Genomic DNA, 45,783 nt, shown 5'->3' with positions numbered 1-45,783 from the left:
CAAGTAAATCACCAAGCACCTGTGAATCACTGACATTATTGGTTGTAAGCTGAACTGCTCGTATTTGTAGGGTTTTAGCATCTATACCAATATGAAGTTTACGCCATTGGCGACGATATTCAGGTCCATGTTTCTTGCGCTTCCATTCGCCCTCACCTAGAAACTTCATGCCTGTAGAGTCCATGAGTAGATGCAGCCCATCGCTACTTTTTTGGTAGTTGATTACAATATCAATATGCTTTTGTCTTCTACAAAGCGTGGTGTAATCTGGTGCGGTCCAATTTAATCCGCAAAGTTTAATCAGACTTTGCACAAAGCCAGTGACTATACGTAAAGATAGACGGAATAAGGATTTAATCATTAAACAGCATTGAATAGCCGTATCGGCGTAAGTTTGATTTCGACCTTGCTTGTTTTGTGGTTGTGCATACCACTGAGTGTTTGGATCAAACCAAATGGAAATGTTGCCCCGATTAATGAGAGCGCGATTATAGGAAGACCAGTTGGTTGTGCGGTAGATTTTGTGTGTAGGCTTCTTCATTTGAAAATTATATCGCTGAAAAAGCCTTTACAGATAGGTTTGTGCAACAAAGCCCATCGAGTGCTAAATTGCTTGCATTACTTGCAATGGCATCTGCCAAACGCCCTCTTCAATATAATTATACTCCCATATTACAAGCTTTATATCTATCTAGTTATCTACATTTCTATATTCCTATATTACTACATAACAATATTGAAAGTTACTTATAAAACAATATAATTACCTAACTATATTGCGTAGTAGCTCAGTAGGTAGAGCAGCGGACTGTTAATCCGTTGGTCACTGGTTCGAACCCAGTCTACGCAGCCAATCTCCTTATATGCTCCTCTTGTACTCAGGTACCGAAATGTCATACGCCGACAGAACACCGATGGCAAAATTCTTTGATGCGCTGGCTTATGAAAAGAATGAAGTAAAAGTTACGCACACAAAGGATAAAAAGGGCGTCCATGATTCGATTCATGTGAAGTTAAGTAGTGGTTTTGCAAAATTTGAAAAGAACGATCAAAAATATGAATTTGTCTTTAATCATCAAAAACAAGTGATTAATCATGATTGCTTTGAAGCCTTTGTAGAAAATTTCACAATTAAATCATAAAAAATAAAGGCTTATAATATTTGTAGATTTCTATATATCTACATTACTACATAGATTTACAGTTTCTATTTTAGAAAGGGATAGTTTCATTTTGAAATATTCTCTATTGCAAATTATGCGTAAAAGCATAAAATAATCGATGCAAACTAAGAAATATTATTGATCGTTTATAGAATTCTATAAGAGGTCGATAAAATTTTATTTATCTGATGCGATTATGCATATGTAAATCAAATAGGTTGTAGCCTATTTAGTTTACAAACTGCCGACTATTTAAGCAGCTTATTAAAGCAATAAAGCGAAATGACAGTTATTATATGTACTGTCATCTCTTAACGAGAATCTCCAACTGGAGAAAAAAGTTATGAACAAGATGACCAACCAAAACGTAAACCCTGCAATTGTTGAACTTGTGCAGATGGGTAATAGCTTCGGTGGCACAAAAATCACTGGCAACTCTTCTGAGGAAACGAGACGCAACTTGCGCAGAGCCTTTGAAGCGGCCAAGGAACGCATGAAACGGGATGCCACAACCTGATCAACAACTCGAAAGAAAATACATCACCCACGCAGAATTGCACGACCTATTCTTCGTAATCAGTCAACATATAGGCTTCACTATTGAAGACATTGAGGATTACGAAGAAGACATCTTTAACCTAATCGAGCTTTGGCGAGAGCAAGGTTACATCGATATATACATAGAAGATAGCGATAGACGCTACGGCAGAGCCAAAAGTATGGCTTCTGTACGAAATTCCGTTCCATACTATCTAAATATGTATCATGCCCGCGTTGTTAAAGGCGAGTACGATCCTTTACTTGTTATAACTTTTGAAGATACCGACCAAGTACATCCCGATGGTCACGAAATGAAAGTGGCAAGTATTCGCTTTATGGCTATTCATGATGATTTATTTGGTGAACAAGATCCAAGAGTAAAATTCAATGATGCTGCCATGAAGCAAATTCGAAAGAAAATTGATGCCTATAGAAAACAAGGCGATCAATACAATGAAGAAAAGAAAGGCTCGCAATAAGCGAGCCTTTTTTGTTTGGATGGCTTAATAGCCCTTTCTAAAATTGCTGATCCAAGTAATCGGCGTATTCCACAGATTTTATACTTTTCTCTTTAAGAAGCAAAATAATCTCATTTCTTATGCCCACGGGAATTGGTCGCTCTCTCGTTATCCATTGTCTAACTCGGCGTGGATCCACGCCGATAGCACGAGCCAATTCGCTTTGCCAATGCGTGCCGTAGAGTATTTCACCCGCCTGTCTTAATTCTTCCGGCGTCATGCGAGGAGTATCTTGATCAATCACAATGTAACTATTCCCAGCTTAACTAAGCCCATATTAACCTATCTATTGATAGGTTCAAGTTACAACTGTTCAATCAAATATTTGTATCGATCAAGATTTTCATCGGAATTCTCAAGTTCTTCAGTTAAGACAAACCATACCTCGTTGAATATTTCCAACTTCTTTTGAACACCAGCTTTTATCATATGAGTAGCCATACCAATGACAAGAAAAATTGCTACCCCTATCCAAAATGGCGGGAAAAACAAACAAAGGAACCCGATAATCAAGCAGCCATTTGAAATGTACTTAGTGTTTCTAAAGTTCTTTGTTTCTACCGAAATGTTTTCTTTTACCTCCGATAGGACGTTATTAAATTCTTCTTCGCCGACAAGTTGTTTAATGTGATCTTTAAGCGTCATCTTTTCAGGTTAAATATCAAATGTTTGAGCGCACTCTATAACGAAACATTAAAAACCTGAATCTTATATATCATGATACTGGCTCCTGTTAGGAGCCAAAAACTCACTTAAGATAGCCAGGTATGCCATACCCCCATTGCAATCATGGTTGCTCCGGTAAAACCGACAATACAATACCAAGCCTGCTTAATTTGCGTGATTACCATTTCCTGAATATACATGCTATTGGATAGTTGGGTTACCGACGAGCCTTCTAAATCTCTGCCTAAACTTATACCACGGTAGACCGATAACGCTACAAGTGCCATACCAATCAAGATCAACATAAGTCACCTCATATGTTCAATGTGATTAGTAGCGATAAATCAAAAAAAGACGTAGTTATAATTTTATGCAAGGGAACTAACGAGATTTTGAACATTTTTCACCATCTTCTTAATATCCTCATCAGCCCGATTTACTTTAAATTCTAGTCGCTCAAGCGTAGTGGTAAGGCTTAAATATTTTTCTCCTTCTTCATCGGTTAAGATAGAAATAAAGGCGTCCTCTGGAGACATTGTAGTAAGTCTCATTTGGTGCATAGCCAAGTTTGCTCGTGCCTCAGATGCCTTCGCGGAAAGCTGGCGTAATCTAGCAGCCTTATTTCTTTCATTCTGCAACGCCGTAAATTTTGACATGAGTGACACAAACAGCAAAGCACCTAAAACAATAATTACAGCAAGCATGTAATAGACACTCCCTAATGACACATGCCCATTATAGTAACCCAAAACAGCTTAAAAACAGGCAAAAAATGTTAAAAATCAGGCTAATCCGCGATAATTTGAATAGTGGTATATAAAATAATAAAAACTACAACTTAGTTATTTGATTTTTAAGGCATTTTTATAGATTTTATCCTAGGCATTTTCCTTCAGGCAATTAAAGCTGATTTTGGTGTGAATTAATCGTTTTTATAACTCTACTCTATTTCGCGTTTTTAGAGCGTTTTAAGCATTTTTAAGCAAAAGAGATAAAGAGAGTCATCTTAAGATGAAAAATGCGAAATACGCGAAACGGTGAAGAAATATGATAGCTTTTATGCCGGTTTGAAAGATACATGAGAAGAATCTCTAAAAACCCAAGTGAACCGCGCCTACATTTCCGAGAATAAGAAATATAAGAATGTTCTAAGAAAGTATATTTATATATTCGAAAACTCTCGGAATACCCAAGTACACCCAAGTCTCGGTAAACGTAGAGATAGAGATACGCGGCTAAAGAAAATCCTCAAACGTATAAGAAGTGATAGAAATAAACATCAATATAGGCAAACACTTATGCACCAATACTTATAGAAATGTAGAAACCTAGATAGATAGAAATATCGAGTAGATATACAAGCAATCTATCTATATAGAAATGTAGAAAACTAGCAATACACAAAGCCAATCATATAGAGATAAAGAACAAGTAAAACTGTGTAGTAATGTAGAAATCTATATAGATAGATAACAATAGGACTATACGGATAGGCATAGGTAAGCGTAGATAGAGATAGAACAGGTATAGGGAAAATAGCTCAATATTTATCTATATAGATATGTAGATAGATAAACAGGTATAAGGAGAGAGATAGAGGATATTAAGCACTTAGTAGAGAGATAAGACGATAAAACAAAGGCGAACGGAGTGAGCCAAAGAATTGTGTGTTTCAATCAATCGTCTACCTAGCCATTCCTTTGACCTACAGGAAATATAAAAATCAAAACTTCGGGCGACATTCTTATTTTTATAACCAAGCACACCACGGCGCACATAGGTAAGCCGGTCAGCTCCACTTCCAGATCAGCCCATACCTCTATTATACCTGCACCTCTCTATCTAGGGATGAGGCAATGCACCAATCGCCACACATCGCCATCAACCAATAGGTATGCCTAGGCACTTATGTAGAAATATAGAAATCTATCTACATAGCCATATAAATGGATTTTTAGTTCTCTAGCTTTGTTTCCTGCTCTATCTCTATACACTGTTATGCATCTAAGTACACATAGAGTTTTACAGTCATGCCTATAAAACAAAACGAGCTAATGAGCGAGATGGTTAATGCAATCACTACACGCCTTAACGACCTCTATATTCAGTATTACAACGACTTTTTAAGCGTTGAGGCATTTGCACGTTATCACGGTCTATCTATAGAGGATATGCAAAAGCTGATTGATTTGGGCAGACATGTGAATCACAACAGTCTTTGGAAAGAGGATAAGTAATCATGTTATTTATTCATCCTGAATTACGCGCTAATGATTGAAATTAGCGGTATTGGTGTTCGAAAATTTAAAGTTATTCCATTGCCAGCGTAAAGTTGGCTTTTTGAAGCTGTACCACGGCATACCAAGGCATAAAATGGATAAATCAGGCATGCCTAGGGGGTTTACAATCTAGTGAGCGCTTACTATACTTCTGACAAATGGGTTTCGGGTTGAGATTTTCTCCCCGACGCGATTTGCTTGATGGGGGTCGTGGCTTATACCGTGTCAGTGGTTTGCACTGTAAAGAAAAGTTCCTTTTCTTGTGGTGGAAATTGGCTAGGTTAGGTTACGTCTCCCCAAACTCTCTCCAAGATTTATGAGGCAAAATTCTATGGGGGGGTTTGGGGGGGCGTTCCTTAACGTTAGTGGTTTCCGCTGTAAGAAAAGGGCATACCAAAATATAGAATATGGAATTTGAAAAATTAAAAACATTTCCTTAGAATTCCAAATCTATCGAATTAACATAACTTACAACAACTCTGCGTCTGAAAACCTCCTTTGCCCGACGTCCCTCTAGGTCGGGCTTTTTTTATGCTGGATCTTCAAAAATTCGCGGCGCGCATATTGAAAATTAAATTTCCCCACCTAAATACATGAATTAGTGAAATGCAAACTTACATTAACTAAATTTTGTTACACCTATTTCTTCTTGCTAATATTTTCTTCAACTAAATAAACAAGGAGTAATTATGCTGGTTAAGCGGAAAATGCTTAAAATTCGTCGCCTTGCAAGTAAAGGTAAATTAGCTCAATGGGGCTTTATATCAGCGAACCAAGCGCAAAAGATTGGGCTAGACAACGGTTTTGTCGTGATTCTTTCATTATTGCAGGGCAAACAGGTAGAACCGAAATTTACCCGCTATAAACTCAGTGATGATATCGGCAGCGAATATGGGATTGAAACGGATGCCGACCTTTCATCCATAGATCAAAGCATCATTGATGCCATTGGTGTAGCGGTCGGTGATATTTATGATGCTGCGGTAAATTATGATGAGAAAACCGTCTATGAAGATGAGCGGGAAGATTTCGAGCGTACCAATCTCATGTTTATAGATATTGAGACTGGTCATGCCTATGACTCAAATCTTAATGAAGCGGTAGGATGGGCATAGGCTCATCCTAATATTCCAAAACAGCCCACCAAAAAAATCAAAACTTTGGCCGACATCCTATTTTTATAACCAAGCGCCACGCATTTATATAACCAAAGAGCACCTAGCAGCTCCTTGGAATGCCACATCCTTATCTTTAACAACCAAGGCAGACCTAGGGCGCTTAAACAAGCGGGTGCGTGCCCGAACCTCAAGAAAAACCGCCAGCAAACAACCCAATGCATGCCTAGAGAATGTCTGTATAAAGCATATAGATGAAACGCGCACGCACGCGAATAGCGGAGTTTATTTATTAGTGCAAGTTTTTTATTAATGAAAATTTCGATTAAATTTTATTTGCACTAAATAACTTTCAATCAATAAAAACTTGCACTAAATTTTTATTTGCACTAATATTTAATCAAGCAATAAAGCTTGTTAACAAAAGGTCAAAAATCATGAATGCACAAGTTAAAAACACAGAAACTCTAAACATCTTTGCAGACGTTAATTTTTCAGCTCATGAAGCACGTAATGCAATAGTTATAGATCAAGAGACAATAAAAGCGTATGCAAGACAGCAAAAAGTTACTAGCAAAGCAGTAGCAGTACAGCTTGATATAGCAAACGCGATCATAAACCGTATGAATAACAAGCTTGAGACAGAACAAAAAATATCAAGCACGTTATTCAGTGACTTAAGAGAAGCATGCTCACGCTCTATGCTTAATAAAATAGACACGCTTCAAAAAGCTAAGTTTGATTTATCAGATCTAGCAACAATCATCGCTCACACTGATAAATCACACATTGACTTTGTACAAGTGAAAGTCATTAGAAAAATCTTTCAAGCGATTACAGCTATCGCTGAAAACGACAGACGCAAGCTAGACGGTTACACAATGTCAATCTTGCTAAACTTATTGCAGTACGGTTCACTTACTGTTAATGAATGTCGTTTATGCTGCACAACTGAAATACGCGCACAGTCGCATGAAAAGAAAGTAAGACAGTATTACTTATCAGCGCACAGCACAGCATCATCACAAGCGTCTAGCTCACGTATGACACTGAGAGCGCTTAATATCTGTAACGTTGTGAAGTCTGTAAAAGACAGTGAAATAACGTTTAATGAAAATTCTCAGTTTATTGAAGCTGTATTGTCATTCTTGCAAATGAAAGAGAATACACAACAAGAATTAGAGCGCGTACAGCATGACATTAAGAAAGAGTTAAGCGAAAAACAAGCAAACGCATAATTTAGTAATCAGTGATATTAGTAAGCACTTACTAATATCACTCTAATAGAGAGTAAGAACATGATTAGCAACGAACATAAACTATTAATCGCTGTCTTAATTATGAGACAAGATAACAAGCGTAATAAGTGAACATGCAAAGATAAAGAAATATAGTAAGCGATTACTATATTTCTTTATATATTAATATCGAAGTCCTAGAAAAAACGCGAATGTGTCGGGTGCATAGCCTGTGTCAATCGCGACCATTTTCCAAACACCCTTTCACCACCAGGCCTATATAACAAATACTTTACCCTTGCGCCGCTTAAATCCATACACTTATCCTTGTCCCAGTACGCCATGTCCATTATTCTTTTCAGGACGACTTTCTAATAATATTTAAGGATCAATATGAAAAGATTTTTTTTGGCTACTTTGATTTTAGTTTGTTCAAATGCAATGGCAGAAGGGGAGGGCCTGTTCGCCGAGTACACCGTGAAACCGAGCGAATCATTAAATGATATAGCCAAGCGTAACGGGACCACGTGGGCAAAGCTGGCAGAAGACAATGATCTCCCTGATCCACCAACTGTTTATGTTGGGCAAAAGCTGGCAATCATGAAAAAGATGAATAAGGACGAATATCTGGCTGCGATTGCAAAGACCCGACCAACGTGCTCAAGCAAAGAAGAATGTGACAAGAAAATGGAAGCTGCTCATTTGTGGGTGAGTAAATACGCTGATTACAAGATCAGAAGTTCAAATAACGTATTAATCGAAACATACGCTCCGCGCGAGTTCACTGGCGAGATCATCGTAAAGGTTTCTAAGGAGCCTTATGGGAAGGGAACCTATGCGATCGTGGCCAACATGTCATGCAATAATCCGAATATGACCAAGCCTTATGACCCGATGGCCAGTTGCAAGAGAAACGTTTATAAGGAAATTATTAAGTTCAACGATTTCGTTAGTTCTTATTAGCTTTAAGCTATTTGACCAAGTAAAGAGGGAAAAGATGGCTTCAAAGGATGATTTAAATTATGTTGCTTACCACATTATCGAAATTCTGGAAGAACAGGGTTTAGATAATTCTTATATTAACGAAAAAATAGATCGTCTTTACGAATTCGGCGAAAATAAAGCCGCTACATTGCTTTGGGCTTCAAACCAGCTCGATAGTAGAAATTTTAGATTACTTTTGGGCAAACTTAATTTAACTCCCGATCAAGTAAAGATATTTTGTCGCGTATTGAACAAGCTGAAAAAATATTTGGGCTACAATTTATTGAGCTAAGCTTTTTAATTACCTATGATATTCCGAATAAATTAATGCCCCATATATCACTTGAGGCATTTCTTACTGCACTTGGCCAGATTTAATTAACTCTAGCGCTTTTTTCTTCAATTCCTTCCTACGCTCTTTTTCAGCAATCTTTTCTTCGCGAATGGCTTCAATATGCACACCGAAAAGCTGATCAGACAGATTGCCACTTTCAAGCAAACGTGCAAAAGCGTCAACAATCTCGCCTTGAGTGAGTTTATGCTGTTTTGCCATATTTTCTAAGGTCTGGATTGTCTCTGGACGCAAAGTGATGGATGTTCGAACTAAACCTTTTTCTTTATAAAATTTGGAAGAGTTAGTAGCTGCCATTATTTGCTCCAATTAAAATTTGATGAAAATTAAAACTTGCATATTATAGTTATTATTGCATTGATCACGCTGAAATACCACAAAATAAAACGGGCTTGCCCAAAACATTGAACAAGCCCAGAACACTATGCAGCTTTTTTGAAACCGAGCTTTTCAAACTCGAAATTCGCAACGATATTCTCGCCAAAGCCGGGTGTTTCTCTGATGATCTGTAAACGCTGTCTAGCGTGAGATTTGAGCGTTGAATTGTGCTGGTCTGTGAAATCAACAATAAACGCAACGTTTGGACCGAATTTCTTAGCACGTAACCCGCGCCCAATACGCTGGCGTAAGGCAACTTCCGCTTTCCCACCACCGGCAAGAATAATCAACCCGACAGCAGGGACATCCACACCCACATCAAGAATTGTTGTTCCAATCAGTACATCAATATCCTTATTGGCAAGTTCGGTGAGCGCAGATTTACGTTCTCCCTGATCATCTTCACCGCGAATATATCTCGCTCTGATACCTATATCGTCAAACAGCTTCAATAGGGTGTCGCCATGCGAGGTATGCTGGACGAGAACCATCGCCGTCATGCCATATTCACGGGCTTTGAGAATTTCCATACAGATGGCATTGTTCCGCTCTTCGTTTTGCACGATTCCCAAGCGATAGGCAGCTTGCCAAGGGGTAATAGAGTGTAATTTGGCTGGCTTTTTCTTCAATTCGACGATTTTGAAGTAAGGCTTAGCAAGGATTCCGCGATCAATCAGCATTTTTTCCGTAACCTTGATGGCAATCGGTCCGGAACAAGCCATCAAACGCATATTTGACTCTTGGCTTTCACGCATGAACGGCGTTCCGGTCAATGCCAAGCGGTAATAGGCGTTTTTACAGTGGCGCATGATCTCGTAATACGAATTTCCACCTGCCTCATGTGCTTCTTCGAGAATTACGAACTCAAAAAGCTCCAAAAGCTTGATGGTTTGCTGTCTAACGAGTGATTTTTCCTTGAATTTTGCTTCTGCCTTGGCTTGCATCGCAGGTGCCTTGTCCTGAAGCTCCTTTTCATGTTGCAGTGCAAGGTTATGAAGCACTTTTTTGATTTCGGACTCGACTTTACCGACCTTAATTAGCTGTTTTTTAGTGTCCGAAATCTCTTTTTCGTGTTTTTTGACTACGTTGTCATAAAGGATCTGAAATTCCTTCTCTAAAGTCGTCTCTTCCAGCTTGGCGGCGAGGGTTTGAACCATTCCGACCGTCATTTTCTTGATGGAGAGCTGACCTTTTTCATTCACCTGTCCAAAACTGCCATCACCAATGACCGAACATGCAACGCCATTTGCTTCGAATGCATCTTTCATCTGATACATCAGAATCGAACGGGTTGTTAAAAACAAGGTAGGGCGGTTAATTCGGGCCTGACACAACATGGCAATGCGTGATTTACCGCCACCAGTAGCGACTTGAGCGATAATCTGGCCATGACGTACAAGACGATCCATAACTTCCGGCTGGTAATCGTAACGAGGGTCATATCCGTAACTATCTACCACTGGTCGGGCAGGTCCAAGTGGAGCGGGGAGGGGTTTTCGTGCGAGTTTTACTTCAAAACCTGCCTTCTTGAGTCGATCCGTAACATGGACTACAAATCCTGCTGGAAAAGAGCACTTGGCAAAGTCAAAAAATGACGATCTGCCATCCCAACGGTGCTGTCTAAACGCTAGAGTTTCTTCGGCGCCATCCACCAAATAACTAAGCGCCGACTGTACTTCAAGTTTCGCCTCAACAGGAGGCTTGTGTAGGATGGCATTTACGGCGTCATAAGCGATTGTTACAACTTTTCCCATTTCAATACCTTTTGCATTTGCTTAATATTTGGCTTAAATTATAAGTAAGCACTTACTAATATTTCAAAGTAGTTTCCTATGTCAGTTGAATATTTAGAAATCGACCCAGGAGAGCTTTGGCCTAATCCTTGGAATTCAAACGTCGTATCACCTGAAAACGAGCGAAAAATCGAAGAAGGTATTAAACGTCACGGTATGTTTAAGCCAATTATCGTTCGTACCCTTCTTGATGGCCGCTTACAGATCATTGGCGGTCAGCACCGAGCAATGATTGCTAAACGTCTTGGTCTACTCACTGTGCCGGTAATGAACCTTGGGCGCATTGACGAAGCCAGAGCAAAAGAGATCGGTCTAATCGACAACGGTCGTTATGGCGAAGATGACATCGTTAAGCTCAACGAAATTCTTCATGATCTTGGCGGTATCGATGAATTGATCGATGTAATGCCTTGGTCAAGTGAAGAAATCGACATCTTCTCTAGCACTAATATAGCGCTGGACGCTCTAAGCGATCTCGATTCGCCATCAGAGGAAGTTGAATTACCCAAGACAACCAAAGTTCAAACTCACCAAATCATGCGTTTCAAGGTTCCGATCGAGGACGTAGACGCAATTACCAAACTCATCGAGAAGACCATTAAGGCACAGGGCTTTACCGAATCCGACAGCTTGACGAATGCAGGGGATGCCTTGGTTTATCTCTTGGGAAGCAAGTAATGAAACCATATGAAGGATGGGATGGCTAATGACCGATTTATCTCAAAAAGGGCAGGTTCGAATGTACCGACGGGGTGGCCAATACCCTGTAGACCTTGAAGCAATCCAGTTTAATGGAAACAACGGCTCCGAAATTGAACTCTGGCTTGGGGTTCACTGCTCAACCCAAATGAAAACAGTAGCCAGAGTAGGGGGAAATACCGATGAAGACTTTTCCCTTGTCATTCCCGGCATTGGTACAGCCGAGGCAGGTGATTACATCGCTAAAAACCTAGATGGAACGGTGGTCATCCTCAAGCCAGACTATTTCGAGAGCGAGTTTCAGGAAGTTATCACTTTCAACACGCCTGAACAGGAACATGAAGGGGCGGTTCCCGAAGTAGATGACGGCGCCTTGAAGTTTTTGAAGAAGTTCTGCAATGGATACCGCATCGTTTCAACATGCGACCTAACAGAATTGCAGATTGCAGAAGCCAACGTAGAAGGTCGTCTCTATATCGAACCTGAAGGTGGCTTCGGATGGGTAGCGCTCCCTTGGGAATTAACTACCGTCAGGGATCGGCAACGCGAAAAGTTCTACCAGATCAACAAGCAGTTGATTGAGCAAACCGATACGCGGGTGGCCGAATGAGCGAACTAAAAATCCAAATGTGGATTGTTGACGATGTAAAGCCTTACGAACTCAACGCCAAAATCCACAGTGAAGAACAAGTCGCCAAGATTGCCGAGTCGATTGCCCGCTTCGGTTGGGATCAACCCATTGTGGTAGATAAAAATGGCGTAATCATCAAGGGGCATGGTCGCCGTCTTGCAGCCATCAAGTTAGGTTTAATCGAAGTACCTGTTCTGGTCCGCGATGACTTGAATGAAGAACAGGTGAAAGCTGCACGCTTGGCCGATAACCGAGTTGCCATTGGTGACATTGATGCCGACCTGCTCAAGCTGGAGCTGCAATCCATCAACATCGAGTTCCTTGAGGACATCTTCGACAGCAAGGAGCTGGAGTTCATGCAAGCCGACCTCTCCGAAATGAACGTCGATGTGATTGTTGATGATCTGGACAGCGCGGTAGCCGAGCAACAGCGCCATACGGCAAATGCAGTATCGGAATCGAACGAAAAACCTATCCGAATCGACAAGGTTTTAGGGTTCAGCGAAGTATCGGGCAAAGAATCACGTTCCATTCACTACTTTATGGCCATTGCAGAAGATGCAACTGGACTAGAAGGGAAGGACGCTTTCGTAACGTATATCAGCAAATTGGTGGAGAGCGCTTAATGGCTGTTTATAACATCGATGTCCGATACAAAACGTCAGTTGAGCGTACCGAACGTGTACTGGAAATTGCCGAGTCGTTCGGGTTGGGCTTAGATGCGAAGGAATTTGTGGTTTTCGATAACACGCCAATTGAAATCGAGCAGGGAGACATCGTTTACATCACTGGTCAGTCTGGTGGCGGTAAATCGACCCTGCTACGGAAGCTGGCGGAACAAATGGAACAAAGCGGCTTAAAAGTCGCTGACCTGAATGCCATTGAGCATGATGACCGTCCAATCGTCGACCAGATTGGCGAAACACTAAAAGACGCTCTGGATGTACTCACCATTGCCGGCATCACTGATGCCTATATCTGGCTAAACAAGTTTGATGCCCTCTCGGACGGCCAACGTTATCGCTTCAAACTGGCAAAACTGATTGAGAGCAAGGCGGACGTCTGGATTGCAGATGAATTTCTTGCCGTTCTTGATCGAACTGTTGCCAAAGTTGTTGCGTACAACATTCAGAAAATTGCCCGAAAACTCGGAACAACCGTACTGGTTGCCACAACGCATGACGACATGGTTGAAGACCTCAACCCAAGCCTCTTCATTGATAAGCGATACCGCGAAAAAGTGGTAATCACCAAAGCACCTGAAGGATTTAAACAAGTATGACTAATCGATCAAAAAAAGTTGTAACTAAAGACACTGTAGATGCTCATGAATTCGCGTCAGAAGCATCCGAAACTGTTGCAGAGCAAATCGTTCAAGCAGAAGTTGTGGAGCGTTCTGAGAGCGAACCAGCGCAAACCAAGCGCACATTAACCCTATATTCTTCAACCGTCTGCTCACCTTGCAAGACCATCAAGCCGATTCTGGAAAAACAAATGCTAGGTCGCGCAACCGAATACCATGTGCTGACCATTGATCCAAACAATATCGAACCTGAAATCAAACAGCAGTTTGAAGAAGCGGGCGTAACGCAAGTGCCTACCCTGATCTGCAAGGAAGATGGCAAAGAGGTAGGTCGTTTATCGGGATACAGTGGTGTTCGACCGCTACTCGATGTCTTGAAAGCTTGGGAAGTGATTTAACAAAGGGCGTTTAACGCCCTTACTTGATTGAGAAAGGTATGGAAAAGGTTTTACTCGATACACCAGATATTCTCGTTACTCGTAAATCACCTAAGCAAAACCACAACCTGTCATTGCTCAAGGACATCATTGTGGAGCCGGGTGACAAGAGTGACTGGGACCTTCTGCACGAATTGCACTACAAGGCAGAAACGCTGCCGATCGGTTCAAGGTTCTGGAAAGTAACCCTGCATGGCAAGACCATTGGTGTCGGGATTCTGGCTGTTCCCAAAATGTTGCTTTCGGGTCGTAATGACTTGTTCAAATATCTACGTCCAAACGTCAACGGCAAGGATACCCGCCTGATCAATAAAAGTCGGGCTGAATGGCTAAACGAAAATGTCTGCACCAATAGCCGACTTGTACTGGACACCATCTACCGTGGTTGCGGGATTGCGTATCGTGCCCAAAATTTAATGATGCGCATGGTGGATAGAAAACATACCGAGTTCCAAAGCTCGATGTCGAAATTCAATCCATTCGTGGAAAGGGCAGGCATCAAGTTCACCTCGCCTAAGCAGGCGACCAATTATCAACGCGGTGTGGACTTCTTTGTGAAATGGTTTGAAACCAAGCATCCGACAGATGTTGTGGGGATTCTGGAGGAGCTGAGCTCCAAACCCGAACCTATCAAAAAGAAGATCATCGCTGAAATGCGGAAGTTCTATTACCAATACAGCTCTTTGGAAAAATCCGGCAATAACCGGCTGAATGGTTTTAGCCGTGTAGAGAGCATGCCTGTCGAAAAGCTGCTAAAGAACATTCAACAACTGGTTTTTGCGTCTCCGTTATATGGGGTCTATACCAATCCTGACTTGATCTACAAAGCCAAACATCCTGAGCACGAGATTCCCAAACGGGTATCAATTTTGGCATTTGACTGTCAGAAACCAGACGAACCCCTAAATGTTGAACTCATTAAATCAAGAGGGCTTTTATTCGAATGCAATTAGGTCTAACCCCAAAACAGATCGAATTACTGACAAAGATTCGCGATAAAAATCCAGACGGTTCTTTGCTCTCAATCGAACAGCTTCATGACGCCGTGAGTTACACCTGCACCCGACAAGCCATTACATGCAGCCTAAATTTTCTGATTAAAAGAGGCCTGATTGAGAAGAGCGGGCAAAACGTGGTGAGAAACGGGCGTAGATTTACGGTCGTCAGCATCAAGCCATTGGGCGAGGAAATACTAAACGCCTATGTACCTTCGCTACGGCAGGTACTTGTAGAAAATGAGGATGAGGAAATTGAAAAAATCTTCTAAGGTAAAAAGCGTTAAGAAAACCTCGCCAAGTTGGTTCCGCACTCCGTACAATCGCTTATGGTATGTTTTGGTCCAAGACCCAAAACAATTCTTGGCTATGGAAGATGAAAGCCATCATGCGCTTTACGAGATTGCTAAAGAGCATTTTCAGTCCCATTTTAAAGCCATCACTTTCTATGCCGCCAACAATTCGGGCGAGTTGATTGCCGCGATCTATTATCCGAGGATGTTTGACGCTGACGAAAATGAGGTACTAACCGTGCTTTGCCATGAGTGTGTTCACATATGGCAGGAATTCGCGGAAAGCCTACATGAACACGAGCCTTCGCGTGAATTTGAGGCTTATACCATTGATGAGATTTTTGGAAACGTCCTGACTGAATACCGCAAGTTAGTGGAAATCAATAAAGCCCATACCGAGAGTAAAGCCATTAAACATAAAAAACAGCCCGACCTTGTTTAATTCCGACATTTGGGTAATTTGGGTTTTCCGCAACTCTTCGAATAATATATTATTAATAAGTGCTTACTTTATTGTATTATTAATATATTCGGAAAACTGCGGAACTCCCAAATGTCCCAAGTACAGGAAATCTTTCTTATCGGCGAAGATTTTGAGCCAGGCATCGTCGGAAATTCTGAAATTGATATTTTATTGGGCCATGACACGGCGATCTGTGGAGAGTTCGCAATCAGGAAGGAAGATGGCTATACACACTGTCCGGACTATTGCGAGGATAAGAATATAACTTTCAGGGAGTTATACAAATTAAACTTACATCCACTCATCCTTCCAGCCAGCCATGAATCCTCCAAAAGACGCTCTAAAAAAGCTTTAGAGAAAGCCGAACAGCTTCAAGACAAGTTTGTTGCAGTCTTTATTCTTGGCTCTGAATTTTACGTAACCAGACCATTTGAAAGTGAAAATACAGCACTAGCTTGCGTGCTTTGGTATGCGCTTGCTTATTACTCTTAAATAAAATTATTAATAAGCGCTTATTATTTACTTTTGGTTTTATTTTGCTTATCCTAGAGGCCATCGGACATGTTTGAAATGGTGCGTGTCTGACTTTTTAGAGGGCGCATATCATTTAGTAGCTGGTACGCGCCTTTTTTTTAGGTGATTGCATGACTGAAGAAACAGCCAACAAACGCAGATACCCTTCAGCAAGTGCTTGGGCAGAAGCAGAGGCGTTATGGGCTTCTGGTGATGTGACACTAGAGGACTTAGCCAAGAAAGTCGGGGTAAGCGCAACTTCTGTTTCCCTTCACATGAAGAAGCGGAAAATCACGAAAGGGGAGAAGGCCAAGGAACATTCCGAGCGTATCTCCAAACAGGTCGCCGAAGATATTTTGTCAGAAGGGACCGTACATAGCCAAAGAATTAAGGAAACCAAAGAAGAACATTACAAGATGGCGACGGGCCTAGCTCGCCTGACTTGGAATGAAATTGTCACTGCCAAGGCAAAGGGCGGTGCCTATGCGGCGATTCAACAAAATTTAAAAGCACTAGAAATCGCTTCGAATGTTTTGGCAAAGATCCGCCAAGAACGGTACGCCGTTTTAGGTTTGGATAAGCCTGATGCTGTAGATGCTACTCAACTTCCGGAATTGGTAATTGAAGAATTGACGGCCGATCAGGTTCAACAATTGAAAGAGCGTGATTTCAACAATGGTAATTACGACTTTGAAGATGAGGACATGTTAGAGCCATCAAATGATTCAGGGGAATGATGGTTTTAGATGGCAGATAAGGTTCGGCTTTCATTGCATCCAAAGCAAATGGAAGTCTATCTTTCAAATGCTCGATTTCGCGTAGTGGTTGCTGGTCGCCGATGGGGTAAGACCAGCCTTTCGCGTACTCTGATTATCAGTAAAAGTAGAAAGCCAAGACAAAGAATCTGGTACGTAGCGCCAACTTACCGAATGGCAAAACAAATCATGTGGAAGGATTTGATTGAAGCCATTCCTCGGAAGTGGGTAGTTAAGATTAACCATTCAAGTCTATCTATTGAACTTGTTAATGGCACCCTGATTGAACTTAAAGGCGCTGATGACCCAGACTCTTTGCGTGGTGTGGGTATCGATTTCTTGGTATTGGACGAATTCCAAGACATTAGCGAAGAGGCATGGACACAATGTTTGCGTCCTACCCTTGCCTCTACAGGTGGTCATGCCATCTTTATCGGCACACCTAAAGCATATAACCAGTTATATACCGTCTATATGCAGGGACAAGACCCGAAAAAGGTCGAAGCTGGCCAATGGCAGTCATGGCAGTTCCCAACCATTACATCTCCATTTATTCCTGAATCGGAAATTGAAGCGGCTAGAGCCGATATGGATGAGAAATCATTCAAGCAGGAATTTTTGGCTTCCTTCGAAACCATGTCTGGACGTGTTTATTACCCGTTTGATCGTAAGGAACATGTCGGGAAATATCCTTTTGATCCAAAACTGCCAATCTGGATCGGCATGGACTTTAACATCGACCCAATGAGTACCGTCATCATGCAGCCGCAACCAAATGGCGAAGTTTGGGTGGTTGATGAGATTGTCCAGTTCGGCTCTAACACGGAAGAGATTTGTGAAGAGATTGAACGGAAATACTGGCGGTATATGAAACAGATTGTCATTTTCCCCGATCCTGCTGGCGGTCAACGCCAACATGCTCGTGGTGAGTCCGACTTGGACATCATGCGCGAGAAGGGATTTAAGAAAATTCTTTACAGAAGAAAGCACCCTGCAATTGCCGACAGGGTAAATGCAGTTAACCGCATGTTGAGAACTGCGGATGGAACAGTTGCATTAAGGGTTGATGAAAAATGTAAGCATTTGATCAATTCATTTGAACAGACCATCTACAAACCAGGTGGACGTGATGTTGATAAATCAGGTGGTGTAGAACACAGTGCCGATGCCATTGGATATGCAATCGAGCACCAATTCCCACTTCGTAAGATTGAAATTAAAGGCGTTTCAATTTAACCTATATTATTAGTAAGCGCTTACTAATATTTTGAAGGCGATAAGATGACAACCGAACTATCCTCATACGACCGACATGCAATAAGTTCGACCGCTTCCTCAGAAGAAGCGAATGACCCTCTTGTACGTTTAGTATCACGTCGTCATCCACTATATGAAGCCATGTCCAAACACTGGATGTTTATGGATGACACCTATAGCGGTGGCAGAGAATGGTTTAATCATCATATCTTCAAATACATCAAAGAGGGTGATGCCGAATTCAAGGATCGTATCTCACGCGCTTATCGTTTCAACCATACCCGCGAAGTTGTAGATTTAATTAATAAATATTTATTCAAGCAGGAAATCACCCGCAATAAGGTAGATGCTCCTGCCGACGTGGTGAAGTTTTGGAAAAACTGCACCAAGAGCGGCTTAACGATTAATGATTTCGTTCGCCAGATCAGTAAGAAAACCTCAATTTACGGTCGTATTGGGGTAGTTATTGATATGGATGCGGTACCAGAAGATCAAAGACCCTTAAACAAACGGGAAGAAAAGGAAGCTGGGCTATCTGCTTACGCCTACATCATCACTCCGCTTCAAATGCTGGATTATTCGTTTGATGATCACGGCAAATTAAACTGGATGCTGATTCATGAAGTGGTTCGCGACGATGAGGACCCACTAAATTCAACAGGCAAGGGGACTACACATGTCTAACCCCTAAATCAATTATTGCCATCTATTTGCATGACTACGCAAACAGAAGATTGCGATTCGATTTACAGGACAATATTCCCGTAGGCGTTAATCGTGTCTATTCTATCGAGATATTAAATAATGCTCATTACAAAGAGGAAGGAACGTTTACAGTTTATGAGTTTATGAATATGCGAGAGGCTTTTGTAGCAAGTAGCGCAACAAACTTTGGCATTGAAATCTACGATGAAAGCGAGCGACCAATTTTTAACTCCAATATGCCAATATTCCGTCCAGTAAGTTATCTTCAAGCTATTAGGATGAATCAAAATTACAATATGCCTCTGACAACTCCAAGTGCCACTTACATTGAGCCAATTGCTGGCGGAACTGTGGGCAAAAAAATTGCTATTGTTATTACTCAACTTGGGTATCAAGGTAAATGTTTTATTCTCAGAAATAGTTTTGGATTAAATTTCTGCATTCCTGCTTTCTGGATTGACGAAGCAAACGGTACATTTAATTTGCAATATATTTGGAATAAAGTAGCAAAGGATAGAGGCTCTAGCACAGCCGCAGTCGGAAATGCCACTTGTATTGCTATGGCAATTGACGTCACTAATATGTAATAAAAAGGCTTCCAGTTGGAAGCCTTTTTAATGAAGTCGAATGGTTACGCAGTACCGCCATTTTCTTCAGTGGTAGTGGTTTCATCTACATAAACCAGTCCGACCGAAGCTAGACCAGGAGTCTTCCGATCGTAAATCAAGGTCAAGTTTTCAACCGGCTTTCCATTTTGACCTTCGAGCAAGTTGACTTGCCCTAAAAGAACGTTCAAAAGGTTAGCTTCATCTTTCGTGATCTGCTTTAATGCCATAGTAAACATCCTAAAAATTGAACAACGATAATTTTTACACACTCATAAATTATTAGTAAGTGCTTATTTATAAAATATAGTAAAAATGTTATATTTTCTCAACTAATCTAAGGCGAGAAAATCATGACCGAACCAGTATCAACTACTATCGGTGGATTCGCTGCTTGGAAGGCATTTGGCATGACTATCGTAGTCGCAATCTGTGTGATGGCAGTTGCGGCTGTAGTGCTCATGATGCGGATGCCGAGATCTCCGAGAGAGTGGGGAGTTGGCTTGATTACCACAGTAATTTCAAGCTTGGCTGGCGGCTCTTTCATCATCATCAAATTTAACCTTCATGCTTGGGCAACAGACGTATGGGGAATGATCGCGCTTGGCGGTTTCTTCTTCACATGTGGTTTGCCGGGGTGGGCTATTGTCCGTTGGATTTTCAACTATATCGAAAAGAAGGAGGATTCCGACATTTTCGAAGTTGCAACTGATATTAAAAACGACCTGAAGGAGTTTAAAGATTAATGAGTAGCATGGTATCCGCACTTGCATCAGTGCAAATGGCTCAGATTGCGCAAACTTATTCTTGGCTTCGGGCGATGTCAGGAGGCAGATTAACTCAGGAACAAGTAACTGCTGGTGACGAGATTATCGAGAAGGCGGGATTAGAAACTTTCGCCAAACTCATTGGTTACAAACTTGAATCTGGCGTTACAGGGCAATGGGATATTTCCGAAAAAGGATATGAACTTATACGTGGATTTGAAGGTTTCAGGAATACGGCATATCTGGATACTGGTAGCGTCCCGACTATTGGCTTCGGCACAATCAAATATCCAAACGGCCAACCTGTAAAAATGGGTGATACTTGTACTCGTGTTCAAGCAGAAGAATGGCTTAAAAACGATTGTAAGTGGGTTGATGCTTGTCTTGATAAGTATGTGAAGGTCAAGGTAACTCAAAATCAATTTGATGCGCTTGCTTCGTTTGTTTACAACGTAGGTGAAACTGCATTTGTCAAAAGTACAATGTTGGCTGTCCTTAACCAAGGGAACTATATTGCTGCTGCAAATCAGTTTGATCGTTGGATTTTTGACAATGGCAAACGTATTAATGGATTAGTTAACCGCCGTGCTGCTGAAAAGAAATTATTCTTATCATGAAGCATTTCGGTACATTAATGCTGTGCATCCTGTTTTCAGGATGTACAGCTTCAACAATTCAAAACAATATCCATGTCACTGTCTGTTTACAGTGTGCACCTATGATGAGCCGATAGAACAATGATTTCATTTCTTTGGCATCTGGTAGGGGGAATAATGTTTTTAACAACATGCATTATCCTTATGTACTCTTATCTTCAAAACAAATCTTAATTTGAATTTAAAACTAAACCCAATTTTACTTCTTCCTGTGAACTCTTTTTTTTAAAAACGCTCTATGCTTTGAATTACAAGAGTTCTAATAATAACAGTACAAAAATTCCGTTGTGGATAACTTAAAACCTATTTGAATTTAAAATCTTTTCTTTTTTTCTTTTAGAAGCTCTGAAACGATTGCTATCAAATACTTTCAAAGCCTATTAAGGTACAAAAACTCCGTTTGAGCGGTACAAATACTCCGTTTTAACGGTACAAAAAGTTTTAATTACGGTACAAATATTCCTTTTTAACGGTACAAAAATTCTGTCCTGTATTTTCAATAGTTTAAAAGGTACAAAAACTCCGTTAAATCGCCTTTAACGGTACATTTTCTCCGTTAGAAGTCCTATAAAGGTACAAAAACTCCGAATAAGTACCTTTTAAAGCCATTTTTCCATTAACTTAAAGAATACATAAAAGGATTTCGGTACATTTTCTCCGTTTACACCCCTATAAAGGTACATTTTCTCCGCTAAACTAATAGCCAAAATCATCATAACGGTACAAAAACTCCGATAGGGGAGTGATAACGGTACATTTTTTCCGTTCAAAACAGGCGATAACGGTACAAAAATTCCGAAGGAATGCCTATAAAGGTACAAAAACTCCGGTAATGTCATTACATTGTCATGTTTTGGTCAAAATCCTTAAATATAAATCCGCTCAATTCTGACTGATTAACTAGATTTACAAACATTATCTAATCATGTACCTTTTACGAAAACCAATAAAACCTTTCTGAAACGGAATATATGGCAGAACTTATTAGGAATTCAGATGTTTATAAAGCGAATGCATTGATTAATGCAAGCTACGCTTTGGACACTGCTGAGCAAAGAATAATTCTACTCGCCATTTTAGTTTCCAGAAACAAGAATGCAGATCTGACTGCCGAAACGATTATCGAGATTCCGGCTTCCTTATATGCCCAAAAATTTAATACAACAGTGAGCGCGGCATATAAAACACTGAAGGAAGCCGAAGATACCTTATTTGAAAGACGTTTTTCTTACACCACAATGCGAAATGGCAAGATTGAGGTGGTTCGGTCACGTTGGGTATCACGAGTTTCATACGTTAAGGATGATGCATTATTAACGATCACCCTAGCTCCTGATGTGATTCCTCTAGTAACCAAGCTAGAAGGAACCTTTACCAAATATGCCATCGACAATTTACGCGATGTGACCAGTAAATATGGCATCCGTCTGTATGAGTTGGTCGCTAGTTGGAAAAATTCGGATATACGAAAAACTCCTGTTTATGACTTTGAGGACTTCCGTGCCAAGATGGGCCTTCTTCCTCATGAGTATAGAGACAAGAAAAATCCCGAAAGTACGGATATGACCAACTTCAATAAACGTGTATTGAAGCCGGCAATTGATCAGATTAATAGTTTTACTGACCTGTTTATTACTGAAAAGAAAATCAAGACAGGACGTAATATCACGGGCATTTATTTTGAAGTAAGTTTAAAAACCGATAACTTCATTGAAGGCGAAGCGAAAGAAATCCATGACAGCAAGCCTTCTTCCGATTCAGCTAAAAAGACAGGCGCTCCTTTAGAAAACATTAGGCTTCCAAAAGTATCGACCCAAGAGTTTTTGGGTAGTGATCTCAGCGAAGAGGACCTTAACAAAGAGAACCCATTAAAAGAATTTATCGTTGAATCTGGCGTTTATAAGTCTGCTATTGAAAAGCCAGTAGAAGAAAAGGATGAATTTGAATTAAATGGCATAAAACGACTGTATGAGGCACTATTAAAGCTGGATGAGGGCGTAACCAAGGAATACGTCCGCGAATATGCCCAGATTAAAGGCGTAACTCTACAACACGCATTAATTGAACTTTATAACTCTAAAAGACCGGCTTAAACATTCCGGTACTTGGGTCTTTTCCGAAAACTTGGGTTTTTGAAGTGCTAACGAATAATTAAATAATACTTTCTATAATATTTAAGTTTTTATATTAATTATTCGGAAACGATCGGATGTCCCAAGTTGAAAAACAAATACCCAAGTATTTAGATTGGGCGGGTCACTTTTATGGCAATGACCTTGATTTAGAACATTACGAAATTCTCACCATTCAGTACATTCCCAAGAAAGAGCGGAAGCTAGAAACGCAGTTAATGACAACCAAGTGGTTTGACTATAGGCTGATGCATCCCATGCAAGCCACTTATTACTTCTTTCGGCTTTTCAAAAATGAATATCGAAACTTTTATAGAAAAGCTATTGATCATAAGGCGGCCGAATTCGTTAAACCCATTAAGGAGCGAGATTTCTTACTCAGTCGTGAGGCCTTGTCATTTTGGCGACTCAGACAGGCGGTTGATGCTTTGGGAATGCGTTATGACTTCTATTTAAAAACCGCATTTGATAAATGCTTTAAGGTGATTGCGAATGGTAGACCTTTGCCACCTAGACCTGCTCAACTAAAAAAAGAAGAACTGTTAATTGAAGTCTTCCATGAGTGGGAGTCTTATTGTGAAGCTTCGCTCCAGATCGCTAAAAGTCCATATTTTACCGCTACACTTTTTCATAACAGTCCAATGCAAGTTGATTATGAAGATTTTATTGTTAAGCAGGTGCGGATGCGTCAAGTGCAGCATTACGCATTAGGGACATGCATTTATCGCTATGATGCGCTTCGAATTGAAAAAGCTTTAGAGTCTTTTGATATTTCAATCATCAACCAAGCTATTAAATCCAGTATTTAATGCTTTTTTCTCTTAAAATATTAATAAGCGCTTACTATAATTTGATAATATCGTTTTTATAGTAATTACTAATGTTTCGAGGTTTTAATGAGCGAATGGCAGAAAGAACTTGCGATACAAAACAAGTTCGGCAATAGCGCTCCAATTTCAAAGGAGTCTATTTACTTAAATACGGAAGAAAAGCAAAAACTTCAATTTCAGCCGCGTAAAACGTATGGGCGTAGGCTGCCAGCGAACGAATGCGAAATTGAAGAAATGGGCTACATGAAGTTTGTTCGTAAGCTGCAAGAGCAAGAACAGGAAATTGTAGTCATTAAAACAGACGGCGAAGTTGTACGTGGATACATCCGTGCTGCGGATGCAGAAACGATCTCGCTTCGTTGTTATTTGAATGGTGATAAAAACGGTCGTTATCGTGCGCGTGTTCTTTTTAAACACCAAATTTCCGAGTTCTCACCAACTAAGGGGATTGAAGACCTAGTTGATGAGCTAGAGAGAAAGTCGAAATCTAAATCTTAAACGTAAGCCATCTATTTTCTATAAGGATTATCTTATATGTCTACTGCTGTGGCCGAAATTCATGAAGAAGAGGTCGTTGATAAAGAACTCGAAGGCTTCACCGAAGAAAAGTTTGATTACGACGATGAGTTTCAATCAAAAATTGCGGCTTTAACTTTACGTGATGATGAGTTTCTTAGAAGAGCCGCCCATATTCTGAAGCCAGAATTTTTCGAAAATCAGGGTGAAGCATGTCTGGTCGATATTGCGCTCCAACACTTCAATAAATATGGATGTTCTCCTGATCCCGCTTCTGTTGTCCAAATTATCAAGGATAAAGCTGCTTCTAAAGTTTATAAGCGAGAAACATTAGCGGCAATTGTGGAAGCAAGGAAGAAATTAATTGGCATCTATGTCACTGACAAGGCTTTCGTTGAAGAAAAGGTTGTTGAGTTCGCGCGAAAACAGGCGGTATCCAATGCGATTGTTAATTCTGTTCCTGATCTTGAGGCAGGTAATTACGCCAAGATTGAAGCGCGTATCAAGGAAGCTATTGCGGTCGGATTGAATGAAGAGGGTGTTGGTTATGACTTCTTCGCTCAGGCGTTGAATCGTAAGCTGGCACGTATCGAGAAGCTGACAGGCAAAGTACCTCCGACAGGCATTACTACTGGCTGTAAAGAACTTGATGATCTGCTCTATCACAGAGGTTGGGGACGCAAGGAGCTGTCTCTATTAATGGGCGGTGCAAAAGCAGGTAAGACGCAAGCGCTTATTCACTTTGGCCGTATCGCAAGCTTTGCTAAATACAACGTTCTATATGTAACGCTAGAAGTTGGTAAAGACATTATTGCAGACCGTTTAGATGCCTCTATTTCAAAAGTGATCATGAAAGAATTGGCGTCGAAGGCTGCAAGTGTTGCAACTGCGGTCGAGACGGTAGCCAAGACGGCGGGCAAATTTATTATTCATGAATTTGGTTCCGGTACATTTTCTCCGTCACAGCTAAGAGCGTTAATTGATAGGTATAAGAATCCTGGGCGGAACCCTGATGGAACGATAAGACCGCCAATCAAGTTCGATATGATCATTGTGGACTATGCAGATTTGATGCGTCCAGATATTCGTACAAATGACCCAAAAGAGAACTCAAGAGCTATCTATGTTGATTTACGCGCGATTGCTTTTGAAGAGAATGTGGCGTTACTGACAGCTACTCAGACCAACCGTGAGGGCTTTAAGTCAACGGTAGCCAAGGCAGAGCACGTAGCTGAGGACTTTAACAAAATCAGGACCGCTGACGTTGCAATCTCCATCAACATTACAGAGGAAGAGAGAGCGAAAGGTCAGGCTCGATTGTACTTTGCAGCTTCTCGTAACCAAGAGATGGGGGTTACTGTGGTGATTAAGCAGAATGTGTCCATGATGAGGTTCTTGGAAGAAGTGATTAGCGTCGAATAAATTTAACCCATTATTATAGTAAGCGCTTATTTATAACTTTGTGCTAGTATAAATAAGCGCTAATTTTATCTAATGCGATTTTGCAATATGAGAGATCAAGAAAGTTTAGCGGAGATATTAGACCGCATTGATATGGAGTATTGGCTTAACCGCGAAGGGTTTGAATACAAAGTAACTCGCGGAAAAAACGGAATCCAGTTGAATGTTAAGGAATGTCCGGTATGTGGTAACTCAAGCTGGAAAGTCTATCTGAATCAGGATACGGGTTTGGGTAACTGCTTTCATGGTGATTGCGAAACCAAATTCTCGAAATGGAAGTTTATTAAGGCTGGTATAGGTGGTAATAGCCTAAGCAATAAAGAGATTGTCGAGCATGTTAAAGCAATTGCTCAGGAGCAGGGCTGGCAGCCAAAGCGCAAAAGTGAACCCACACAAACCAAAATTGGCGATCTAAAGCTTCCAAAAGCCTATGACTTGCCGATCATGGGTCAGAACCTAAAGTACCTGAAAGATCGAAATATAACGCTCGATACGTGTCGTGAATTTGGACTGAAATTCTGTCAAAAGGGTTGGTTTGCATACATAGGTCCAACGGGTGAAAAGCAATACCAAAACTACAGCATGAGAATCATCATTCCTGTCAGGGACCTTGAAGGCAAGCTTGTGTCTTTTCAGGGTCGGGATATTACAGGAAAGGCTGAAAAGAAGTATCTATTTCCTCCTGGTTTCGCGTCTACGGGCACTTACCTATATAACGGCCATAATGCCCTAGGTTACGTTGAAATCGTCATGGGAGAGGGCGCTTTTGACGCTATGGCGATATATCAAGCCTTCAAGGAAGACGAGTTCCTTTGCAATGTTGGAGTTGTCGCGTCATTTGGTAAGCATCTTTCGGTAGGTGGTGATGAATCGCAAATGGCTGAATTACTAAAGCTCAAAGATGAGGGATTGGAGTGCGTGACAATTATGTGGGATGGAGAGCCTGCCGCAATTCTGTCTGCGATCGATGCATGTTTAAAGATAAATAGCTTTGGCATAAAGGCAAGGTTGGCCACGTTGCCTGCTGGATGTGACCCCAATGAAGTCGACCCTGAAATCGTTCGCACAGCGTATCGAAAAGCGATACCAATTACGCCAATTAGCGCAGTAAGTTTACGCATTAAGTATATGGGTAAAGTCTGAATCGTATTTGATTCCAAATCATTGTTTTTAAAATATTGTTGAAGTTTTCAAGGTGCTTTTACTATGAGTTTAAAAATTGTGGTCAGAAGTGCCTACTCATTGCATACGAGTGGGACAAAATATTATTCGATGTTCTTGTTATCTGTACAGGACGGAGCTAAACGCAACACGCAATTATTCAAAATTTATGGCTCAGCGGTAAATCAAACGGCTCAAGTCAAACACCATTCAGAAGGTAAGGGTGAAACACTTGATACCGAATTTAATAAAACACTAAAAGCGAAAGGTAAAGCAGGTGAATATAGCGATTTACGTGAAAGCGAAATCCTGCATGAATTTGATAATTTCCATGATTTTATTACTTACTTGACTCTCGACTCTCCGATTAATGCCATTAGAGCGCCTTTCGCATCAGCGATTACCGAAAAGGGTTTTGAACAATATTTAGAAACCTTGTCCCAAACGTTCGGGATTCCAGTTGATGACATGTACAAATTTACATTCAGATATGAAACAGAGGAAGAACGGCAACGAAAACAAGAAGAGGAAGAGCGTAAAGCGGCTCAGCTCATGGCACAACGACAAGAATTTTATGGTGAAGTTTTGGGGTCATGGTAATGAACAGAGTAATTATTGGGGTTCCACATTGTCGGTTTATGGTGACAAAGACCACAACGAATGAAAAGGTTTTGGAGCTGACAGAATATTTTGCTGTCCACAAGCATACTCAAGATGAAGTATTAGGCTTGGCGATCAAGGCTGTTGATTACCATGATAACAAGGGCGGTTATCACCGAACGGTCGAAATTCTTGAAAAATACGGAGGACTTTCTTACTCAACAGTAGCAGAAAGGGTAAAGAATTTAAGTAAGGCTGCTGTACGTAATCTAGTTGATGAATTGTCTACCAATTCGGATTCGATTAATCCAATTGAATATGCTCAATCAATTTTCGGTCGCGAAGCATCCAATATTTTTGACAAAGGGCGAGAAGCTGAGATCAAGTCAATTTTTCAAAATTATTTTGGACCTATCAGAAGCGAACTGAGCGAATTAATTCTTGATACAGATGAGTATGCTGCCTATAAAGGAGTACAAGGATCATGGTAACTAAAACTCTTCCTGAACTCGATTTGGAATTATCCAGAAGCGGAACAAATGCCTATTACTGCGATTTTTGCCCTCATACTGGCAACCGTCCTAATTATGCCGCATGCCTAAAGCGCATCCATAATGTTCAGGAGGGAAATGAACGCGAGGTGGATGCAGTTTGTGTAGTCGCTATCCATAGACATCACTGTGAAGCTGCCGAAATGCGTGAACGTGAAATTGAGGCAGGTAAGCCTCTCTATTACATTGATCGTTCAGAAATGCGAAAACAAGTTGGGAAGCGGCTGGCTAAACAAGGAATTTCTATTTCTTCTAAATTTGATTATAAGTTAGAACTTACTAATATTAATGGTGAAAAACCAGAAAAAGAAATTCCAGTTAATTCAAAGGGTAATTATTCATTAAGTGATGCAATCAATACTAAACTAAAGAAAAATAGTTTGAATACCAAAGATGTTCATGTAGAATCGCAACAAGAAAATAAAGTAAGCGCTAACTTATATAATGAGAGTGAGAGCTTAACTGTACCAAGTATCGAGAGCGGATTATCGCTTTTAGAAATTGCTAACCGTTTCAAAGCAAACCCACAGGAAAAATTATGAGCAACGCAGAAGATTTATTAGAAGCTTTAATCAAGGCATTAAAAGACTCGAATGTAGATGCCGAGGAATTACGCTTCATGACCTTGCTTCCTGATCACATGCGCAAGATTCAGGATTTAACCGAAGAGTTTGTAAAAGCTCACGTTAATGGTCCACAACAGCTTGAAGTTTACATGAGAGCCATTATGGGGGTGGTTGCACAGGTTCAAGCAGCATTAGTCGTGAATACCGGCACAGAATCAATTCAGGAATATGCACAATTATTGGCTCAAAAATCAGAAGATGAATATTTGCTTGATCTAGGTCACATGCTTCGTGATTTTACCAATCATTGGCTAGCGGTCTTTCTGCAAGCTGCAAAAGAGCATTTCGGCGAAGAAGTATTTAAAGCTCATCAAGCCCATGTTAGAGAAGTGATTAAAAACGCTAAAAGCGAAATGCTGAAATCCAAAGAAGGCGATTCCCCATTTAAAGATTCATTTATTCCTTCATTTGCAAAGCAGTAATAAGGTGTAGCAATGAATAGCGATCAGTTACTAGAGGCTTTAAACCAAATTGCATCTGAAAGCTCAAAAAATGAAAAACTAGCTTTACTCATGGATTTTGAAGCAGAAAAGGGGTTGTTCAGAGAAGTTCTGCGTTTGGCATATGACCCGTTTATTGTCTTTGGAATTTTGCCAAAAGCAGAAGATGCAGGAACAGGGGAATTAATGTTTGATGAGGTTGATACCCTTGAGTTCCTATCTAAGCTTAATAACCGTGAACTAACAGGCAATGCAGCGCGCGAAGCGCTGCGTAGCCAACTGGCTCAATTATCAGAGAAGTCAGGCGAGCTTCTAATTCGAATTTTAAGAAAAGATTTACGTGCAGGTTTTAGTGATGCAACGATCAACAAAGTCGTGCCTGATTTGATTCCTGTATTTCCATACCAACGCTGTTCATTGCCTAGTGAAGTAAAGCTGAAGGCATGGCCGTGGAAAGATGGCATTTATTTGCAAGAAAAAGCTGATGGCATGTTTGCCAACGGGACCAATTTAGAAGATAAGTTCTTCTTGTCCTCACGTCAGGGCATGCCGTTACCTATGGAGCATTTTTCCGACCTTACTGCGGAAATGGATATGCTGATCAAAGATGTCCAATATCATGGCGAACTACTTGTCGAGCGTGATGGTGTAGTTCTGCCGCGCAAGGTAGGAAATGGCATCTTGAATTCGGTCACAAAGGGTGGCTCATTTGCTGAAAATGAAAAACCGATCTATATGATTTGGGACTTCATTCCGCTTAGCTCTGTTAAGTCAAAGGGAAAATTTGAAGCAGCCTATAAACGCCGTATTGCACTGATTAAATCGATGCTGGCCAAGTTTAAGCCTAATTATGTGCGGCTTATCGATACGCATATTGTCCACTCATTGAGCGAGACTTACGATCACTTCTTTAATGTACTTATGCAGGGCAAAGAGGGGCTGGTAATCAAGCATCCAGAAGGTCACTGGAGAGACGGTACAAGTAAACACCAAGTTAAATTAAAACTTGATGCGGATTGTGAACTGGAGGTCGTGAGCATTAATCCGGGTAAGGTGGGTTCAAAGAACCAAGGGCGAGCTGGAGCTTTGCATTGTAAATCTGCATGTGGTCAAGTCATTGTGGATGTCGCCATCAAGAATGAAAAAATGCGCGACGAAGTGGATGCAAACCCTAGTGACTGGATTGGTCGAATAATCACTGTGCGTTCAAATGCCATTATGCGTCCATCCAACAGTAACCAGAATTACTCGTTGTATTTGCCGCGTATGGTTGAGGACTGCTATCGAATCGATAAAACGGAAGCTGATGATTTAAAACGTATTGAAGAGCAATTCAAAAACGCTATCGAAGCTGCCAAGAAGCTGGCAGAAAGTGAAGCGATGGTGATTGACAATACAGCGACAGCATAAATATGGAGCATATATTGATGTTATCAAAAGCTAAAAAACTACATCGTCAAAAAGCCTTACGTCCTTCTACTGAACAATGGGAAATTATCGCAACTATTGGTTTTGCCATTATTCTTACAGTTATCGGGTATTTTTGCATTGGCGGAGCTAAAGCGAATGCAGCGGTGGTAGCGAGAGCAGCGTCTGTATCCTCAGCTCGTCCTTCGACATCTTTTGCGCGGTCTTACAGCAGCTCGTCCACACGCGCTCCGACCACTACAAGTTTTCGTTCTAGTCCAGTTAAGACTGTGACAAAACCTAGTACGATTCGTTCTGTGAAGCCTGTTACAACGCCTGCTAAACCGATGCCTGTTTCTTCTTCATCTACACAGAAGAAATCGCGTAAGATTGGTTTCCAATATGATTACTATGCATTTACAGATTGCATCCCTTATTCAAGCGGAAGTTTCCAAGGTTGGAAGTGTATTGATCGGGATTAATTGGGGCGGTTCTACCGCCTCTTCTTATGAGGTATGACGATGTTTGTATTGTTATCTGGAACAACGTGCAGCGGCAAAACAACCATTGCTGACGCGCTGACCGAGAAATATGGGTTTAATCGTATTGTTACCACAACATCACGGCCGAAACGGGAAGGTGAGGTTGAGGGTTTGCACTACCACTTTATTACTCAAACAGAGTTTGATGCACTAAAAAAGGCTGATCAGTTCCTTGAGACAAATAAACATGGTAATTATGAATATGGCGTAACGATTGATAATTTCAAAACCTTGCCAGATGATCGAAATGCCATAATTATTGTCGACCCAAATGGATATAAGAAGATTAAGCGTTATCTGAAAGCAAATGAAATTAAATATCTTGGGGTTTTTGTCGACGCTGATATTAAAAGCCGTCTACAACGTTTAATTGTTCGAGCAGATCAGAAACTTGCGGAACGTTTAGAGGTCATGATTCAGGTCGAATCTCATTGGATAAACGAAATCAACCAGTACGATATGTTGATTCAGAATGATGAAACAATTGAAGATGCCTTAGAGCCGATTTTAGATCATGTGCGCCGTGCAGGACATTTAGATAAAATAGCCTAAGCATTTTGATGAACAATTAAAATTTCCTAAAATAGAATGCTCCGATAATTTCAATAATTTCGGAGTTTTTTTATGCTACTAAAATCTGTTCCTGGTGTTTTGCCTGCACTTAAAAATAGCGATTTGGCAACTACGAAATTATGGACCACTCACATTGAAAGAATTACAAATTATCAATTAAACGCCGTAATTGCTAAATTCAAGTTTAAAAATGAAGAAAGTCAAATTGATAAGGAAATTGAATACGCGGTTAGTCAGATCAACGACGCTATTTATAACCGCCAAATCAACTCGGTAAAAATTGCTCGATTTAAATTAAAAAAAGATCATTCCATTACGGTGAGCAACCTAATTGCTGGTTTATTGAAGCTGAAGGAAGTTGAAAGAAAGGCTGTGTTGTTCTCATTAGAATCAGGATTAAGCCTTGATGAAGTGACAAACTTGGAAGTTAGACAAGCCAATGTGGCAGCTAGAAACTCAAAACTAGCGAGAGAAATTATTAAAAATTGCCCTGTGAGTATCAAAACAAACTATTTATTTTGGGAATCAAATGAGGAAAAGGAGCATGAAAAGCTCAAAAATTTAGAGCAAGCTGTGTTTGAAGCCTTTGGTTTTGACTTCAAACTGCTTGCCCTAAAATACGAGAATATTATTTATGACGAATGGTTTGAATTTCTTGGTCAGACGTCGTAATTGTCGCCGAGTTTTTTGATTCGACGAGCCGTATATTCTTCTAAAGCTTCATTGAGCATGGTTGTAAAAGTGGTCTTGTTAGAACCCATGCCAATGGAGCTGATAGATTTAAGCCAGTTCAAACGAAGGTACATTTCTTGGCTAATATTGTTGTTAAAAGGACGTTGAATTAATTTCAAGTCTTCAGGAGCAATATTAATGCCCTGACGCCAAGGCGCTTCACGGTCCTTTTTCTCTTTAGGTTTGCTTAATCCTGATAGTTCATCAAGCTTATCAAAGTCTACAGGTTTTTCATTAGCTTCTGGCGTTGCTGTGGCAGTTTGTACTGGAGCACTCTTGGTAAAATCGGATGCATTTGAATTTTCAGCTTGTACTTTTGCAGCTTTGCCTAATGATAATCCACCACGTCCACTCATTTGAACAACTCCTCAGCCAATGCATTTACTTCTTCTGCTGCCTTAGAGGCACCAATATTTAACTCAATAACACCCAGACCCATGCCATAAGCTCTTGAATATGCAATACGGTCGTAATTTACGGAATCGAGAACTTTTGCAAAATCTTCAACTTCTTTAAACGCATTACGCGCATCGTCTAAAGCTGTGATACGTGCATTTGTCGGGACTTGAGTGATATAGATATAGACATGAAGTGGATCGAGGTCCCTTTCATTTACACGGATATTATTTGCTTCTTCAATTAATTCCAAAATTTCCCCAGTTGATTCTACGTCAGCTTGGTTAGGGCGAGTTGGAATAAGAATGGCATCGGAACAAAGCAGCGCTTCACGGAAGCCAGAAGAGTCATAACCACCGCAATCGAGAATTACGTTGGGTGTTTCACTTTCAATTTTTGGAATGACTTTGTCAATTTCAGGTTGACCAAACAAATGATAAGTTTTGATTGAGCCGGTCTTTTCTAAGAAAGTTTGGGCTTGACGATAAATCCCCCATTTAACCGAATTTTTATTGGCGTCAAGGTCGACAAGAGCTACATCTTGTTTTTCATTATTGGCAATCCATGCAGCCAAATTGGTAGCCGTAGTTGTTTTGCCGACGCCACCTTTTGAATTGGCGATCAATAATTTCATTAAATCCTCAACATAAACGTTGGCGAAAATCGTAGTGTAATAGTAAATGCGCTAGATAACAATGTATAAACTTGTATTCATTGATATGTAGAAATCTATATAGAAATCTATATAGATTATTAATTTAAAAATTAGATTGTATTTAACCAAAACAAAATGTTTATTAGTTCTAATTGCTTACATATAAATTCATAGGCTTAAAATGCAGAATCAAATCAGACAATTAGAAGATGGAACTTTTGAAATAGGTACTTGGATTCAGAATGCAAATGGTGAAGTTGTGTTCTTTGATGCTACGAGTGCGAAAACTTTAGAAGAAGCAAACAAGATTGCTGATGAGTTGGATGATCAGGAATTTAAATTAGCAAAGAGTGAAATTGATATGCTTGGCGGCATTCAAGGTGCCAATAAGGTTCTGGAGCTCATGAATGAAAACGAAGCCGTTGCCGTTGAATTTGATAAAAACCACTTTGATATTAATGAATTAAAATTCTATAACCAAAAAGATTTTGAGCAGCGAATGGATGATTACCTAGATAATGGTGAGACTGCAACCTATCTATATGCAGACTTTGAAATCCAAAGCCTGCTGCACAAAACTAGATTTTTGAAATTTTAATTTAACTTTTCAGCAACTTGGCGGAGCAATTCCGGATCCGATGCAAAATATTTTTGCGTGGTCAGGATTGAGCTATGCCCCATCAATTGTTGAATTGAATAAATATCACCGCCCTTTCTTATTAGCCTTGTGGCAAAGGAACGTCGACCGGAATGGCTGGTTGCTTGAATACCAGCCTTCTTATAACAGTTATTAATCATGGTCACCATGCTATTTGGTGAGAATGGACCGCCCTTCTGCGATAAAAATAAAGGTGCGTCGGGATCCTTTGGTCTTTCTTTTGTTATGTATTCTTCTACCAGTGATCTAGCGATTGGATTGACTAGGAATACCTCACGGTAGCGGTTGCCTTTAGTAATATTACCGAGCAATCGAATAATATCCTTCAGCTTGCCCTTCTTCACGTCGTAAACATCGCCGACCTTTAACATTGATAATTCTTTAGCGCGAAGCCCAAGGAAGTGTGAGAAATACAAAACACATTTGTTCCGTAATGCATTTACGCCCGTTTGAGTGGCTAAAGTAATCTCAAGATCATCTTCTGACACATATGGGGCTTTTCCAGTTGTTGTTCTTGCCATAAATCGACCAAATAATTTTTTATTACATTTTTCCAAAAACGGAAAGGATATAAAAACAGTCTACCACATGTCGAAAAATAAAAAATGTAATAAAAGATACATTTTATTATATTTTTTGGGGGTGCAAAAAGGCAGGGCGTCATATCCTGTCGTATACGTACTTTTCTATTAAGAGTGGTATTTCAAAGTTTGATTTAAATTGGTAATCTATACCAATCTTGATTTTGTAACGTTTTCAAGTTTAGGAGGAGCTATGAAAGAAAAATTTAAAAACAGTAATTTAAAGGGTATGAATAGCAAAAAGCCCGAACTTGATCGGGCAGTAAGAATAAAAACAGATTAGTTGACTTTAAGTGTTTCTAGGAAAGCATCAAAAGCTTCTTTCTGTCTAGGGTTAGTGAAAAACTCAAAATTATGGCCATCATTTGCTTCGCGAATTTGTTTAATTAAATTCGATTCTGCATCAGTAATAAGAGGTTGCTCAATCATGGCTTCCATTTCTTCAAGCAGATGAGGCATGTATTCCTCTAGGCAGCGCATGAAGAGGTCTTTAGCATCGATTTTTAAAGCTTCAGCCATAGCGCGCACACGTTCAAGAGGCAATTTGCTTTTACCACGAACAATGAAGCTAACCATGTTTTGATTGATACCCATAATCTCTGCCAATTGCGACTGATTCAGATCCGATGCATTTAGTTGAGCGTCGAGATATTGGGCGACAGTTAGTTTGCGTTTGGTGTTAGTAGCTGCTGATTTCATAGTAACGTTTTCCTTAGAATATTCTTAATAGATATAAAGTCATAATGTCGGAATGTATCCTCGATACAACATTATAGACTTAAAATATTTGCGGTTTAGGTAAAGTATATCAGTAAGTGCTGATTTACCCAAGTTCAAGAAAAGTACAGATTTGTATAGGATTGGATAACATGACATCGGTCACAATTAACGGAAAAATTTAGTAAGTAAGCATTGATTAATATTTTCTTATTTTTGGGTTAAACTAATGGTCAGACTATAGGTGAGTAGATGCTCATTTTAAGTACAGGCAATTTGTTAGCTGATGCAGACAATCATACTATAATGACAACGTATCGACTGATACCAAGAGGAAGTATAAGCCTCATTCAAGCCAATTATTTGTCAAAAAAGTATGATAGTTAGAGTATAGGAGTAAAAAATGTCGAAAAGTGTTGAAGTTATTACGCCTGAAACCGTAGCAGATTTCTTGGCAGAGCAGGGTTCTGAACTGATCTTTAAGGGAAATCAAATTAATGTAATTAAAGGAAAAAATGAGGAATGCGGTGATTTCCTTGTGATTAACAATGCACTTGGCGAAAATTTGTTTATTAAACTTAGCTATATAGTCTTATGAGTCTACCTAAATAATTAAAAATCCCTCACTTGACCCTTCTCTGTGGTTAGTGTCCAAGGTTTGATGCTGGCCACGGTCAAAATAAACCCTCTATTAAAACTCAAAATCTCCCCAATTTCACTCTTTATTTTTCAATAAATATTTTTATAATGCTTTTTAATATTAGTAAGCACTTGTTAATATACTGTCAGGTCTGTATATAGACATCCAATAATGACTTTTTCAGATTGAGATTTTTCAATGAATGAGCGCATACATATTTTAAGACAAGCAATTGTTGTCGTTACCCAAGCACTGACTAACTCTGATATTGCAGTAACACAAGAAGGCATTGAGGCAGGTGTGCATAAGGATTCAAAGACAGGCAAACCTGTGCGAATTAACCTTCCATATCTTCCGGACAATTCACCAGATTCGCTGATTGATGCGGTTCAAGGTTTTCTTGATCAAGAGGTAGCGAAGTATCTTTTTACCGATTTTTCTCTCAAGCTAAAAGGATCTGAAGAGGTAAAGACTTTAACTTCATTGTTAGAAGAAGCGCGTGTAGAACGTTGCATGGCTGAAAAATATCGCGGTTCAAATATCAATATGAAAAATGCGAGCCAATTTTTCATTGATGAATTGATTGACGATAAATACCAAAAACTTGTAAAGGAAAAAGCTTCTGATGAAGAAATTACGCAACATTTAATGTTGCCAATGTTACGTGCGTTAAGTGGTCAGGAAGTCTTTGAACATTACTTAAAAGACAAAATGAAGCATATTAAACCTGTGTGGGACATGCTTACTCCTTTTAAGCCAGAGATTGAAAAATTAAAGTCCACAAAAGACACAATGGATTTGGCTCAGCGTATCTATAAGGTACTGAAAGATGAGCCTGAATTGCCAGAACTCCCTGACAGCGAGCATGATGAAGATAGCGACAGCTTACCAGTGCCAAAATCGCCAGGTAAAAGCGCTGGTGTAGGCAATAGCAAAGATGAGAATGAAGAAGATGATGATGAAGGTGGTTCTCTAGGTGGAGCTGTTGGTGCCGATGAGGGCGAAGATGAAGAAGGCGAAGGCGGTAGTGGTGGAAAAGCTAAACAACGGCCTAATGCAGTTAAGCATTCACTAGAAAGTGACGATAAGAAGAGTGCCCCTCCTCGTAGTGAATTTGTGGCTGCAATTCTGGACTCGTTAAAAGACACCAAAAACAACTACAGTGAGCAACTAAGCAAGAAGATTGCACAACGCACAGCAGCGGACGTTAAAAAATCTAAATACGCAGTATTTACCAATGAAGGTGATGTCATTGAACCGCTTGAAGTTCCTAAACTTCATTACGATGACAAGATGTTTAAACGTCTTGAAGACAAGGTAGCTTCAATGGTTGGTCCTATGCAGAAAGATATGGAGCGGGCAATTCAGGCACGAAGTAAATCTGTATGGGAAAATGGATTAAAACAAGGAAAATTAAACAGTTCATCTTTAGCACGACTGGCTTCAACTGGTGATTGTCGAATTTTTCGTAAGCGCGTTGAATCAAAAACCAAAGACGTTGCTGTGAGCTTGGTCGTCGATATGTCAGGTTCAATGTGCGGTTCTAAAATCCATACTGCCGCTGCTGCGAGTTACGCACTATCAAATGTTCTGGATCGTCTCAAGATTCCTCATGAAGTGATCTGCTTTACTACTCATACAGACTCAGCCACTTACCACAAGCGTTTAAAGCAAATTCGTGAAGCAGAAAAAAAATATGGCGTTAGTTATTCACGCTATGAAAACCTTTATATGCCTGTCATTAAAGGCTACAACGAGCGCATTAATACTGAAACAAAACGTCGATTTGGATGGCTTCCTCACTCAGGTTTAATGGCGAGTAACATTGATGGTGAATGTGTAGAAATTGCTGCACGTCGTCTAATGGGGCGTAAGGAAGCAGGTAAAATCATGATGGTGCTTTCTGATGGCTCACCTGCGGGTGGAGGTAACAGTCGAGATCTGGAATATCACTTAAAAGAAGTGGTGAAGAAAATCGAGAAGAGCAAGGTAGACGTCATTGGTATTGGAATTGAAGATGATTCTGTTCGTAGATTCTATGACAAACATGTGGTGATTCATGACGTTGAGCAATTACCTAGCCTAGTAATCTCGCGTTTACGCAGTATGTTGTTAGCGTAGAATTTGGGTGGAGATTGCATCATTTGGGTATTATAAAATATTAGTAAGCACTTACTTTATTTTTATGATGCAATCTTATAAACTTTCAATATCAGTTAGTGATACTTTTTCATAAATGATCGAATCCGTTTTTGGAGCTTATAAATGTCTAACGATCCTATTATCTGTGAAATCTGTGGTGGAAAAACTCACGTAATTGCTAAGCATTTAAAAGAAAAACATCCTGAAACTACGTATGAAGAGTACAAGAAACAGTATCCAGATAGCCCTTTATTGTCGCCTTTAGCGCAGAAAAAGATGCAAGAACAGGCTGAACTGAAAAGAGCTAAAGAAGCAGAGTTGGCAAAGGCGCAACAAGAAAAAGCAACAGATACTTCAACATCTAAGGAAGAAACAACAGTGTCTACTAATAACCACAATGTAAAGTTAGCGCTTACTAATAACGAGGCAAAACCAAACGATATTGTGGTGTCTAAACCATTTCATGAAATCTTTGATCTGAAAGGTAAAAGCGCGCTTAGTGGTTCAGGTAAACCGATTCCAATCTCATGCATTGAGAACTCTGCCTTCCCGGAAATGATTCCAGAAATTAATGATACGTATGTATGGAACGTGAACGAGCTGAAGGATGTCATGATTGCATTGGAGCTAAACATCAACCCTTACGTGTGGGGACACAAAGGTGCTGGTAAATCAGAAATGTTTGACCAGATCGCAGCTCGAACTGGCCGTCCTCTTGTTCGTATTCAGCACACTTCAAATACAGAAGAATCTCACATTGTAGGTATGTGGACGGTTAAAAATGGTGAAACCATCTTTGAGCTTGGGCCATTAGCTTTAGCGATGAAGCATGGCTGGATGTATTTGGCTGACGAATATGATTTCGCGCAACCAAACGTTTTATCTGTATATCAAGCTGTACTAGAAGGTAAACCTTTATATATCAAAGAAGCAGATGCAGCTAACCGTGTCATCAAACCACATCCAAACTTCCGTTTTGCTGCAACAGGTAACACGAACGGTTCAGGTGATGAAACTGGTCTTTATCAGGGTACTAACTTACAGAACTCAGCGAACTACGACCGTTTTGGCTCAGTGATCTATAAGAGCTACATGAAGAAAGAAGATGAGTCCTTGATTATCCAGAAACGTGTAGGTTTATGCGCAGAGGATGCTGACAAGTTAGTGGATTATGCAAACTTGGTACGCGAGCAATATGCAAACTCTAAGATCAGCGACACCATCTCACCACGTTCATTAATCAACGCAGCAATGATTGGCTTGCGTCGTAACGATTACAAGCACGGTCTCAAATTGGCGTTTACTAACAAGCTCACTCAAGTCGATCAGCAAGTTGCGGAAGACTTGGCTCAACGAGTGTTCGGTTAATTCGGACACTTTTTGGGGGTGGGCTATGGTAAGAAATCAAGATCAGCTTTTCAGAGATCATGACAAGCTTCTTCGTCATTTGGCACACCGGAATATTAGCCGACTTACCTCAGTCGGCTATTGCATTGACGTTGAAGAGCTGTATGCCATTTTCTGTGAAGTTTTCGTGGTATCGATTCAGACTTGGGATGAAAGCAAAGGCAAATTAACGACTTATTTAACTACTGCTTGCCTCAACATGGTATCGAGATTACTGAAAAAATACCATTTGGGCGATAACAGAACGGAATACGAGTCCGACATTTTGCATCGTATGGGTGATGGTGAAGATGACTGTGATTATGACGTTTTTGTTGATCACCAGAGCCAAAATATTTTAGGCCCATATGAGTTGATGCAGACTCTTACAGAAGAAATGCAGCAGCTTTCACCGTTCGCAAAAATTTTACTCAAATTCACCTTAAATCCGCCTGATTTCATTGAAAGAGAGTTGTTGGCACAAGAAGCCAAATATCAGCTTTCCCTCAATACGCCTGAGAAAAATGAATCGCGGGGACCAAGACGTCGCAAATTGAATCTAAGTTTTGTGGCTAATTGCATCATGAAAACAGCCGAAACAAACAAAGAAAAACGATTCATTCGTGACGCTGTGAAAGAAGTTGAAGAAGCCGTTACGCGAGTTGCTGTCTAAATCATTTCAACACTTTAAAAGCGTATATAGCGCAAAAGAGAGCGTTTTAAATGAAATCAAACGAAAACGAAAGAATAGATTTTATTGAAGCAAAGGCTTTTGGTTGTTTTGGTTCAATCTCATGTTTTTCGCGTGATAGCGAATATTGCCAACGATGCCCGGCATTTGAGGCTTGTGAGCAGAAATCATATGAAACGCTTAACGCGATCAAGCAGGTTGTTAATGTAAACGATTTACTCAAACAGCATGAAAAAGCTCGGATGGCGCAAGAAGCTAAACGCAGAGCCTTACGTGAAGAAATGAATGCAGCCAAAAGTCTTTCTTCGGGTGGGATCCAACCAAAGAAACCGACTCTCGTTGAACGAGCAACCAAGGTAGAGAAAGTCTTTTTTGAGCCTACACCGGAACAGCAGGAATTAATCGTGAAGCTGCCTGTAAAAGCTCAATCGTTTGCATTGACCTTAGTTAAGAGCGGTTTAGTGACCGAGATTAAGGATGGATTGGCCAAAAACGAAAATGCCATGAAAGGAAAAACTCCAGTTTGGCTCAGTCTTGCCGTCGAAAAGCTTCTTTTGGGTGGATATACGCGCAGTGAACTAAAAAAAGCGTTTATGGAAGAACTCAACTGGAAAGAAAACACTGCACAAAGCCATGTGTCGTTAGCTTTTGTTCTTTTGACCTGTTTTGGGATTGCGAAAGAAGAGTCTTCCAAATTGTTAATTTCCAAATGATTTTTAATTTAATAGCTGTAAGAGATTAGTTGTATAGGATTCTCTATGTTAAACCACGCAATGTCAGTGCAATCTGACTTTTCGATAGGAAAATCATTATTAACGGTAGACAAAATTGTCGAAGCTGCAAAAGGCTTAGGCTATTCATCGGTCGCAATCGTTGATGACATGTCCTTACATGCATTGGTAGATTTTTCGAACAAAGCCACCAAAGCCAATATCAAACCGGTGTTTGGTTGTCGTTTGCGTGTATATGACGATTCTAAATATCGTAAGCCCCCTGCCTCATCTGGTATTGCTGAAAAACGCAACTTGATGTTCTGCCCAAAAGTCTACATAAAAAGCGAAAAAGGCATTAAAGGCTTATTCAAACTTCTTACAGACGCAAACTCTAAAGAGCAATATTACTACCACAGCCGTACTGATCTGGATGCTCTATGCAAATTGGAAGATGTGGTCGTAACAACTGGTGATATGTACGGTCTGTTTAGTCACCCTGATCACGAAAGAATTTTAAATGTATTAAAAGCGAGATTTGGTGATGATTTATATATTGAATTTAGTCCGATCAATACGCCATTGTTCGACCGCTTAAACTACTTAGGCTATTTGGCGTATGAACGCGAAAAAATTAAAACCGTCGTCACTTATCCTTTTAACTATCTTGAGAATGAAGATGCGGACACTTTGGATGTATTGAGCGCTATCGCAACCAATACCCAACTTGATTTGCACTATCGTCCTATTCAATACGTAAAAGATTTTGGTTTTAAAGAGCCAAAATTCATTTTAGACCATACAAAAGCTGCTATTCAGCGTATGGCTAAATATGAGCGCGTCAATTCAGCGGAAGCTTGGAAAGAAGGTCTAAAGAATATTTCTGAGCTGGTGGACAAATGCCAATATATTTTTGAGAAGCAGCCAGTTTCCCTACCTAAGCTAAGCACTGACGAATTTAAAACACTATGCGCGAAATGCTTGGAAGGCTGGAAGAAACGCTTTTCTAAAGAGATTCTTGGATATAAGCCAACGAAAGCTGAATTAGATACAGTATATAAATCTCGCTTAGGCTATGAGCTTTCAATATTAAAAAAGATGGGCTTTGAGTCCTACTTCCTGCTCGTTGAAGACTTGGTGATGTGGTCTAAAAACAACGGCGTGATTGTAGGCCCTGGGCGAGGTTCTGTTGGAGGTTCATTAGTCGCTTATCTGCTTGGGATCACGGACGTTGATCCTATACGTTTTGGATTGATCTTCGAACGTTTCATCAATCCTGAACGTCTTGACTTGCCTGATGCCGATCTGGACTTCGCTTCAAGCGGTCGCTACAAGGTGATTGATTACCTTGTTGAAAAATATGGTGAAGATTATGTCGCTGGTATCTCGAACTATTCAACACTAGCTTCAGCCTCAGCCCTACGTGATACAGGTCGTATCAGCGGTTTGAACAACATGCAATTAAGTGCGACCAAGCTTGTGCTTAAAGAACATGGAACGTCACTTGACCTGAATACTTCTGCGGACGCTGTGCCTGAGCTAGACAAGTTCCGCAATGAACATCCTGTTATCTGGAAGCATGCAACTAAGCTTGCAGGCACAATGAAATCGTTTGGCCAACATGCGGCAGGTATTGTTGTTGCAGGCGAACCTATCGTTAATCGAGCCGTGCTCGAGACTAGAGGAAAGTCACCAGTCGTCAATTGGGACAAGCGTGTAGTTGAGGATTGGGGATTGATCAAGATGGACTTGCTCGGTCTTGCCACCTTAGATGTATTAAACATTGCTTGCGAATATATCAAGGACCGTCATGGCAAAGAGATTGATTTGCTGTCTATTCCCCTAGACGACCCAAAAACACTTGATGCATTTGCCAAGGGCGAAACGACAGGTGTTTTCCAGTTTGAAAGTAAGGGGATGAAAAACCTTTTAAGGGAAATCGCCAAAAGTGGTTCGATGACCTTTGAGGATATTTCCGCAGCAACCGCTCTTTATCGCCCTGGTCCGATGGATTCAGGACTGCTTGATGACTATGTGGCCGTTAGACAAGGATTGAAAAACGTTGAGTATGATCATCCAAACATGATCGATGCTTTGAAAGACACTTTAGGGGTCATTATCTATCAAGAACAGGTAATGAAAGTGTCGGTCGACTTTGCTGGCTTTACCAATGCAGAAGCAGACAGTTTGCGTAAAGCAATGGGTAAGAAAGACAAAGACAAAATGGCCGAAATGCGTCAAAAGTTCGTAGACGGCGCAGTAGCCAAATCAGGTGTAGAGCCAGATTTCGCAGGTGAAATCTTTGACAAGATCGAAGCGTTTGCCGGATATGGCTTTAACAAGTCTCACTCGGTCGAGTATTCAATCATTTCGGTTTGGTGCGCATATATTCGCGTTCATTACCCTGCTGAATACTTTGCCGCAAGTCTCAGCGTGGTTGATACAGAAGATAAGCTCACTGGACTTGTGAAAGATGCGCGTGAATGCGGCATTGAGATTCTTCCTCCTGATATTAATTATTCAGCCGATCGTTATAAGATTAAATCCAATACTGAAATCTTGGCGCCTTTCAATGCAGTCAAAGGTATTTCAGAAACGATTGCCAAAGCGATTGTGAAATTGAGAGAGAAGAATCGGGCTTGGAAAGTCGTTCGCTACAAGAAGTCGAGAAAGACAGGTGAAACCACACCGATCTATGGTCCTGATGGTTCAGTTCCACCAAAAAAACGTTTTGATAGCTTTGACGAGTTCGAGAAAGCAGCATCTCAACCAAACTCGAAAGTGAATAAAACAATCGTTGAAAATCTCAGAGCAATTGGGGCGTTTGCAAGCATTGAACCTAGTGAGCCTTCAGCGAAAGACCTCTCACGACGAAAGGATCAAATGAGGCTATTACCAGGATTAATTATTGATTCTGTAAAAGCAGATAGATACACAGATACCTCAGAGCCATTCCTGCGAGCTTCGTTGGTCGAGCATATGCGCGATTGCAAGCAATGTAACGGTTGCGACCTTGCTGGACAGGTTCATCCAGATATTCGTTTGGGTAAAAAGATGCGATTTATGGTCGTGGCTGACTGCCCAACTTGGGAAGAGGAAAAGAAAGGAAAACTTCTTGAAGGCGAGACGGCCCAATATGTGAAAGCTGCAATTAAAGATAATGAATTAGCAGTAGCGGACGGTTATTACACAACGCTCGTCAAAGCCAAAAAAGGGACTGTTCTAAATTTTGTGTAAGTACTTAATTTTCATTTATCCTTCAGAGGATAATTACAAAAGGTACTTCACATGGATGAAGCAACAATCAAAAGTATGGCTGCCGAATTGGCTAAAGGTCTAAAAACACCAGAAGACTTAAACCAAATGACAGCAGTCTTTAAAAAATTCATGATTGAAACTGCACTCAATACTGAACTTTCAGACCATCTCGGTTATGAAAAGCATCAGCCCAAGAAAGGCTCAAATAGCCGTAATGGGTTTAGTTCTAAAACCATTACAACTCAAGATGGACAACTGGCTTTAGATATTCCCCGTGATCGAGAAGGTTCATTTGAGCCACAAATTATCAAAAAGCACCAAACACGCATCACCAGTATGGATGACCAAATCCTCTCACTGTATGCAAAAGGAATGACTAATAGGGAAATTGTAGCCTTCTTCAAAGAAATGTACGATGCCGATGTGTCAGCATCTCTCATCAGCAAAGTTACCGATGCTGTGATTGAGCAAGTGACTGAGTGGCAAAATAGAGCCTTAGATAGCCTTTATCCTGTTGTCTATCTTGACTGTATTGTTGTCAAAGTCCGTCAGCACTCCAATGTGATTAACAAGTCCGTATACCTTGCTTTAGGCATCAATATGGATGGGCAAAAAGAATTACTGGGTATGTGGATTGCTCAGACAGAAGGTGCCAAATTCTGGCTGTCAGTCATGACAGAGCTAAAAAATCGAGGAGTACAGGACATTCTTGTTGCCTGTGTAGATGGATTAAAAGGCTTCCCTGACGCGATAGCCTCTGTTTACCCTCATACTGATATTCAACTGTGTATCGTGCATGTTGTACGCAATAGCCTGAGATTTGTAAGCTGGAAAGACTACAAAGCTGTTACGTCGGGTCTGAAAGCGATTTATCAGGCAAGTACAGAGGAAAATGCTTTAAAATCCCTAGACATCTTCTGTGATCAATGGAATCACCAGTATCCCAAAATTGGAGAATCCTGGCGGGCCAATTGGGAAAATATCCGAACGATCTTTAGCTATCCAGCCGAAATACGTCATGCAATTTATACAACAAATGCGATTGAGTCGTTGAATAGCGTAATACGCCATTCAACGAAGAAAAGGAAAATCTTTTCATCTGATGACTCAGTAAAGAAGGTCATTTACTTAGCAACATCAAATGCTGCGAAGAAATGGACGATGCCAATTCAAAATTGGCGTTTAGCAATGAATTGGTTTACGATTCAGTTCGATGATCGATTAAAAGATCATTTATAAAAAATGGAACTTACACAAAATAATTTACAGGCTC

At 40.4% G+C, this 45,783-nt stretch carries 56 protein-coding genes and 1 tRNA gene; 45 read left to right on the top strand and 12 right to left on the bottom strand.

Annotated elements, in window-relative coordinates; genetic code table 11:
- A partial coding sequence (locus tag MKL33_RS08900; protein WP_130120077.1) for an IS5 family transposase occupies positions 1 to 541 on the bottom strand: 541 nt, incomplete at its 3' end.
- Positions 542 to 777: 236 nt separating this feature from the next.
- On the opposite strand from MKL33_RS08900, the gene MKL33_RS08895 reads away from it, so the two are divergent.
- The 4 genes from MKL33_RS08895 to MKL33_RS08880 all read left to right on the top strand — a co-directional run bounded on the left by MKL33_RS08895 (position 778) and on the right by MKL33_RS08880 (position 2,182).
- A tRNA-Asn gene (locus MKL33_RS08895) sits at positions 778 to 853 on the top strand.
- A gap of 61 nt (positions 854 to 914) precedes the next feature.
- Positions 915 to 1,142, top strand: coding sequence for a hypothetical protein (locus MKL33_RS08890; RefSeq protein ID WP_223235331.1), 228 nt, complete (start codon positions 915 to 917; stop codon positions 1,140 to 1,142).
- A 364-nt stretch (positions 1,143 to 1,506) separates the two neighbouring features.
- Complete coding sequence (locus tag MKL33_RS08885; RefSeq protein ID WP_002009082.1) at positions 1,507 to 1,680, top strand: hypothetical protein; 174 nt, start codon at positions 1,507 to 1,509, stop codon at positions 1,678 to 1,680.
- Positions 1,667 to 2,182, top strand: coding sequence for a hypothetical protein (locus MKL33_RS08880; RefSeq protein ID WP_032035758.1), 516 nt, complete (start codon positions 1,667 to 1,669; stop codon positions 2,180 to 2,182). Before MKL33_RS08885 ends, MKL33_RS08880 begins: the two co-directional genes overlap by 14 nt.
- A 37-nt stretch (positions 2,183 to 2,219) precedes the next feature.
- On the opposite strand, the gene MKL33_RS08875 is transcribed toward MKL33_RS08880, so the two are convergent.
- From MKL33_RS08875 to MKL33_RS08860, 4 genes are all read right to left on the bottom strand, one after another.
- Positions 2,220 to 2,468 carry a hypothetical protein gene (locus MKL33_RS08875; protein WP_025465282.1) on the bottom strand — a complete coding sequence of 83 codons (249 nt, stop codon included), beginning with the start codon at positions 2,466 to 2,468 and terminating at the stop codon, positions 2,220 to 2,222.
- A gap of 56 nt (positions 2,469 to 2,524) precedes the next feature.
- On the bottom strand, positions 2,525 to 2,866 hold the full coding sequence (locus MKL33_RS08870) for a hypothetical protein (protein ID WP_000172715.1): 342 nt from the start codon (positions 2,864 to 2,866) through the stop codon (positions 2,525 to 2,527).
- Between the two features lie 107 nt (positions 2,867 to 2,973).
- The gene (locus MKL33_RS08865) at positions 2,974 to 3,192 is read right to left on the bottom strand and encodes a hypothetical protein (protein WP_000906142.1); all 219 of its coding nucleotides are present in this window, start codon (positions 3,190 to 3,192) and stop codon (positions 2,974 to 2,976) included.
- Between the two features lie 63 nt (positions 3,193 to 3,255).
- Complete coding sequence (locus tag MKL33_RS08860) at positions 3,256 to 3,591, bottom strand: hypothetical protein (RefSeq protein ID WP_130119938.1); 336 nt, start codon at positions 3,589 to 3,591, stop codon at positions 3,256 to 3,258.
- A gap of 1,359 nt (positions 3,592 to 4,950) precedes the next feature.
- On the opposite strand from MKL33_RS08860, the gene MKL33_RS08855 reads away from it, so the two are divergent.
- From MKL33_RS08855 to MKL33_RS08835, 5 genes are all read left to right on the top strand, one after another.
- Positions 4,951 to 5,124: a hypothetical protein gene (locus MKL33_RS08855; protein ID WP_002017361.1), complete on the top strand. Its 174-nt coding sequence runs from the start codon at positions 4,951 to 4,953 to the stop codon at positions 5,122 to 5,124.
- Between the two features lie 731 nt (positions 5,125 to 5,855).
- Positions 5,856 to 6,281 carry a hypothetical protein gene (locus MKL33_RS08850; protein ID WP_000960558.1) on the top strand — a complete coding sequence of 142 codons (426 nt, stop codon included), beginning with the start codon at positions 5,856 to 5,858 and terminating at the stop codon, positions 6,279 to 6,281.
- Between the two features lie 437 nt (positions 6,282 to 6,718).
- Positions 6,719 to 7,519, top strand: coding sequence for a hypothetical protein (locus MKL33_RS08845; protein WP_114259646.1), 801 nt, complete (start codon positions 6,719 to 6,721; stop codon positions 7,517 to 7,519).
- 393 nt (positions 7,520 to 7,912) lie between these two features.
- Positions 7,913 to 8,482 (top strand): LysM peptidoglycan-binding domain-containing protein, encoded by a 570-nt coding sequence (locus tag MKL33_RS08840; protein WP_000819254.1) that lies wholly within the window; start codon positions 7,913 to 7,915, stop codon positions 8,480 to 8,482.
- Positions 8,483 to 8,516: 34 nt separating this feature from the next.
- Complete coding sequence (locus MKL33_RS08835) at positions 8,517 to 8,795, top strand: hypothetical protein (RefSeq protein ID WP_000146944.1); 279 nt, start codon at positions 8,517 to 8,519, stop codon at positions 8,793 to 8,795.
- A gap of 63 nt (positions 8,796 to 8,858) precedes the next feature.
- Here MKL33_RS08835 and MKL33_RS08830 read toward each other — a convergent pair whose 3' ends face one another.
- Together MKL33_RS08830 and MKL33_RS08825 are read right to left on the bottom strand one after the other, a co-directional pair.
- A complete protein-coding gene (locus tag MKL33_RS08830; protein ID WP_000741665.1) occupies positions 8,859 to 9,152 on the bottom strand; it encodes a hypothetical protein in 294 nt (97 codons plus the stop codon).
- A gap of 125 nt (positions 9,153 to 9,277) precedes the next feature.
- Positions 9,278 to 10,987, bottom strand: coding sequence for a DEAD/DEAH box helicase (locus MKL33_RS08825; protein ID WP_000521251.1), 1,710 nt, complete (start codon positions 10,985 to 10,987; stop codon positions 9,278 to 9,280).
- A gap of 78 nt (positions 10,988 to 11,065) precedes the next feature.
- On the opposite strand from MKL33_RS08825, the gene MKL33_RS08820 reads away from it, so the two are divergent.
- The 13 genes from MKL33_RS08820 to MKL33_RS08760 all read left to right on the top strand — a co-directional run bounded on the left by MKL33_RS08820 (position 11,066) and on the right by MKL33_RS08760 (position 19,664).
- Positions 11,066 to 11,704, top strand: a complete 639-nt coding sequence (locus tag MKL33_RS08820; protein WP_000110211.1) for a ParB/RepB/Spo0J family partition protein — start codon at positions 11,066 to 11,068, stop codon at positions 11,702 to 11,704.
- A gap of 28 nt (positions 11,705 to 11,732) precedes the next feature.
- The gene (locus MKL33_RS08815; protein WP_000131110.1) at positions 11,733 to 12,335 is read left to right on the top strand and encodes a hypothetical protein; all 603 of its coding nucleotides are present in this window, start codon (positions 11,733 to 11,735) and stop codon (positions 12,333 to 12,335) included.
- A complete protein-coding gene (locus MKL33_RS08810) occupies positions 12,332 to 12,982 on the top strand; it encodes a ParB/Srx family N-terminal domain-containing protein (RefSeq protein ID WP_001292430.1) in 651 nt (216 codons plus the stop codon). Before MKL33_RS08815 ends, MKL33_RS08810 begins: the two co-directional genes overlap by 4 nt.
- Positions 12,982 to 13,638: an ATP-binding cassette domain-containing protein gene (locus MKL33_RS08805; RefSeq protein ID WP_000312034.1), complete on the top strand. Its 657-nt coding sequence runs from the start codon at positions 12,982 to 12,984 to the stop codon at positions 13,636 to 13,638. The genes MKL33_RS08810 and MKL33_RS08805 overlap by 1 nt, the downstream gene beginning before the upstream one ends.
- Positions 13,635 to 14,057, top strand: a complete 423-nt coding sequence (locus MKL33_RS08800) for a thioredoxin family protein (protein ID WP_000184979.1) — start codon at positions 13,635 to 13,637, stop codon at positions 14,055 to 14,057. The genes MKL33_RS08805 and MKL33_RS08800 overlap by 4 nt, the downstream gene beginning before the upstream one ends.
- Positions 14,058 to 14,095: 38 nt before the next feature.
- On the top strand, positions 14,096 to 15,049 hold the full coding sequence (locus MKL33_RS08795) for a hypothetical protein (protein ID WP_130119937.1): 954 nt from the start codon (positions 14,096 to 14,098) through the stop codon (positions 15,047 to 15,049).
- Positions 15,040 to 15,363, top strand: a complete 324-nt coding sequence (locus MKL33_RS08790) for a hypothetical protein (protein WP_001175928.1) — start codon at positions 15,040 to 15,042, stop codon at positions 15,361 to 15,363. Before MKL33_RS08795 ends, MKL33_RS08790 begins: the two co-directional genes overlap by 10 nt.
- Entirely contained in the window at positions 15,338 to 15,826 is a 489-nt protein-coding gene (locus MKL33_RS08785; protein ID WP_001228682.1) for a hypothetical protein, read from the top strand. The genes MKL33_RS08790 and MKL33_RS08785 overlap by 26 nt, the downstream gene beginning before the upstream one ends.
- A 111-nt stretch (positions 15,827 to 15,937) precedes the next feature.
- Entirely contained in the window at positions 15,938 to 16,339 is a 402-nt protein-coding gene (locus MKL33_RS08780) for a hypothetical protein (protein WP_000084570.1), read from the top strand.
- Positions 16,340 to 16,491: 152 nt separating this feature from the next.
- The gene (locus tag MKL33_RS08775) at positions 16,492 to 17,097 is read left to right on the top strand and encodes a hypothetical protein (RefSeq protein WP_000134192.1); all 606 of its coding nucleotides are present in this window, start codon (positions 16,492 to 16,494) and stop codon (positions 17,095 to 17,097) included.
- A gap of 9 nt (positions 17,098 to 17,106) precedes the next feature.
- On the top strand, positions 17,107 to 18,351 hold the full coding sequence (locus MKL33_RS08770) for a phage terminase large subunit (RefSeq protein ID WP_002125703.1): 1,245 nt from the start codon (positions 17,107 to 17,109) through the stop codon (positions 18,349 to 18,351).
- A gap of 45 nt (positions 18,352 to 18,396) precedes the next feature.
- A complete protein-coding gene (locus MKL33_RS08765) occupies positions 18,397 to 19,056 on the top strand; it encodes a hypothetical protein (protein ID WP_227555463.1) in 660 nt (219 codons plus the stop codon).
- 50 nt (positions 19,057 to 19,106) lie between these two features.
- A complete protein-coding gene (locus MKL33_RS08760; RefSeq protein WP_130119936.1) occupies positions 19,107 to 19,664 on the top strand; it encodes a hypothetical protein in 558 nt (185 codons plus the stop codon).
- 44 nt (positions 19,665 to 19,708) lie between these two features.
- Here MKL33_RS08760 and MKL33_RS08755 read toward each other — a convergent pair whose 3' ends face one another.
- A complete protein-coding gene (locus MKL33_RS08755; protein WP_225484794.1) occupies positions 19,709 to 19,921 on the bottom strand; it encodes a hypothetical protein in 213 nt (70 codons plus the stop codon).
- A gap of 114 nt (positions 19,922 to 20,035) precedes the next feature.
- Here MKL33_RS08755 and MKL33_RS08750 point away from each other — a divergent pair, with 114 nt between their 5' ends.
- From MKL33_RS08750 to MKL33_RS08680, 15 genes are all read left to right on the top strand, one after another.
- The gene (locus tag MKL33_RS08750; protein ID WP_000138815.1) at positions 20,036 to 20,428 is read left to right on the top strand and encodes a hypothetical protein; all 393 of its coding nucleotides are present in this window, start codon (positions 20,036 to 20,038) and stop codon (positions 20,426 to 20,428) included.
- Positions 20,428 to 21,066 (top strand): lysozyme, encoded by a 639-nt coding sequence (locus MKL33_RS08745; protein ID WP_004832954.1) that lies wholly within the window; start codon positions 20,428 to 20,430, stop codon positions 21,064 to 21,066. Before MKL33_RS08750 ends, MKL33_RS08745 begins: the two co-directional genes overlap by 1 nt.
- A gap of 1,010 nt (positions 21,067 to 22,076) precedes the next feature.
- Positions 22,077 to 23,198, top strand: coding sequence for a replication initiation protein RepM (repM, locus tag MKL33_RS08740; protein WP_000818856.1), 1,122 nt, complete (start codon positions 22,077 to 22,079; stop codon positions 23,196 to 23,198).
- 116 nt (positions 23,199 to 23,314) lie between these two features.
- Positions 23,315 to 24,046, top strand: a complete 732-nt coding sequence (locus MKL33_RS08735; RefSeq protein ID WP_000084438.1) for a hypothetical protein — start codon at positions 23,315 to 23,317, stop codon at positions 24,044 to 24,046.
- An 87-nt stretch (positions 24,047 to 24,133) separates the two neighbouring features.
- Entirely contained in the window at positions 24,134 to 24,565 is a 432-nt protein-coding gene (locus MKL33_RS08730; RefSeq protein WP_000005905.1) for a hypothetical protein, read from the top strand.
- Positions 24,566 to 24,601: 36 nt separating this feature from the next.
- The gene (locus MKL33_RS08725; protein WP_000102026.1) at positions 24,602 to 26,005 is read left to right on the top strand and encodes a DnaB-like helicase C-terminal domain-containing protein; all 1,404 of its coding nucleotides are present in this window, start codon (positions 24,602 to 24,604) and stop codon (positions 26,003 to 26,005) included.
- Positions 26,006 to 26,092: 87 nt separating this feature from the next.
- The gene (locus MKL33_RS08720) at positions 26,093 to 27,187 is read left to right on the top strand and encodes a hypothetical protein (RefSeq protein ID WP_004832942.1); all 1,095 of its coding nucleotides are present in this window, start codon (positions 26,093 to 26,095) and stop codon (positions 27,185 to 27,187) included.
- A gap of 63 nt (positions 27,188 to 27,250) precedes the next feature.
- Positions 27,251 to 27,805 carry a hypothetical protein gene (locus MKL33_RS08715; RefSeq protein WP_004832940.1) on the top strand — a complete coding sequence of 185 codons (555 nt, stop codon included), beginning with the start codon at positions 27,251 to 27,253 and terminating at the stop codon, positions 27,803 to 27,805.
- Positions 27,805 to 28,296, top strand: a complete 492-nt coding sequence (locus MKL33_RS08710) for a hypothetical protein (RefSeq protein ID WP_004832937.1) — start codon at positions 27,805 to 27,807, stop codon at positions 28,294 to 28,296. The genes MKL33_RS08715 and MKL33_RS08710 overlap by 1 nt, the downstream gene beginning before the upstream one ends.
- Entirely contained in the window at positions 28,290 to 28,898 is a 609-nt protein-coding gene (locus tag MKL33_RS08705; protein ID WP_130119935.1) for a hypothetical protein, read from the top strand. The genes MKL33_RS08710 and MKL33_RS08705 overlap by 7 nt, the downstream gene beginning before the upstream one ends.
- Positions 28,895 to 29,404 carry a hypothetical protein gene (locus MKL33_RS08700; protein WP_004832935.1) on the top strand — a complete coding sequence of 170 codons (510 nt, stop codon included), beginning with the start codon at positions 28,895 to 28,897 and terminating at the stop codon, positions 29,402 to 29,404. The genes MKL33_RS08705 and MKL33_RS08700 overlap by 4 nt, the downstream gene beginning before the upstream one ends.
- Positions 29,405 to 29,416: 12 nt before the next feature.
- The gene (locus MKL33_RS08695) at positions 29,417 to 30,832 is read left to right on the top strand and encodes an ATP-dependent DNA ligase (RefSeq protein ID WP_097355485.1); all 1,416 of its coding nucleotides are present in this window, start codon (positions 29,417 to 29,419) and stop codon (positions 30,830 to 30,832) included.
- Positions 30,833 to 30,849: 17 nt separating this feature from the next.
- Positions 30,850 to 31,311 (top strand): hypothetical protein, encoded by a 462-nt coding sequence (locus MKL33_RS08690; protein ID WP_000949172.1) that lies wholly within the window; start codon positions 30,850 to 30,852, stop codon positions 31,309 to 31,311.
- A 39-nt stretch (positions 31,312 to 31,350) separates the two neighbouring features.
- The gene (locus MKL33_RS08685; protein ID WP_130119934.1) at positions 31,351 to 31,923 is read left to right on the top strand and encodes a guanylate kinase; all 573 of its coding nucleotides are present in this window, start codon (positions 31,351 to 31,353) and stop codon (positions 31,921 to 31,923) included.
- A gap of 72 nt (positions 31,924 to 31,995) precedes the next feature.
- Positions 31,996 to 32,616, top strand: a complete 621-nt coding sequence (locus tag MKL33_RS08680) for a hypothetical protein (RefSeq protein ID WP_002125265.1) — start codon at positions 31,996 to 31,998, stop codon at positions 32,614 to 32,616.
- Here the strand turns inward: MKL33_RS08680 and MKL33_RS08675 are convergent.
- Positions 32,604 to 33,032: a hypothetical protein gene (locus MKL33_RS08675; RefSeq protein WP_000016663.1), complete on the bottom strand. Its 429-nt coding sequence runs from the start codon at positions 33,030 to 33,032 to the stop codon at positions 32,604 to 32,606. The genes MKL33_RS08680 and MKL33_RS08675 overlap by 13 nt on opposite strands.
- Positions 33,029 to 33,706 (bottom strand): AAA family ATPase, encoded by a 678-nt coding sequence (locus tag MKL33_RS08670; protein WP_000770709.1) that lies wholly within the window; start codon positions 33,704 to 33,706, stop codon positions 33,029 to 33,031. Before MKL33_RS08670 ends, MKL33_RS08675 begins: the two co-directional genes overlap by 4 nt.
- A 202-nt stretch (positions 33,707 to 33,908) precedes the next feature.
- Here MKL33_RS08670 and MKL33_RS08665 point away from each other — a divergent pair, with 202 nt between their 5' ends.
- On the top strand, positions 33,909 to 34,325 hold the full coding sequence (locus MKL33_RS08665) for a hypothetical protein (RefSeq protein WP_001180909.1): 417 nt from the start codon (positions 33,909 to 33,911) through the stop codon (positions 34,323 to 34,325).
- Here the strand turns inward: MKL33_RS08665 and MKL33_RS08660 are convergent.
- Both MKL33_RS08660 and MKL33_RS08655 read right to left on the bottom strand, forming a co-directional pair.
- On the bottom strand, positions 34,322 to 34,906 hold the full coding sequence (locus MKL33_RS08660; RefSeq protein WP_000124734.1) for a tyrosine-type recombinase/integrase: 585 nt from the start codon (positions 34,904 to 34,906) through the stop codon (positions 34,322 to 34,324). The two genes, MKL33_RS08665 and MKL33_RS08660, sit on opposite strands and share 4 nt — an antisense overlap.
- A 339-nt stretch (positions 34,907 to 35,245) precedes the next feature.
- Positions 35,246 to 35,665 (bottom strand): helix-turn-helix domain-containing protein, encoded by a 420-nt coding sequence (locus tag MKL33_RS08655; RefSeq protein WP_000833467.1) that lies wholly within the window; start codon positions 35,663 to 35,665, stop codon positions 35,246 to 35,248.
- Between the two features lie 421 nt (positions 35,666 to 36,086).
- Between MKL33_RS08655 and MKL33_RS08650 the strand changes: the two genes are divergently transcribed.
- The 7 genes from MKL33_RS08650 (at position 36,087) to MKL33_RS08620 (ending at position 45,749) form a co-directional block, all read left to right on the top strand.
- Entirely contained in the window at positions 36,087 to 36,281 is a 195-nt protein-coding gene (locus MKL33_RS08650) for a hypothetical protein (protein ID WP_000047262.1), read from the top strand.
- Between the two features lie 240 nt (positions 36,282 to 36,521).
- Complete coding sequence (locus tag MKL33_RS08645) at positions 36,522 to 38,444, top strand: cobaltochelatase CobT-related protein (RefSeq protein WP_270906813.1); 1,923 nt, start codon at positions 36,522 to 36,524, stop codon at positions 38,442 to 38,444.
- 144 nt (positions 38,445 to 38,588) lie between these two features.
- Complete coding sequence (locus MKL33_RS08640; protein WP_000063933.1) at positions 38,589 to 39,833, top strand: AAA family ATPase; 1,245 nt, start codon at positions 38,589 to 38,591, stop codon at positions 39,831 to 39,833.
- Between the two features lie 25 nt (positions 39,834 to 39,858).
- Positions 39,859 to 40,524, top strand: a complete 666-nt coding sequence (locus MKL33_RS08635; protein ID WP_000252085.1) for a sigma-70 family RNA polymerase sigma factor — start codon at positions 39,859 to 39,861, stop codon at positions 40,522 to 40,524.
- Between the two features lie 50 nt (positions 40,525 to 40,574).
- Complete coding sequence (locus MKL33_RS08630; protein WP_000840050.1) at positions 40,575 to 41,255, top strand: hypothetical protein; 681 nt, start codon at positions 40,575 to 40,577, stop codon at positions 41,253 to 41,255.
- A gap of 45 nt (positions 41,256 to 41,300) precedes the next feature.
- Complete coding sequence (dnaE, locus tag MKL33_RS08625) at positions 41,301 to 44,489, top strand: DNA polymerase III subunit alpha (RefSeq protein WP_000931854.1); 3,189 nt, start codon at positions 41,301 to 41,303, stop codon at positions 44,487 to 44,489.
- A 51-nt stretch (positions 44,490 to 44,540) separates the two neighbouring features.
- Positions 44,541 to 45,749, top strand: a complete 1,209-nt coding sequence (locus MKL33_RS08620; RefSeq protein WP_000343018.1) for an IS256-like element ISAba26 family transposase — start codon at positions 44,541 to 44,543, stop codon at positions 45,747 to 45,749.
- Positions 45,750 to 45,783: the final 34 nt, after the last annotated feature.

The organism is Acinetobacter sp. AOR43_HL (assembly GCF_027854635.1).
GTDB classification, from domain to species: domain Bacteria; phylum Pseudomonadota; class Gammaproteobacteria; order Pseudomonadales; family Moraxellaceae; genus Acinetobacter; species Acinetobacter pittii.
Note: the sequence above shows the minus strand (reverse complement) of the source record. Positions and strands in the feature narration are given on the sequence as shown.

Excerpts from the sequence above, each read along its gene's own strand:
- MKL33_RS08890 (WP_223235331.1), top strand. The coding sequence starts at position 915 with ATGGCAAAATTCTTTGATGCGCTGGCTTATGAAAAGAATGAAGTAAAA.
- MKL33_RS08885 (WP_002009082.1), top strand. The coding sequence starts at position 1,507 with ATGAACAAGATGACCAACCAAAACGTAAACCCTGCAATTGTTGAACTT.
- MKL33_RS08880 (WP_032035758.1), top strand. The coding sequence starts at position 1,667 with ATGCCACAACCTGATCAACAACTCGAAAGAAAATACATCACCCACGCA.
- MKL33_RS08870 (WP_000172715.1), bottom strand. The coding sequence starts at position 2,866 with ATGACGCTTAAAGATCACATTAAACAACTTGTCGGCGAAGAAGAATTT.
- MKL33_RS08865 (WP_000906142.1), bottom strand. The coding sequence starts at position 3,192 with ATGTTGATCTTGATTGGTATGGCACTTGTAGCGTTATCGGTCTACCGT.
- MKL33_RS08860 (WP_130119938.1), bottom strand. The coding sequence starts at position 3,591 with ATGCTTGCTGTAATTATTGTTTTAGGTGCTTTGCTGTTTGTGTCACTC.
- MKL33_RS08855 (WP_002017361.1), top strand. The coding sequence starts at position 4,951 with ATGGTTAATGCAATCACTACACGCCTTAACGACCTCTATATTCAGTAT.
- MKL33_RS08850 (WP_000960558.1), top strand. The coding sequence starts at position 5,856 with ATGCTGGTTAAGCGGAAAATGCTTAAAATTCGTCGCCTTGCAAGTAAA.
- MKL33_RS08845 (WP_114259646.1), top strand. The coding sequence starts at position 6,719 with ATGAATGCACAAGTTAAAAACACAGAAACTCTAAACATCTTTGCAGAC.
- MKL33_RS08840 (WP_000819254.1), top strand. The coding sequence starts at position 7,913 with ATGAAAAGATTTTTTTTGGCTACTTTGATTTTAGTTTGTTCAAATGCA.
- MKL33_RS08835 (WP_000146944.1), top strand. The coding sequence starts at position 8,517 with ATGGCTTCAAAGGATGATTTAAATTATGTTGCTTACCACATTATCGAA.
- MKL33_RS08830 (WP_000741665.1), bottom strand. The coding sequence starts at position 9,152 with ATGGCAGCTACTAACTCTTCCAAATTTTATAAAGAAAAAGGTTTAGTT.
- MKL33_RS08825 (WP_000521251.1), bottom strand. The coding sequence starts at position 10,987 with ATGGGAAAAGTTGTAACAATCGCTTATGACGCCGTAAATGCCATCCTA.
- MKL33_RS08820 (WP_000110211.1), top strand. The coding sequence starts at position 11,066 with ATGTCAGTTGAATATTTAGAAATCGACCCAGGAGAGCTTTGGCCTAAT.
- MKL33_RS08815 (WP_000131110.1), top strand. The coding sequence starts at position 11,733 with ATGACCGATTTATCTCAAAAAGGGCAGGTTCGAATGTACCGACGGGGT.
- MKL33_RS08810 (WP_001292430.1), top strand. The coding sequence starts at position 12,332 with ATGAGCGAACTAAAAATCCAAATGTGGATTGTTGACGATGTAAAGCCT.
- MKL33_RS08805 (WP_000312034.1), top strand. The coding sequence starts at position 12,982 with ATGGCTGTTTATAACATCGATGTCCGATACAAAACGTCAGTTGAGCGT.
- MKL33_RS08800 (WP_000184979.1), top strand. The coding sequence starts at position 13,635 with ATGACTAATCGATCAAAAAAAGTTGTAACTAAAGACACTGTAGATGCT.
- MKL33_RS08795 (WP_130119937.1), top strand. The coding sequence starts at position 14,096 with ATGGAAAAGGTTTTACTCGATACACCAGATATTCTCGTTACTCGTAAA.
- MKL33_RS08790 (WP_001175928.1), top strand. The coding sequence starts at position 15,040 with ATGCAATTAGGTCTAACCCCAAAACAGATCGAATTACTGACAAAGATT.
- MKL33_RS08785 (WP_001228682.1), top strand. The coding sequence starts at position 15,338 with ATGAGGAAATTGAAAAAATCTTCTAAGGTAAAAAGCGTTAAGAAAACC.
- MKL33_RS08780 (WP_000084570.1), top strand. The coding sequence starts at position 15,938 with ATGTCCCAAGTACAGGAAATCTTTCTTATCGGCGAAGATTTTGAGCCA.
- MKL33_RS08775 (WP_000134192.1), top strand. The coding sequence starts at position 16,492 with ATGACTGAAGAAACAGCCAACAAACGCAGATACCCTTCAGCAAGTGCT.
- MKL33_RS08770 (WP_002125703.1), top strand. The coding sequence starts at position 17,107 with ATGGCAGATAAGGTTCGGCTTTCATTGCATCCAAAGCAAATGGAAGTC.
- MKL33_RS08765 (WP_227555463.1), top strand. The coding sequence starts at position 18,397 with ATGACAACCGAACTATCCTCATACGACCGACATGCAATAAGTTCGACC.
- MKL33_RS08755 (WP_225484794.1), bottom strand. The coding sequence starts at position 19,921 with ATGTTTACTATGGCATTAAAGCAGATCACGAAAGATGAAGCTAACCTT.
- MKL33_RS08750 (WP_000138815.1), top strand. The coding sequence starts at position 20,036 with ATGACCGAACCAGTATCAACTACTATCGGTGGATTCGCTGCTTGGAAG.
- MKL33_RS08745 (WP_004832954.1), top strand. The coding sequence starts at position 20,428 with ATGAGTAGCATGGTATCCGCACTTGCATCAGTGCAAATGGCTCAGATT.
- repM (WP_000818856.1), top strand. The coding sequence starts at position 22,077 with ATGGCAGAACTTATTAGGAATTCAGATGTTTATAAAGCGAATGCATTG.
- MKL33_RS08735 (WP_000084438.1), top strand. The coding sequence starts at position 23,315 with ATGTCCCAAGTTGAAAAACAAATACCCAAGTATTTAGATTGGGCGGGT.
- MKL33_RS08730 (WP_000005905.1), top strand. The coding sequence starts at position 24,134 with ATGAGCGAATGGCAGAAAGAACTTGCGATACAAAACAAGTTCGGCAAT.
- MKL33_RS08725 (WP_000102026.1), top strand. The coding sequence starts at position 24,602 with ATGTCTACTGCTGTGGCCGAAATTCATGAAGAAGAGGTCGTTGATAAA.
- MKL33_RS08720 (WP_004832942.1), top strand. The coding sequence starts at position 26,093 with ATGAGAGATCAAGAAAGTTTAGCGGAGATATTAGACCGCATTGATATG.
- MKL33_RS08715 (WP_004832940.1), top strand. The coding sequence starts at position 27,251 with ATGAGTTTAAAAATTGTGGTCAGAAGTGCCTACTCATTGCATACGAGT.
- MKL33_RS08710 (WP_004832937.1), top strand. The coding sequence starts at position 27,805 with ATGAACAGAGTAATTATTGGGGTTCCACATTGTCGGTTTATGGTGACA.
- MKL33_RS08705 (WP_130119935.1), top strand. The coding sequence starts at position 28,290 with ATGGTAACTAAAACTCTTCCTGAACTCGATTTGGAATTATCCAGAAGC.
- MKL33_RS08700 (WP_004832935.1), top strand. The coding sequence starts at position 28,895 with ATGAGCAACGCAGAAGATTTATTAGAAGCTTTAATCAAGGCATTAAAA.
- MKL33_RS08695 (WP_097355485.1), top strand. The coding sequence starts at position 29,417 with ATGAATAGCGATCAGTTACTAGAGGCTTTAAACCAAATTGCATCTGAA.
- MKL33_RS08690 (WP_000949172.1), top strand. The coding sequence starts at position 30,850 with ATGTTATCAAAAGCTAAAAAACTACATCGTCAAAAAGCCTTACGTCCT.
- MKL33_RS08685 (WP_130119934.1), top strand. The coding sequence starts at position 31,351 with ATGTTTGTATTGTTATCTGGAACAACGTGCAGCGGCAAAACAACCATT.
- MKL33_RS08680 (WP_002125265.1), top strand. The coding sequence starts at position 31,996 with ATGCTACTAAAATCTGTTCCTGGTGTTTTGCCTGCACTTAAAAATAGC.
- MKL33_RS08675 (WP_000016663.1), bottom strand. The coding sequence starts at position 33,032 with ATGAGTGGACGTGGTGGATTATCATTAGGCAAAGCTGCAAAAGTACAA.
- MKL33_RS08670 (WP_000770709.1), bottom strand. The coding sequence starts at position 33,706 with ATGAAATTATTGATCGCCAATTCAAAAGGTGGCGTCGGCAAAACAACT.
- MKL33_RS08665 (WP_001180909.1), top strand. The coding sequence starts at position 33,909 with ATGCAGAATCAAATCAGACAATTAGAAGATGGAACTTTTGAAATAGGT.
- MKL33_RS08660 (WP_000124734.1), bottom strand. The coding sequence starts at position 34,906 with ATGGCAAGAACAACAACTGGAAAAGCCCCATATGTGTCAGAAGATGAT.
- MKL33_RS08655 (WP_000833467.1), bottom strand. The coding sequence starts at position 35,665 with ATGAAATCAGCAGCTACTAACACCAAACGCAAACTAACTGTCGCCCAA.
- MKL33_RS08650 (WP_000047262.1), top strand. The coding sequence starts at position 36,087 with ATGTCGAAAAGTGTTGAAGTTATTACGCCTGAAACCGTAGCAGATTTC.
- MKL33_RS08645 (WP_270906813.1), top strand. The coding sequence starts at position 36,522 with ATGAATGAGCGCATACATATTTTAAGACAAGCAATTGTTGTCGTTACC.
- MKL33_RS08640 (WP_000063933.1), top strand. The coding sequence starts at position 38,589 with ATGTCTAACGATCCTATTATCTGTGAAATCTGTGGTGGAAAAACTCAC.
- MKL33_RS08635 (WP_000252085.1), top strand. The coding sequence starts at position 39,859 with ATGGTAAGAAATCAAGATCAGCTTTTCAGAGATCATGACAAGCTTCTT.
- MKL33_RS08630 (WP_000840050.1), top strand. The coding sequence starts at position 40,575 with ATGAAATCAAACGAAAACGAAAGAATAGATTTTATTGAAGCAAAGGCT.
- dnaE (WP_000931854.1), top strand. The coding sequence starts at position 41,301 with ATGTTAAACCACGCAATGTCAGTGCAATCTGACTTTTCGATAGGAAAA.
- MKL33_RS08620 (WP_000343018.1), top strand. The coding sequence starts at position 44,541 with ATGGATGAAGCAACAATCAAAAGTATGGCTGCCGAATTGGCTAAAGGT.